The organism is Enterococcus sp. 3G6_DIV0642, from assembly GCF_002140635.1.
In the GTDB taxonomy this organism is placed as follows: Bacteria; Bacillota; Bacilli; order Lactobacillales; family Enterococcaceae; genus Enterococcus_D; species Enterococcus_D casseliflavus.
In genome coordinates this window covers 3,172,353-3,223,747 of record NZ_NGLH01000001.1, presented here as the reverse complement: position 1 = coordinate 3,223,747, position 51,395 = coordinate 3,172,353, and the positions used below count along the sequence as shown (strand labels likewise).

General features: G+C 45.3%; 48 protein-coding genes, 2 tRNA genes, 1 other RNA gene, 1 riboswitch and 1 other annotated feature (1 of these 53 only partly in view). Of the genes, 36 read left to right on the top strand and 15 right to left on the bottom strand.

Going from position 1 to position 51,395, the window contains the following annotated elements:
• The first annotated feature begins 4 nt into the window (after positions 1-4).
• The 5 genes from A5878_RS15585 (at position 5) to A5878_RS15565 (ending at position 3,846) form a co-directional block, all read left to right on the top strand.
• A tRNA-Ile gene (locus A5878_RS15585) sits at positions 5-78 on the top strand.
• Positions 79-93: 15 nt separating this feature from the next.
• Positions 94-165: transfer RNA gene (locus tag A5878_RS15580), tRNA-Glu, on the top strand.
• Positions 166-256: 91 nt separating this feature from the next.
• Positions 257-338: riboswitch (SMK box riboswitch) on the top strand.
• A complete protein-coding gene (gene metK / locus A5878_RS15575) occupies positions 336-1,520 on the top strand; it encodes a methionine adenosyltransferase (protein ID WP_086295768.1) in 1,185 nt (394 codons plus the stop codon). Its footprint overlaps the riboswitch before it by 3 nt.
• A 66-nt stretch (positions 1,521-1,586) precedes the next feature.
• Positions 1,587-3,044, top strand: a complete 1,458-nt coding sequence (locus tag A5878_RS15570; RefSeq protein ID WP_005227670.1) for an MDR family MFS transporter — start codon at positions 1,587-1,589, stop codon at positions 3,042-3,044.
• A 22-nt stretch (positions 3,045-3,066) separates the two neighbouring features.
• Positions 3,067-3,846: an alpha/beta hydrolase family protein gene (locus A5878_RS15565; RefSeq protein ID WP_005227672.1), complete on the top strand. Its 780-nt coding sequence runs from the start codon at positions 3,067-3,069 to the stop codon at positions 3,844-3,846.
• Positions 3,847-3,870: 24 nt separating this feature from the next.
• Here A5878_RS15565 and A5878_RS15560 read toward each other — a convergent pair whose 3' ends face one another.
• Genes A5878_RS15560 through A5878_RS15550 form a run of 3 tightly spaced genes read right to left on the bottom strand, consistent with a single transcriptional unit; the run spans position 3,871 to position 6,072 of the window.
• Positions 3,871-4,449 (bottom strand): class I SAM-dependent methyltransferase, encoded by a 579-nt coding sequence (locus tag A5878_RS15560; protein WP_034869022.1) that lies wholly within the window; start codon positions 4,447-4,449, stop codon positions 3,871-3,873.
• Positions 4,424-5,407: a TIGR01212 family radical SAM protein gene (locus A5878_RS15555; RefSeq protein ID WP_005227674.1), complete on the bottom strand. Its 984-nt coding sequence runs from the start codon at positions 5,405-5,407 to the stop codon at positions 4,424-4,426. The genes A5878_RS15560 and A5878_RS15555 overlap by 26 nt, the downstream gene beginning before the upstream one ends.
• 14 nt (positions 5,408-5,421) lie before the next feature.
• Positions 5,422-6,072 (bottom strand): phosphatase PAP2 family protein, encoded by a 651-nt coding sequence (locus A5878_RS15550; RefSeq protein ID WP_005227675.1) that lies wholly within the window; start codon positions 6,070-6,072, stop codon positions 5,422-5,424.
• 300 nt (positions 6,073-6,372) lie between these two features.
• On the opposite strand from A5878_RS15550, the gene A5878_RS15545 reads away from it, so the two are divergent.
• Complete coding sequence (locus tag A5878_RS15545; RefSeq protein WP_074536214.1) at positions 6,373-8,070, top strand: LysM peptidoglycan-binding domain-containing protein; 1,698 nt, start codon at positions 6,373-6,375, stop codon at positions 8,068-8,070.
• A gap of 42 nt (positions 8,071-8,112) precedes the next feature.
• Positions 8,113-8,332: a binding site (T-box leader), on the top strand.
• A gap of 87 nt (positions 8,333-8,419) precedes the next feature.
• Entirely contained in the window at positions 8,420-10,834 is a 2,415-nt protein-coding gene (leuS, locus tag A5878_RS15540; RefSeq protein WP_010749009.1) for a leucine--tRNA ligase, read from the top strand.
• A 105-nt stretch (positions 10,835-10,939) separates the two neighbouring features.
• Here the strand turns inward: leuS and A5878_RS15535 are convergent, their stop codons facing one another.
• A complete protein-coding gene (locus tag A5878_RS15535; protein ID WP_005227680.1) occupies positions 10,940-11,170 on the bottom strand; it encodes a hypothetical protein in 231 nt (76 codons plus the stop codon).
• Positions 11,171-11,390: 220 nt separating this feature from the next.
• On the opposite strand from A5878_RS15535, the gene A5878_RS15530 reads away from it, so the two are divergent.
• On the top strand, positions 11,391-11,690 hold the full coding sequence (locus A5878_RS15530; protein WP_005227682.1) for a DUF5960 family protein: 300 nt from the start codon (positions 11,391-11,393) through the stop codon (positions 11,688-11,690).
• A 72-nt stretch (positions 11,691-11,762) separates the two neighbouring features.
• On the opposite strand, the gene murE is transcribed toward A5878_RS15530, so the two are convergent.
• Entirely contained in the window at positions 11,763-13,283 is a 1,521-nt protein-coding gene (murE, locus tag A5878_RS15525; RefSeq protein ID WP_005227684.1) for a UDP-N-acetylmuramyl-tripeptide synthetase, read from the bottom strand.
• Positions 13,284-13,482: 199 nt separating this feature from the next.
• Between murE and A5878_RS15520 the strand changes: the two genes are divergently transcribed.
• The 3 genes from A5878_RS15520 to A5878_RS15510 all read left to right on the top strand — a co-directional run bounded on the left by A5878_RS15520 (position 13,483) and on the right by A5878_RS15510 (position 17,136).
• Positions 13,483-15,129 carry a polysaccharide biosynthesis protein gene (locus tag A5878_RS15520; RefSeq protein ID WP_015510492.1) on the top strand — a complete coding sequence of 549 codons (1,647 nt, stop codon included), beginning with the start codon at positions 13,483-13,485 and terminating at the stop codon, positions 15,127-15,129.
• A 69-nt stretch (positions 15,130-15,198) separates the two neighbouring features.
• The gene (locus tag A5878_RS15515; protein ID WP_034869024.1) at positions 15,199-15,918 is read left to right on the top strand and encodes a pseudouridine synthase; all 720 of its coding nucleotides are present in this window, start codon (positions 15,199-15,201) and stop codon (positions 15,916-15,918) included.
• 141 nt (positions 15,919-16,059) lie between these two features.
• Positions 16,060-17,136: a M23 family metallopeptidase gene (locus A5878_RS15510; protein WP_005227701.1), complete on the top strand. Its 1,077-nt coding sequence runs from the start codon at positions 16,060-16,062 to the stop codon at positions 17,134-17,136.
• Positions 17,137-17,230: 94 nt separating this feature from the next.
• Here the strand turns inward: A5878_RS15510 and A5878_RS15505 are convergent, their stop codons facing one another.
• Entirely contained in the window at positions 17,231-18,085 is an 855-nt protein-coding gene (locus A5878_RS15505) for an RluA family pseudouridine synthase (RefSeq protein ID WP_005227703.1), read from the bottom strand.
• Between the two features lie 191 nt (positions 18,086-18,276).
• Here A5878_RS15505 and A5878_RS15500 point away from each other — a divergent pair, with 191 nt between their 5' ends.
• The 5 genes from A5878_RS15500 to A5878_RS15480 all read left to right on the top strand — a co-directional run bounded on the left by A5878_RS15500 (position 18,277) and on the right by A5878_RS15480 (position 25,868).
• Positions 18,277-20,439, top strand: a complete 2,163-nt coding sequence (locus tag A5878_RS15500) for a PBP1A family penicillin-binding protein (protein WP_005227705.1) — start codon at positions 18,277-18,279, stop codon at positions 20,437-20,439.
• Between the two features lie 70 nt (positions 20,440-20,509).
• Complete coding sequence (locus A5878_RS15495) at positions 20,510-20,851, top strand: YlbF family regulator (protein WP_005227708.1); 342 nt, start codon at positions 20,510-20,512, stop codon at positions 20,849-20,851.
• Between the two features lie 193 nt (positions 20,852-21,044).
• Positions 21,045-22,235: a DNA repair exonuclease gene (locus A5878_RS15490; RefSeq protein ID WP_010749015.1), complete on the top strand. Its 1,191-nt coding sequence runs from the start codon at positions 21,045-21,047 to the stop codon at positions 22,233-22,235.
• Positions 22,232-24,907 (top strand): AAA family ATPase, encoded by a 2,676-nt coding sequence (locus A5878_RS15485; protein ID WP_005227711.1) that lies wholly within the window; start codon positions 22,232-22,234, stop codon positions 24,905-24,907. Before A5878_RS15490 ends, A5878_RS15485 begins: the two co-directional genes overlap by 4 nt.
• Before the next feature lie 16 nt (positions 24,908-24,923).
• Positions 24,924-25,868 (top strand): 3'-5' exoribonuclease YhaM family protein, encoded by a 945-nt coding sequence (locus tag A5878_RS15480; RefSeq protein WP_005227714.1) that lies wholly within the window; start codon positions 24,924-24,926, stop codon positions 25,866-25,868.
• A 170-nt stretch (positions 25,869-26,038) separates the two neighbouring features.
• Here the strand turns inward: A5878_RS15480 and A5878_RS15475 are convergent, their stop codons facing one another.
• From A5878_RS15475 to A5878_RS15465, 3 genes are all read right to left on the bottom strand, one after another.
• The gene (locus A5878_RS15475) at positions 26,039-27,073 is read right to left on the bottom strand and encodes a peptidylprolyl isomerase (protein ID WP_005227715.1); all 1,035 of its coding nucleotides are present in this window, start codon (positions 27,071-27,073) and stop codon (positions 26,039-26,041) included.
• Between the two features lie 115 nt (positions 27,074-27,188).
• Positions 27,189-27,563, bottom strand: coding sequence for a YtxH domain-containing protein (locus tag A5878_RS15470; RefSeq protein WP_005227717.1), 375 nt, complete (start codon positions 27,561-27,563; stop codon positions 27,189-27,191).
• On the bottom strand, positions 27,564-27,989 hold the full coding sequence (locus A5878_RS15465) for an HIT family protein (RefSeq protein WP_005227719.1): 426 nt from the start codon (positions 27,987-27,989) through the stop codon (positions 27,564-27,566).
• A 212-nt stretch (positions 27,990-28,201) separates the two neighbouring features.
• Here A5878_RS15465 and A5878_RS15455 point away from each other — a divergent pair, with 212 nt between their 5' ends.
• The 15 genes from A5878_RS15455 (at position 28,202) to A5878_RS15385 (ending at position 40,325) form a co-directional block, all read left to right on the top strand.
• The gene (locus tag A5878_RS15455) at positions 28,202-28,681 is read left to right on the top strand and encodes a hypothetical protein (RefSeq protein WP_005227727.1); all 480 of its coding nucleotides are present in this window, start codon (positions 28,202-28,204) and stop codon (positions 28,679-28,681) included.
• A 77-nt stretch (positions 28,682-28,758) separates the two neighbouring features.
• Positions 28,759-29,493 carry an ABC transporter ATP-binding protein gene (locus A5878_RS15450; RefSeq protein WP_005227728.1) on the top strand — a complete coding sequence of 245 codons (735 nt, stop codon included), beginning with the start codon at positions 28,759-28,761 and terminating at the stop codon, positions 29,491-29,493.
• Entirely contained in the window at positions 29,490-30,701 is a 1,212-nt protein-coding gene (locus A5878_RS15445) for an ABC transporter permease (protein ID WP_005227729.1), read from the top strand. The genes A5878_RS15450 and A5878_RS15445 overlap by 4 nt, the downstream gene beginning before the upstream one ends.
• A 104-nt stretch (positions 30,702-30,805) precedes the next feature.
• Positions 30,806-31,585: a phosphotransferase family protein gene (locus tag A5878_RS15440; protein ID WP_005227730.1), complete on the top strand. Its 780-nt coding sequence runs from the start codon at positions 30,806-30,808 to the stop codon at positions 31,583-31,585.
• Between the two features lie 57 nt (positions 31,586-31,642).
• Positions 31,643-32,299 (top strand): tRNA (guanosine(46)-N7)-methyltransferase TrmB, encoded by a 657-nt coding sequence (trmB, locus tag A5878_RS15435; RefSeq protein ID WP_005227731.1) that lies wholly within the window; start codon positions 31,643-31,645, stop codon positions 32,297-32,299.
• Between the two features lie 88 nt (positions 32,300-32,387).
• On the top strand, positions 32,388-33,350 hold the full coding sequence (gene comGA / locus A5878_RS15430; RefSeq protein ID WP_005227732.1) for a competence type IV pilus ATPase ComGA: 963 nt from the start codon (positions 32,388-32,390) through the stop codon (positions 33,348-33,350).
• Complete coding sequence (gene comGB / locus A5878_RS15425) at positions 33,304-34,332, top strand: competence type IV pilus assembly protein ComGB (protein ID WP_034869028.1); 1,029 nt, start codon at positions 33,304-33,306, stop codon at positions 34,330-34,332. The genes comGA and comGB overlap by 47 nt, the downstream gene beginning before the upstream one ends.
• Positions 34,329-34,634 carry a competence type IV pilus major pilin ComGC gene (gene comGC / locus A5878_RS15420; RefSeq protein WP_005227736.1) on the top strand — a complete coding sequence of 102 codons (306 nt, stop codon included), beginning with the start codon at positions 34,329-34,331 and terminating at the stop codon, positions 34,632-34,634. The genes comGB and comGC overlap by 4 nt, the downstream gene beginning before the upstream one ends.
• Positions 34,609-35,082, top strand: a complete 474-nt coding sequence (gene comGD, locus A5878_RS15415) for a competence type IV pilus minor pilin ComGD (protein ID WP_034869031.1) — start codon at positions 34,609-34,611, stop codon at positions 35,080-35,082. Before comGC ends, comGD begins: the two co-directional genes overlap by 26 nt.
• Positions 35,063-35,377, top strand: coding sequence for a hypothetical protein (locus tag A5878_RS15410; protein WP_015510481.1), 315 nt, complete (start codon positions 35,063-35,065; stop codon positions 35,375-35,377). Before comGD ends, A5878_RS15410 begins: the two co-directional genes overlap by 20 nt.
• On the top strand, positions 35,367-35,792 hold the full coding sequence (comGF, locus tag A5878_RS15405) for a competence type IV pilus minor pilin ComGF (protein WP_005227741.1): 426 nt from the start codon (positions 35,367-35,369) through the stop codon (positions 35,790-35,792). Before A5878_RS15410 ends, comGF begins: the two co-directional genes overlap by 11 nt.
• Positions 35,755-36,126, top strand: a complete 372-nt coding sequence (gene comGG, locus A5878_RS15400) for a competence type IV pilus minor pilin ComGG (protein ID WP_015510479.1) — start codon at positions 35,755-35,757, stop codon at positions 36,124-36,126. Before comGF ends, comGG begins: the two co-directional genes overlap by 38 nt.
• 167 nt (positions 36,127-36,293) lie before the next feature.
• Positions 36,294-37,298, top strand: a complete 1,005-nt coding sequence (locus A5878_RS15395; protein WP_005227744.1) for a class I SAM-dependent methyltransferase — start codon at positions 36,294-36,296, stop codon at positions 37,296-37,298.
• Positions 37,299-37,322: 24 nt separating this feature from the next.
• Complete coding sequence (locus tag A5878_RS15390; RefSeq protein WP_005227745.1) at positions 37,323-38,507, top strand: acetate/propionate family kinase; 1,185 nt, start codon at positions 37,323-37,325, stop codon at positions 38,505-38,507.
• A 357-nt stretch (positions 38,508-38,864) separates the two neighbouring features.
• Entirely contained in the window at positions 38,865-40,325 is a 1,461-nt protein-coding gene (locus A5878_RS15385) for a peptide MFS transporter (protein ID WP_005227746.1), read from the top strand.
• Between the two features lie 95 nt (positions 40,326-40,420).
• On the opposite strand, the gene abc-f is transcribed toward A5878_RS15385, so the two are convergent.
• The gene (abc-f, locus tag A5878_RS15380) at positions 40,421-42,004 is read right to left on the bottom strand and encodes a ribosomal protection-like ABC-F family protein (RefSeq protein WP_034869033.1); all 1,584 of its coding nucleotides are present in this window, start codon (positions 42,002-42,004) and stop codon (positions 40,421-40,423) included.
• A gap of 313 nt (positions 42,005-42,317) precedes the next feature.
• Positions 42,318-44,318 (bottom strand): KUP/HAK/KT family potassium transporter, encoded by a 2,001-nt coding sequence (locus A5878_RS15375; RefSeq protein WP_005227748.1) that lies wholly within the window; start codon positions 44,316-44,318, stop codon positions 42,318-42,320.
• A gap of 270 nt (positions 44,319-44,588) precedes the next feature.
• Here A5878_RS15375 and A5878_RS15370 point away from each other — a divergent pair, with 270 nt between their 5' ends.
• Together A5878_RS15370 and A5878_RS15365 are read left to right on the top strand one after the other, a co-directional pair.
• The gene (locus A5878_RS15370) at positions 44,589-45,344 is read left to right on the top strand and encodes an ABC transporter ATP-binding protein (protein WP_005227750.1); all 756 of its coding nucleotides are present in this window, start codon (positions 44,589-44,591) and stop codon (positions 45,342-45,344) included.
• Entirely contained in the window at positions 45,345-46,925 is a 1,581-nt protein-coding gene (locus A5878_RS15365; protein WP_005227752.1) for a hypothetical protein, read from the top strand.
• Between the two features lie 284 nt (positions 46,926-47,209).
• Here the strand turns inward: A5878_RS15365 and A5878_RS15360 are convergent, their stop codons facing one another.
• The 4 genes from A5878_RS15360 to A5878_RS15345 all read right to left on the bottom strand — a co-directional run bounded on the left by A5878_RS15360 (position 47,210) and on the right by A5878_RS15345 (position 49,769).
• Positions 47,210-47,689, bottom strand: coding sequence for a universal stress protein (locus A5878_RS15360; RefSeq protein ID WP_005227755.1), 480 nt, complete (start codon positions 47,687-47,689; stop codon positions 47,210-47,212).
• Between the two features lie 64 nt (positions 47,690-47,753).
• Positions 47,754-48,044: a hypothetical protein gene (locus A5878_RS15355; RefSeq protein ID WP_005227757.1), complete on the bottom strand. Its 291-nt coding sequence runs from the start codon at positions 48,042-48,044 to the stop codon at positions 47,754-47,756.
• A gap of 167 nt (positions 48,045-48,211) precedes the next feature.
• Positions 48,212-48,406: non-coding RNA, 6S RNA (ssrS, locus tag A5878_RS15350), on the bottom strand.
• 85 nt (positions 48,407-48,491) lie between these two features.
• Entirely contained in the window at positions 48,492-49,769 is a 1,278-nt protein-coding gene (locus A5878_RS15345; protein ID WP_005227760.1) for a replication-associated recombination protein A, read from the bottom strand.
• A 216-nt stretch (positions 49,770-49,985) separates the two neighbouring features.
• On the opposite strand from A5878_RS15345, the gene A5878_RS15340 reads away from it, so the two are divergent.
• The 3 genes in view from A5878_RS15340 to prmA are tightly spaced (at most 16 nt apart) and all read left to right on the top strand, a layout consistent with a single transcriptional unit that may run on beyond the window.
• Entirely contained in the window at positions 49,986-50,606 is a 621-nt protein-coding gene (locus A5878_RS15340) for a DNA-3-methyladenine glycosylase (RefSeq protein ID WP_010749036.1), read from the top strand.
• A gap of 16 nt (positions 50,607-50,622) precedes the next feature.
• Complete coding sequence (locus A5878_RS15335; RefSeq protein ID WP_005227763.1) at positions 50,623-51,111, top strand: DUF3013 family protein; 489 nt, start codon at positions 50,623-50,625, stop codon at positions 51,109-51,111.
• Between the two features lie 11 nt (positions 51,112-51,122).
• Positions 51,123-51,395: the 5' portion of a 50S ribosomal protein L11 methyltransferase gene (gene prmA, locus A5878_RS15330; protein WP_005227766.1), read on the top strand. 675 nt of this gene lie beyond the right edge of the window; the window shows 273 of its 948 coding nt (coding positions 1-273); the start codon lies at positions 51,123-51,125; the stop codon falls past the right edge of the window.

Genomic DNA, 51,395 nt, shown 5'->3' with positions numbered 1-51,395 from the left:
TTTGGGGCCTATAGCTCAGCTGGTTAGAGCGCACGCCTGATAAGCGTGAGGTCGATGGTTCGAGTCCATTTAGGCCCATTACATTTTTAAACTGGTCCGTTGGTCAAGCGGTTAAGACACCGCCCTTTCACGGCGGTAACACGGGTTCGAATCCCGTACGGATCATGCAAACACTCTTGAGAGTGTTTTTTTATTGCCCAAAAACGATCTTTTTATCATTTTTTCAAGCATGAGCAGTCAAAATTTGTTATAATCAGTCCGTTGCAAGTTCCCGAAAGGATTCGCAGCTGCGAAGATGCCTTGTAACCGAAACATATATTAGGGGGAATACAAAAATGACAGAGAAACACTTATTTACATCAGAGTCCGTTTCAGAAGGACACCCAGACAAAGTAGCCGACCAAATCAGTGATGCCATCTTAGATGCGTTGCTTGCCGAAGATCCAATGGCACGGGTCGCTTGCGAAACGTCAGTTACTACCGGATTGGTTTTAGTCTTTGGAGAAATTTCTACTTCTGCTTATGTAGATATTCAAAAAGTCGTCCGAGAAACCATCAAAGAAATCGGCTATACACGAGCAAAATTCGGCTTTGACGGCGATACGGTTGCTGTTTTGGTAGCGATCGATGAGCAATCACCAGATATCGCTCAAGGGGTCGACGATGCTTTAGAAAGTCGTGGAGAAACGGATAAAGATGATATCGGTGCTGGTGACCAAGGCTTGATGTTTGGTTTTGCCGTTGATGAAACACCTGAATTGATGCCTTTACCGATCGCGTTGAGCCATCGGCTGGTACGTCGCTTAGCAGAGTTGCGGAAAAACAATGAACTAAGCTACTTGCGTCCCGATGCAAAATCACAAGTAACCGTTGAATATGATGATAACGATCAACCACAAAGAGTGGACACCGTCGTTATTAGTACCCAGCATGATGATGCGGCTGATAATGAAACGATCCACCGTGATGTCATCGAAAAAGTGATCAAAGAAGTGATCCCTGCCGATCTTTTAGACGAGCAGACAAAATATTATATCAATCCTACTGGTCGTTTTGTGATCGGCGGTCCTCAAGGGGATGCCGGTTTGACTGGCAGAAAAATCATCGTTGATACTTATGGCGGCTATGCACGTCATGGCGGCGGTGCGTTTTCTGGAAAAGACGCAACCAAAGTTGACCGTTCAGCCAGCTATGCGGCTCGCTACATTGCCAAAAACATCGTAGCAGCAAAGCTAGCCAAAAAAGTGGAAGTACAATTAGCCTATGCGATCGGTGTGGCACAGCCCGTTTCGATCAGCATCAACACTTTTGGTACCGGAACCGTCAGCAACGAGCGCTTGATCCAAGCGGTACGGGAAAACTTTGATTTGCGACCAGCAGGAATTATTGAAATGTTAGATTTGCGCCGTCCGATTTATCGTCAGACTGCCGCTTACGGACATTTCGGTCGTACAGATATCGATTTGCCATGGGAACGCACCGACAAGGTGGCGGCACTTTTGGCAAGTGTGAAGGATTAAAAGAGGCGACCTCTATTGATGACTATCAATAGAGGTTCTTTTTTTTGGAGTAAAAGGAGGAGTTATATGCGAACCAATGTAAAATTAGTCACCATTGCGGTCTTTGTCGCAACGTTTATGACCGCAATCGAAGGAACGATCATTACGACAGCGATGCCTACCATCGTTAGTTCATTGAAAGGGATCGAGATCATGAACTGGGTCTTCTCGATCTATCTTTTGACCAGTGCGATGTTGACCCCGATCTACGGCAAGTTTGCCGATAATATCGGCCGCAAACCAGTCTTTTTATTTGGGACGTTGCTGTTTATTATCGGGTCGGCGTTTTGTGGGATGGCCAACACGATGTTGACGTTGATCATTGCCAGAGCGTTGCAAGGATTAGGCGCAGGGGCCATGATGCCCGTTGCCCTAACGATCATTGCGGACCTGTATCCCGTTGAAAAGCGGGCGAAAGTCTTAGGGCTCAATAGTACGGCTTGGGGGATCGCCAGTGTTGTTGGTCCTTTAGCTGGTGGATTGATCGTAGATACGATTGGGTGGCATTGGATCTTTTTTATCAACGTGCCCATCGGATTAGGGCTGATTGCTTTGATTTGGTTTTATTTTCATGAAGAAAAAAAGGCCTTTGCTGCAGTCAACATTGATTATGCAGGCAGTCTCTTGTTGATGTTGACGCTAGTAGGCCTCTTGCTAGGCTTCCAGTTGCTGGGAGATTATGGTGTGAGTCTGCCTGTCATCGGGCTATTCGTTTTTTCTGTCCTTACGTTTATCGGCTTCATTCGGGTGGAGAAAAAAGCAGCAGATCCGATTATTGATCTGAAGCTGTTTCACTCAAAATTATTTGTGGTGGTCAATATCGTAGCAGCTTTGGCTAGCGGCTTCTTGATGGGGATCGATGTTTATATCCCAATGTGGATGCAAGGGGTCTTAGGCATGAGTGCGGGGATTGGCGGGCTTGTGTTGGCACCGTTGTCGATTTTATGGATGATTGGTTCCTTCTTAGCCAGCCGTTGGTTGACACAGCACAGTGTCAGCTGGGTCTTGACGGTTAGCTTGTTGATCACGGCTACCGGTGCTTTGTGGCTGTTTTTGACACCGGCACAGACCTCATTCTGGTTGTTCTTGGTCATTTCTTCTATTACTGGCGTCGGGTTAGGGGCAACGATGGTGGTTTGTACGGTTACTGCCCAAACCAGCGTTGGCCCCACACAAGTCGGCGTGGCGACTTCTTTCAATACCCTGTTGCGAACGATCGGGCAAACCATCATGGTAGCGGTCTTCGGTATCGTTTTAAACACCAGTAATAGCGTAGGCTTAGCACAGGCACAAGTCAATGATAGCAGTGTCATGAATCAGCTAGTAGATCCAGCCGCTGCGCGCCAGCTGCCAACCGCATTATTAGGGCAATTACGGGAGATTCTTTATAGCGGTCTACACTGGGTTTTTGGGATCGGTGTTCTACTTATTGTGCTAGCGATTGGTTTGACCCGCACGATTTCGCGAGAATCTGGTACAATATAAAAAAAGGATCGCAGGTGATTGTATGGCTTTTTTACAAGCAAATATCTATTCAAATGTTCTTGAAATGGAGGTAATGATCGATGTGATCTTGCCTCAAAGTACCAAGAAAAAAATCGGCACGCAAAGCCAATCAACGGGCACAGATCTCCCGGTGCTTTATTTGTTGCATGGGATGAACGGAAATCATAGTGTCTGGCAGCGACGGACGTCGATCGAGCGGTATGCCGCAGAGTATCAACTAGCGGTCATCATGCCGTCTACTGATCTGGGTTGGTATACCGATACGACCTATGAGATGAAGTATTGGACGTTTATCGCCGAAGAATTACCACAGATTTGCCATGAGCTGTTTCCTCAGCTGACGCAAAAACGAGAAAAAACTTTTGCGGCTGGGCTTTCGATGGGGGGCTATGGGGCAGTAAAACTCGGGCTGAGAAAGCCTGACCAGTTTGCGGCGGTAGCGTCTTTGTCTGGGGCATTAGCGCTGGCTGAAAGCATGGATTCCTTGCTGCAGCTGCGAAGCCAAGCTTATTGGGAAGGAATTTTTGGACCATTAGAGCAATTCAAAGGGTCAGAAAATGATTTGATCCATCTGATTGAGACCATCGATCCAAGCACAGCGCCGCGCTTTTTTATTAGCTGCGGAACCGAGGATCAGCTGTATCCGGCAAGTGAATATGCGGTGGATAAGCTGCAAAAGCGCAAACTAGCCGTAACGTTTGAATCGGGAACTGGGGATCATGATTGGAATTTCTGGGATCAATGGATCCAACGAGTCCTGCAATGGCTTTTTAGTGAATAAAAAAACCATCAGTCGATCGACACCTTAACGTGCCGAGGACTGATGGTTTTTTCGTTCGATACAAAATAAGATCGGCGGTTGGTTCCGCTGATTGATAAATTGATAGGAAAGGACATTGAACTTCTCTTGCGGCAGCTGCTGACAAAAGGAGTGTACTTCTTTCAGCTCTGCTTCGCCGCCAGCGTGTCCATAATAGCAGACGAGGATGATTCTACCTTTCGGGGCTAAACGTGTCAGTAAAGCTTCTAAAGCCGTTTTCGTTGTATCAGGCAGCGTGATGATCGCTTTGTCCCCTTGCGGCAAGTAGCCTAAATTGAAAATGGCGGCGTGAACCGGACCACTCACAACCTCTGCCAACGTCTCATGGCCTTGATGGATCAGCTGGACTTGTGCCAACAGCTCTTTTTCAGCCAAACGCTTTTTGGTAGCTTGCAGGGCTTGTTCTTGAATATCAAAAGCAAACACCTGACCAGTCGGGCCAACTAAGGAAGCCAATAATTCCGTGTCGAAGCCGTTGCCCATCGTGGCATCAACAGCGGTTTGTCCCGGCTGCAGAACTTCTTTTAAAAGGGTGTGGCTATAGCGCATGGCGGTCGGCAGCATTGACAGGCTCCTTTCGCACGTTGAATTTTCCTTGATAGGAGTTGCGGCGCAGCATTTCTTGATCGATCTCATTCAAGACTTCCCATTTTTTCAAACTCCACATTGGACCTACCAGAGAATCCCATGGTGCATCGCCTGTCAGGCGATGAATGATGATCTCTGGGGGGATCATTTCTAACTGATCGCAGATCAATGACACATAGGTATCGCGCCGCATCAATTGCAAACGTCCTTCATGATAATCCCGCAGCATCCGAGTATTGCGCATCAAATGCAGCAGGTGCAGTTTGATGCCTTGGATATCAGAATCTTGAATGGTGCGGCGGACATTTTCTTGCATCATCTCGATCGTCTCGCCTGGCAGGCCATTGATCAAATGGGTACAGACACGAATATTGTGTTTGCGCAGGCTGGCGACGCCGTCTAAGTAAGTTTGATAATCATGGGCGCGGTTGATGGCATTGCTCGTGGTTTCAAACGTCGTTTGCAGTCCTAATTCGACCCATAAATAAAAGCGTTGATTGAGCTCTGCTAGATAGTCAACGACATCTTCTGGTAAGCAGTCTGGTCGGGTCCCAACGGAGATCCCGACAACACCAGGTAGTGTCAGCACTTGCTCGAAGCGTTCACGGATCACTGCCACCGGTGCGTGGGTGTTCGTAAAGTTTTGAAAATAGACAATGTATTTGTCCACTTGCGGCCACTTTTTGTGCATCATGGCGATCTCTTTTTCAAACTGCTCTGGCAGTGGGGCTTCAGGAGCTACGATCATATCGCCAGAACCGGACACACTGCAAAATGTACAGCCGCCTTTGGCAACGGTGCCGTCACGATTGGGGCAGTCGAAGCCCGCATCGATGGGGACTTTAAAGATTTTTTCGCCAAATTCTTGCCGCAAAGCAAAGTTCCACGAATGGTATCGTTTGTTTTTATCTTCTGCATAAGGAAATGGATTCATTTTTTTACCTTCTTTTATAATTGTTTACGCGTGAAGCGCCAGACAAAGCGTTTTTGCAAGTAGTACGGATAGGTCAACAGCAGCCAAGACAGGCCAACACAAAAACCGCCTAACACATCACTGGGAAAATGCACACCAACATAAATACGGCTGATGCCGATGCAGCCAATCAAAAGGCCCAGCAAAAGGCGGATGCCCCATTGCCAAAAAGGCTGCTTGAAGAAAACTGGGACCAAGAAGAGCAAGGTTCCATAAAAAATCATACTGCCCGTCGAGTGTCCACTGGGGAAACTGAAACTTGATTCCGTGACTAAGTGTTCAAGAGTTGGGCGCTCCCGTAAAAAGACCAGTTTGATCAATGGATTAAAGAGCCCAGCAATCCCGATGGTACCAATACTGAGCCATATAGCTTCAGCATAATACTTGTTGATCACTAAGACAGCTAAAACAGCGAGAAAGAGCAAGATGATCGTGGTAGGATTCGCAAATTTTGTGACCCATAGAAAAAACGGTGTCCAAAACGGGTAGCCGCTGCGGATGATGCGAGTCAAGGTTTCGTCAAAGGAGACCAACCAAGTAGGGTAAAATTTCACGACATAGCCGAGAAAAACGAACAGCAGTAAAAAGCAACTGCCCGCAAATTGAAAATAAAGTTTTTTATGCATGGATAAGCCTCGTTTCTAGAGAATTTCTGTCAATTATTGTCATTAAGTCAAAGAGACATCTAGAAGGTATTATAGCATTTATCACAAGTCGGAAAAAGCGCGGAACGAGCAAGGTGTTACTCGTCTGAGCAAGCGATACGTTTATCGGGAGCAGGCCAATTGCTTCATTGCAATAAATGTTCGTTTGATTACAAAGAGTTTACAGTTTCTGAAATCGGCTCAAATACCTTTTATAAATTCTTAAGAAATTGTATACTAAACCTACGTTCACTATAAGGAAAAAACGGAGGAATAACGGACATGAACACGAGTCAATCAAGAAAAGTACATCGTCAAGCAGACCAATCGGGCGATAAGTATCGAGTGATCAAAAAAAGTGCAGTTGTTTTAGGAACAACACTGACTGCTTGCTCTGTTGTAGCTCCATTGGTGTCATCGGTTCAAGCAGAAGCCGTAGAGACCTCGATCGCCCAAGTTTCTACTAGCAATTTTGCCGCGCCGAATACTTCCGCGTTTATTGCTGAAATCGCTACGTACGCCCAACCTGTGGCAAACGCCAACGATCTATATGCTTCTGTGATGATCGCGCAAGCCATTTTAGAAAGTGGTTGGGGCCGAAGCAGCTTATCAAAAGCACCGAATTACAATCTATTCGGAATCAAAGGCAGCTATAACGGTCAAACCGTTTATATGAGTACCTTAGAATATTTGAACAACCAATGGTTGACTATGAATGAACCCTTTAAGCGTTACCCATCTTACACGCAATCATTTGAAGATAACGCACGTACTTTACGCTCAACTTCTTTACAAAGCGGTGTCGCGTATTATTCTGGCGCTTGGAAAAGCAATACGACTTCATATCTTGATGCAACCGCATGGCTAGCAGGCCGTTATGCGACTGCACCAAACTATGCCTCTTCACTGAATGCCGTGATCCAGCAATTTGGGTTAACGAAATATGACACGCCAGCTTCTGGCAATGCCGGTGGAGGCGCCACAGCCAGTGCTTCAACGAGTACGACGACCACGACATCAGCTGTCAGCACGAGCGGCAGTCAAACCTATACAGTCACTTCGGGGGACTCAGTCTGGTCGATCGCCAACAAACATGGCATCTCCATGGATCAGTTGCGCAGTTTGAACAATATCAAAAACGATTTTGTTTATCCAGGACAAACCTTGAAAGTCAACGGCAGCGCCCAAAGTACTTCGGCAACTTCAACGGTATCGATCGTCAATCGCAATGCTTCAGCAACTACATCAGGCAATACCTACACCGTAGTTTCTGGTGATTCCGTTTGGTCGATCGCCAATAAGCATGGCATTTCGATGGATCAATTTCGCAGTTTGAACAACATCAAAAATGATTTTGTCTATCCAGGGCAAAAAGTTGTCGTTAGCGGTGGTTCGTCTACGAATACCAGCAGTACTACGACCGTCAGCACGGCATCAACGGCTAGCCAAAGCAGTGGCGGCACCTACACGGTGGCAGCTGGCGATTCAGTCTGGTCGATCGCTAACAAGCATGGCATCTCGATGGATCAGTTCCGCAGCTTGAACAATATTAAAAATGACTATGTTTATCCAGGTCAAAAGGTGGTTGTCAGCGGTAGTTCTACCCGTACAAGTACAACGACGAGCACGACCGTCAGCAGCCAAACCAGCAGCAGTGCTGCAGGCAACACCTATACGGTGGCTTCTGGTGATTCAGTCTGGTCAGTTGCCAATAAACACGGGATTTCGATGGACCAATTCCGCAGCTGGAACAACATCAAAAATGATTTTATCTATCCAGGACAAAAGGTGGTCGTCAAGCAAGGCGGCACGGCAGCTACTACCAGCACTTCAGCGACAAATGGTACCTACAAGGTCGCATCGGGGGATTCTGTTTGGGGGATCGCAGATAAGTTCGGCATCACGACGGATCAATTTATCCAATGGAACAATATTCAAAATAACTTTATTTACCCAGGACAAACAGTTAGGGTAAAATAGATTGCTATTCCTAATGATTTTTGTTAGGATAAGTGCAAAGAAACTTTCACGTTTGAGAAGGAATAGTAGAAGTACGGTGGGACTTTTAGAGAGTGCATGGTTGGTGGAAATGCACAGCACACCTTTCGAACTCGTCTTCGAGTGATATCTGACTGAACCTGATTTGGCTAGGCAGATACGGCGATGGCCGTTAAAACATCGAGGTCTGCTTTTTTGAGGAGCAGATAAACTTAGGTGGTACCACGTTGATAACGTCCTATAAAAATCATAGCGATTTTTATAGGACTTTTTTTAAGTTTTGCTGGTTGATTTGACGAGCAAAACACCAATTTTTTAGGAGGAGTCCATCGTGAATTACAATCACAAAGAAATCGAAAAAAAATGGCAAAAATATTGGGCAAAGAAAAATGAATTCAACACCCATGATGAGCCGGACAAACCAAAATTTTATGCGCTAGATATGTTCCCATATCCATCTGGACAAGGATTACATGTCGGACATCCAGAAGGCTATACAGCTACGGATATCTTGAGCCGCTTCAAACGCAGCCAAGGGTACAATGTACTGCACCCAATGGGCTGGGATGCCTTTGGTCTGCCTGCCGAACAATATGCATTAGACACTGGAAATGATCCAGCGGAATTCACGAAGAAAAATATTGAGACCTTCCGCCGTCAAATCAATGCGCTAGGATTCAGCTATGACTGGAATCGTGAAATCAATACGACAGATCCCGAGTACTACAAGTGGACGCAATGGATCTTTACCAAGCTTTATGAAAAAGGGTTAGCTTATGAAGCCGAAGTTCCAGTAAACTGGGTACCAGAGCTTGGGACCGTGATCGCCAATGAAGAAGTCATTGACGGCAAAAGCGAACGGGGCGGCTACGATGTGATCCGCAAACCGATGCGCCAATGGATGCTGAAAATCACAGCGTATGCTGATCGTTTGTTGGACGATTTAGAAGAAGTTGATTGGCCAGAAAGCATCAAAGAAATGCAGCGCAATTGGATCGGACGTTCGGTCGGAGCCAACGTTACGTTTAAAGTGGCAGGGATGGAAAAAGACTTTACCGTCTTTACGACTCGCCCAGATACCTTGTTTGGTGCGACCTACGCCGTATTGGCGCCAGAACATGAGCTAGTGGCCCAAATCACTACACCAGAACAAAAAGCAGCCATTGATGCCTATGTAGAAGAAGCGTCGAAAAAATCTGATTTGAACCGAACAGATTTGGCCAAAGAAAAAACTGGTGTCTTCACAGGTGCCTATGCCATCAATCCCGTGAATGGTAAAGAGATCCCGATTTGGATCGCCGATTATGTTTTGGCTTCTTATGGAACAGGTGCGATCATGGCGGTTCCTGCCCATGACGAACGTGACCACGAATTTGCCAAAACATTTGGCTTAGAGATCATTCCTGTATTGGCAGGGGGCAACGTGGAAGAATCTGCCTATACCGAAGATGGACTGCATATCAATTCAGACTTTTTGGATGGGCTAGACAAAGAGACAGCCATCGAAAAAATGGTCGCATGGTTGGAAGAAAACCACGTTGGGAAAAAAGAAGTCAGCTATCGTCTTCGCGATTGGTTGTTCTCTCGCCAACGGTATTGGGGAGAGCCAATCCCAATCATCCATTGGGAAGATGGTACGACTACGACGCTTCCTGAAGATCAGCTGCCGTTGCGTTTGCCAAAAACCGACAATATCAAACCAAGCGGTACTGGTGAATCGCCATTAGCCAATGTCACAGATTGGGTCAATGTCACCGACCCTGAAACCGGGAAAAAAGGACGTCGTGAAACCAATACGATGCCGCAATGGGCTGGAAGCTCATGGTATTTCTTGCGCTTTATCGATCCTCATAATAAGTCTGTTTTGGCAGACTACGACAAATTGAAACGCTGGATGCCAGTCGATATTTATATCGGTGGCGCAGAGCACGCTGTCTTGCACTTGCTTTATGCTCGCTTCTGGCATAAATTCTTGTATGATATCGGTGTCGTGCCAACGAAAGAACCATTTGAAAAATTGTTCAACCAAGGGATGATCCTTGGGGAAAACAATGAAAAAATGTCAAAATCCCGCGGCAACGTCGTTAATCCAGATGATGTCATCAATCAATACGGTGCGGATACTTTGCGTCTATATGAAATGTTTATGGGACCATTGGATGCATCGATCGCTTGGAATGAGAATGGTCTTGAAGGCAGTCGTAAATTCTTGGATCGTGTGTGGCGCTTGATCGTCGATGAAAATGGCAAAATGCGTGACCGCATCACGACATTCAACGATGGCAAATTGTCGAAAGTTTACCATCAAACCGTTAAGAAAGTGACGGAAGATTTTGAGCAGCTGCACTTCAATACGGCGATTTCCCAATTGATGGTCTTTGTCAATGAAGCGTACAAAGCCGATGCTTTGCCTTACGAATATGTCGAAGGATTTGTGCAGCTATTGGCTCCGATCGCACCGCATATCGGGGAAGAGCTATGGTCGATCCTCGGGAATGACCATGGGATCTCTTATGTGCCATGGCCAACCTATGACGAAAGTGCCCTAGTGGAAGACGAGATCGAAGTCGTCTTTCAAGTCAACGGCAAAGTTCGCGCCAAAGCAATGGTGCCAGCGGATGCCGAAAAAGCAGTGCTTGAACAATTGGCGCAAGAAAACGAACTTGTCCAAGAACAGCTCCAAGGAAAAACGATCCGTAAAGTGATCGTCGTACCGAACAAATTGGTCAATATCGTTGCAAACTAAACGCTAAAAAATAGCTGCCTAGCAGATCGAGGGTCTGTTAGGCAGCTTTTTGGTGACGACAAAGAAAAAAAGTGTTACTGAGTGGTTCTCAGCAACACTTTTTTGTTATTTTTTGCGAATGATCCCATAGAACAAAGCGGCTGTTGCGACCAATGGAATCAAGATCACTAGTAGAAAGCCGTTTGGATACGTAGCGCGAGTGAAAATTTCTGATGAAGCATCACTTCCGCCAAATAGATGATTGGAAATCATGAACTGAGCCATCATAGCAACGATTGCGACAAAACCAATTGCAGCACCAGTACCGACGAAAATTTTTTTCTTTGCGTTGTTCATTACATTTGCCCCTTTTATAGTCTCTATGTATCATTATACAAAATTTGGATGCGTGTTCAATCTGATTTTGTCAAATAATTGATTCGTAATACACTTGAAATGTTTCTGACATATTTAAGCACCAGAAGAGTAAAAATTCCCCTGAAGACCGATCATATTATTCGCTGATCCTCACGGACTCTCGTATAATAAAGTAAGAGAAAAGAAAGAGGGGACTTACATGGAGTATCAATCATTTGAAGGCCAGTCGGCTTTTTTTGAAGATTATGCACGGATTGCCAAACCTGGCTATGAGGAAGAGGCAGTCACTGCCGATGTCTTGGAACAGTTGAATCAACAATTAACAGAAGAAGAGCTGTTTTACCGTTTAGCAGCCGAAGATGCCAAAGAAGGGCAAGTCTTTTTGTTTCCTTTCAGCAAACGAATGTTTACCGAAGACCTTGACGCCGCCATTTCAACAGAATTCCGTTATGATGGCGCACCCTATGTCTATGAGACTTACGAAGACGAACAACCTTAGTCACGCAGAAAAAAAAACTTTCAGATGATCTGTTAAATCATCTGAAAGTTTTTTTGTTGAGGCAACTTGTTGCTATTGGTGTTTGGCTTGCTGCTGCGCTAAGGTCAAGTCACCGATGTAAGGGACTTTTTTTCCAGCGACTTTCAAGTATTGTTCGGCGCCTTTGCCCGCAATAATCACGATATCCTTACTGTCTGCATCAGCAATCGCTGATTTGACGGCTTGAGCCCGATCCATCTCATGAATGATGGCAACTTCAGGATTGGTGATCGCAGCTGCGATTTCTTTTGCGATTGCGGATGCTTCTTCAAAATCAGGATCATCGCTGGTCAGGTAGACTTTGTCCGCATATTCTCCTAGCGCTCGTCCCATATCTGCTCGGCGAGATTGGGCTTTGCCGCCAGCACTGCCAGTGACAAAAAGCAGGCGGCCTTCTGGGCGCAATTGGCGGGCAAGTTCACTTAATGATTGGAAGCTAAGGTAATTGTGGGCATAGTCAACGATCATGACTGCGCCATTTTCTTTTTCTAAAACGATCATTCGTCCAGGGATGATCACTGTCGGCAGGACTTTCTGAGCGTCTTCACGAGAGGCACCCGCTAAGCAGGCAGCTAAAATCGCCGCTGCGGCGTTCTCATGGTTGAAAGAACCTAAGATCCCCAGTTGATATTCACCAGAGACTTGCAAGACATCAGAAGCAGCTGACAGCGCAAAGCCTTTTAGATCTGCCCCTTCTTGGACGACATAATCGGCGTCTGAACGTCCGTAGGTGATATAAGGAACTTGATGGACTTCACAAGTTTCTCGCAGCAAGTGGTAGTGATCGCTTTGGCGATTTAAAATCATCTGTTTGCTGTTGCGGATCAGTTCCCGTTTGCAGTAAAGGTAATCATCATAAGTTGGATGTTCCACTGGTCCAATGTGATCAGGCGAAATATTCAAGAACGCGCCAATATCAAAGGTAATACCGGCGACCCGTTTGGTTTTATAGGCTTGGGAAGAAACCTCCATCACAAGATGGGTCATGCCGTTTGCGACAGCCTCGGCCATCATCTTATAAAGATCCAGTGTTTCGGGGGTCGTCAACACTGCTTCATTAAAGGTTTTTCCGTCGACTGAGTTTTCCTCAGATGAAAAGAATGCTACTTTTTGACCCGTCGATTCTGCTAAAATCGCCCGAGCAAAATAGGCGCAGCTGGTTTTGCCTTTTGTTCCCGTGATGCCGATGGTCACCAGCTGTTCTTGAGGATGGCCATAAAACGCTTGAGCGATCACTGCCATCGTTTCTCGAATGTCGGTGACGATGATTCCATAAGTTGCAAAGTTGTCATAGGGCGTTTCTGAAATGTAGCACTGAATCCCTTGGTCAATGGCGGCAGCCAGGTAGCTTTCTTTAAAAGAAGCCCCTTTACAGAAAAAAAGCGTCGCCGCATCGGCTGTTCGCGAGTCGTAGCTTAATGAGGTAAAGGCAAGATCAGTCATTTCTTGCGGCACGGTATAAACCCAATCAGTGGGGGTGATGATTTCTTTCAATAGGTTTTCCTGCAATAAGAGTTTGCGGATCTGTGGCACGGTAATGAGTTCCTTTTGCATCGTTGTTCTCCTTCATTCCTCTAAAGATTTCTCTTATTATAGCATAACTCCTAAAAACCGCCGTTTGGGAGGGAAAAGTTTTCTTTTTTTTCTCCTTATTTTGAAGAAACTTTAAGATGTTGCAAAAATAGATTGCGACCAACCCTTTTTCGAATTAAAATGGAAGGGATATGTTTGTAGAAAGTTGGAGATAATGGCGATGGATAAACACATGCGTTCAGTGTCAAAAGAATTAACTACACAAGAAAAAATGGCTCAAGGATCTGCTTGGATGACGATGGGAAATATCGGCTCACGTTTGCTTGGCGCCATTTACATTTTACCCTGGTATTATTGGATGGGCGCAAATGCGGATAAAGCAAATGCGTTGTTTGGAATGGGCTATAATGTTTACGCCTTATTTTTAATGATCTCCACTGCGGGGATCCCTTCAGCAATTGCCAAACAGATTTCTTTTTACAATTCTCGCCAAGAATACCGCACGAGCCAGAAGCTCTTTTTAAGAGCGTTTCAATTGATGGCAGGTTTTGGCGTGGTGACCGCTGGAATCATGTATTTGGCAGCCCCATGGTTGGCAACGGCTTCAGGCGGAGGCGCAGAATTGATTCCTGCGATGCGCTCATTGAGTATTGCTTTATTGGTTTTTCCTTGTATGAGTGTCATGCGAGGGTATTTCCAAGGAAACCAAGACATGAAACCTTTTGCGATCTCGCAAGTCGTTGAACAAATCGCTCGTGTCTGTTATATGCTTTTAGCGACCTTTATCATTATGCGGGTCATCGAAGGCGAATACACGGCAGCCGTGACGCAATCGACCTTTGCCGCCTTTATCGGTGTCTTAGCCAGCATTTTGGTATTAGGCTATTACTTCCAAAAGCAGCGGGTGCGGATGGATGTTTTAGTCGATATGAGCAAAGAAGAAACGGTGCTGCAAACCAAAGAGTTGGTTTTAGCGACCATCAAAGAAGCGATCCCTTTTATTATCGTAGGCTCAGGGATCACGATTTTAAAATTGGTGGATCAGTACACCTTTGTGCGAATGATGAGCAGTTTTACCGAATTTTCAAATGATCAGCTCTTAGAACTAATGGCGATTTTCGGCAGCAACCCTGATAAGCTGACGATGGTGGTTATCGGATTAGCTACTTCCATGGCTTCAACGGGACTGCCTTTGATCAGTGAAGCAGTCGCCAAAAAAGACAAAAAGAACTTAGCCAAATTGATCAGCAACAACTTGCAATTGTATTCCTTTGTAATGTTTCCAGCGACTTTTGGGATGATCGTACTGTCTTATCCTCTATACACCTTGTTTTATCGTCCAGATGCGTTAGGGGCGAGCGTCTTAGTCGCTGCCTGTCTGTCTGGTCTGGTCTTGGGCTTGTTTATGCTTAGTTCGAGTATGCTGCAAGGGATGTACCACAACAAAGAAGCGGTTGTTTTCTTCTTTGTAGGATTACTGGTGAAAGTGATCTTGCAGTATCCAGCGATTCGTTTGTTCCAAGTCTACGGTCCATTGGTTTCTACCACGATTGCCTTAGGGATCGTCTGCTGGTTAAATATTCGCAAAATGATTCGCAAAGGCCATTTCAATGTAAACTTAACGTTGCGACGGACATTATTGATTGGCGCGATGACGATCATTATGGTGATCGCAGCGTTGATCGCTCGCCAACTCTTTGGGCTTGTCTTGAGCTCTGAAAGAAAAGTCCAAGCCTTTATCTTGAGCTTGCTAGTAGCAGGAGTCGGCGGCAGTGTATACATCTACATTGCGCTGAAATTGCGTTTAGCTGAAAAATTACTCGGCTCATCAATGGTTCGTTTACGCCAGAAATTACACATCAAATAAAACTAGAAGCAGCCGCTGAGCCTCCTTTGTGAGACCTTGGCGGCTGTTTTATATGAAAGGAAGAAACCGATGCGTTTAGACAAATTTTTAGCGGATATGGGCTATGGCTCCCGCAAAGAAGTGAAACAGTTGATCAAAAAAGGGCTCGTGACCGTCAATGGACAAGTCATCAAAAGTGACAAAGCACAAGTACAAGAAACACAAGATACCGTTTGTTTTGAGGGGGAACCCATCGCCTATCAAAGCCAGTTTTATTATTTGCTGAATAAACCCGCCGGCGTGATATCGGCAACCGTCGATTCCTATGAAGAGACGGTCTTAGATTTGTTTTCTGAAGAAGCGTTTCGCGAAGATTTGTTTCCAGTAGGACGGTTGGATAAAGACACCGAAGGCTTTTTGCTGATTACGAACGATGGCGGATTGGCGCATCAATTATTGTCGCCTAAAAAGCATGTGGAAAAAGAATATTATGCTCAAGTCGAGGGAATCATGACAGCGGAGGATCAAAAAATCTTTGCCAAAGGCATCAAATTAGACGGCGAGTGGACTTTGCCGGCTGAGTTGCAGATCCTCAACGTCGATGAAGAAGAAATGCGCAGCGAGATCAAACTGATCCTCCATGAAGGCAAGTTTCATCAAGTCAAACGGATGGTCCATGCAGTAGGAAAAGAAGTCGTTTATTTGAAACGGATTCGCATGGGAGGCCTGTCCTTGCCTGATGATTTGGCATTAGGCGAGTATCGGGAATTAACGTCTGAGGAAATGGCGAAGCTGCAAGAGCGAGGATAAGACGATTGGCGAGCTAAAGAAATTCTTATAAAAGTTGTTATTCGGCTGCAATATTTGTAAAAAAAGCCCGTTTTATAGGTAATTTACATGAAAATTTGCAACAATAGACTTTAAACTGTTGGAAAAACCCTCTTTTTTTTCATGAATAAGCATGTTAAAGTAGCCAAGCTACTAAAAAAAGAAGGAGTTACCTCATTGAAGAAAAAGATTTTTTTATTGCTCGCCCTTACGTTGCCGCTTTTCCAGCCAGCTGTCAGTTATGCTGCTGAAACGAAGAGCACCGAGGAACTGACGGTTTTGACTGCAGAACTTGCAACGTATGAAGAGGAAGTCACCACTAGCCAACAGAAAGTCACAGCGCTGGAAAGTCAATTAGCGGATTATCAGGAAGAATTAAGCCAATTAGCACAAGAAAGCCAGGAAGTTCAAACGCAGATCGCTGCTCTGAATGACCAAAAAGCCCAGCATCAAGAAAGCCAAGCGCCAAGCAGCCTGGTAGTCGACGGACCACAAGCCACGATCCAACAACTACGCAAGTTTAGTGAACAACAAGCGGCTTTACGGGAAGTGAACCAACAATTGGCGGAAAAAGAAGCCCAACAGCAACGAATTACTTCGTACCAAACCTTGACGCAAGCCCAATTAGTACATAGTAAAGAGCAACTAGCAACAGCAAAAGAAGAATTGCAGAGCCAACAAGAGCAGCTGCAGCAAACGCAAGCGCAAGTACAAGACTTGCAAGAAAAAGTGGACAAAGAAGCAAAAGCCGCTGAAGAAGCAAAACAAAAAGCCAAAGAAGTAGCAGAGAAAGCAGCAGCCAGTGAATTTTCACTGCCAATCACGGGCGCCGTGTCGATCTCCAGCGGGTTTGGTACTCGAGCTGACCCAACTGGTTTTTCTGGGACGCAGCATGACGGGATCGACTTTACAGGTCAAGCGGGGGAGAAGATCGTCGCCGCTCGTGATGGTCAGGTAGAAGATGCTGGTTATGGTCCAAGTACGGGGAATTACGTGATTTTGGCTCATGATAACGGCTTTTACTCGTATTATTTTCACTTAACAGCTGTCAGTGTCTCGAAGGGGGCAACCGTTGCAGTCGGCGAGCAAGTCGGTACGATGGGGACGACTGGAAACTCGACTGGCGTCCATCTGCACTTTGGATTGAGTAAGACGTTGTGGTCAGATTTCGTTGATCCAGCAGCTTACTTACCGCTATAAGCCGAAGCACCGAGTAGAAACATTGAAAAAAACATCTGAAACCAAAAAGCATGACTGACAAGAGGGGTTCCTCAGGTCGTCATGCTTTTTTTGTTTACCACAAGCCCGGTTGAGCGATGATCACTAACTGTTCTTTGGTAAAGGGATGCTCCAGATGCAATTCATAGCCATGCAGCAGCAAACGCGGCGCTGGTTTGTTTTGGTAAAGCGGGTCACCGACGACTGGATGACCGATACTGGCAAGGTGGACGCGAATTTGGTGGGTCCTCCCCGTATCTAACACACAATACACATCGGTCGTCTTTTGTTGGGTGTGGGCGATGGTTACATGGGTGACGGCTGACTGACCGTTGCGGGGGTCAATGATCCGCTTGCGACGATCGTGACGGTCACGACCGATTTTTTTGGCGATCGTTTGATCTTGCGTAAGTTTGCCCCAAACTGTGGCTTGATAGCGGCGGAAAATCTGTTTGTTTTCCAACATTCGACCCAAGATCGGCAACACCAAAGGATTTTTTGCGAATAAAACGACACCGCTGGTTTCTTTGTCTAGACGATGGACCACATAAGGCTGCTGCTGTTTCGGCGCAAGGTAAGCAGCTGCATCATTCAATAGGGTATCTGCTTCTAATGGCTGATTGGGGTGCGTCTTGACCCCCGCAGGCTTGTTCAGCACCAATAAGTGCTCATCTTCAAAAAGTACGTCGACTTTGTCTGCTTGGCCTAACTGGATCGGCTGATAGCTGTAATCACTGTCTTCAATGATCAAAGTGATTTGATCGCCGCCACGAACTTCTTGATGAAACATCGCGGGCTGCTGATTGACGGTAACATTTTTCCGTGTGCGCAGAAAATGGCGCACTTTTCGTGGGACGAGCCACTCCCGTTCCAACAAATCGCGAAGCGGCATGGGCGGGTGATTTTCGGGTAAAGTCATGGTGTATTCCATAAAAACGTCCTTTCTTTGCTGTTCGCTATCGACTATTATAGCATCTTTAAGCTTTTCTTATAAAAAAAACAATAAAAAACAGAGCATTCAATGCTAGAATAATAAAGCATTCTTTTCGAATGAAATTACGTCTAGAGCCGTATAACAAAGAAAGTCATTTATGCTACACTTAACCAAAGGAGCGTGAAGTAATGGATTGGAAACACATCCTTCACAAAATAAAGACCGGTTGGCTGACCTTTTGGCGCTGGTTAAAACCGTATTTGCAGCAATTTCATCAATGGCGCAAGCGGGTTTGGAAAAAATACCACGTAAATAAAATTTTTATTTTACTTAGTTTAGTTGCTATCTTAATCATGAGCGGGTATTTGTTTTATATCGCCAAAAATACGAAAGTCAGTGAATTAGAGTCAGGTCTGAAAGAATCGACGGTGATTTTTGATGCCAATGGCGATGAAGCAGGGCAGTTGTACTCGCAAAAAGGCACGTACGTTTCTCTTGATGCCATTTCCAGTGATGTGGTCAACGCCTTGATCTCAACCGAAGACCGCAACTTCTATAATCACCACGGGTTTGATATCAAGGGGATCGCTCGAGCAGCCCTGCGCATGCTGGTCAACCGCAGTGCCGAAGGCGGTGGGGGAAGTACCATCACCCAGCAGCTTGCCAAAAATGCCTATCTGTCCTTGGATCAAACCTTTAGTCGAAAAGCCAAGGAGCTTTTCTTAGCGATCGAGATCGAGAAGAAATATTCTAAAGATGAGATTTTGGAAATGTATTTGAACAGTTCCTATTTTGGTAACGGGGTTTGGGGCATTCAAGATGCCTCGCTAAAATATTTCGGTGTCAATGCTTCTGAACTAAGCGTGGGAGAAGCTGCGACATTGGTGGGGATGCTCAAAGGTCCTTCGATCTATAACCCGATCGACAATCTGGAAAACGCCACGAACCGTCGCGATACCGTCTTGAGTTTGATGGTGGATAACGGCAAGTTGGACCAGTCCGTTGCTGACCAAGAATCACAAGTTGCCTTAGCTAATTTACTGTATGATGGATTTGGCAATTCAGAATCTGGCTATAAGTATCCTTATTATTTCGATGCGGTCATCGATGAAGCCGAATCCTATGGGTTGGACGCCGATGATGTCATGAATCGCGGCTACAAGATCTATACAGCACTGGATCAAAACTACCAAGCGCAAATGGAAGCTGCCTATAAAAACGATGCCTTGTTCCCTGAAAATGCCGCTGATGGCACGATGGTGCAATCAGGCTCTGTCGCACTTGATCCGAATACCGGTGGGGTGCAAGCGGTGGTGGGTCGTCGTGGCGAGCACGTCTTTAGAGGCTTTAATTTTGCCACGCAAATGAAACGTTCACCAGGCTCCACGATCAAACCGATCAGCGTCTTCGCCCCTGCCCTAGAAGCTGGGTTTGAACCCGACAGTATCCTGAAAGACGAGCCCCTCGATTTTTATGATGCTCAAAACTTTGATGGGACCTATGCTGGCGAAGCAGTCATGTATCAAGCCCTCGCCCAAAGCCTGAATCTGCCAGCAGTTTGGCTGTTGCATGAGATCGGCTTAGATCGTGGGTACAGCAAAGCACAAGAGTTTGGACTTTCCTTGACCGAATCCGACAAATATTATGGCTTAGCCTTAGGTGGTTTGGAAAAAGGGGAATCACCCATGACGATGGCAGCAGCGTATGGCGTTTTCGCAAATGGCGGGTATTACTACAAACCGCATTTGATCACCAAAATCGTTGATTCAACTGGTGCCGTGATCGTTGACAATACGTCTGTGCAAGGCAAACGGGTGATTTCTAAAGAGACCGCTGATAAAATGACGAGCATGATGCTCGGCACCTTCTCTAACGGGACGGGTGTTAGTGCCAGTCCGTACGGCTTTACGATCGCCGGTAAGACGGGTACGACAGAGACCAACTTTGATGCTTCTAAGGTCAATGACCAATGGATCGTCGGCTATACTCCTGATATGGTTCTTTCAACTTGGTTAGGATTTGAGCATGTGAGTGAAGATCATTACTTAACAGGAACCAGTGGGCAAGTCGTTGGGAAAATATTCAAAGCAGAGGCCGAAAGCTTACTGCCTTATAGTCAAGGCACCCAATTCCAAGTTGCAGACGCTTATTGGACAGGTGGAAAATTGATGGCAGCCGATGAAGTACCAGATCCTGAGAGCAGTACGTCACAAAATGGCAATGATTGGCAGAAAACCATCGATGACTTTGCCGAAAGCGCCAAAGAAGGCATGAAGGAATTCGGCAGCAAGATCAAAGAAGGAACGAAAGAACTGTTTGGCGGCTTATGGAATTCCATAAGCGGAAATTAAAGGAATTAGGCAACTGCTAGTCTAGAACCTGAGAAGAATGGTATACTAGAAAAAAAGAGGAGGCGTCAAAATGGCAAATATTTATGATACAGCAAACCAATTAGAACGTGAATTACGCGAGTCAGAACAGTTTCAAGATTTGAAAGGTTCTTTCGACCGCTTGAAAGCAAATGAAGAAGCGTATGCGTTATTCAAAGAGTTTCAAGAGTTGCAACAAAGCCTGCAACAAAAAATGATGGCTGGCGAAGAAATGACAGAAGAAGAAGCGCAAAAAGCCCAAGAATTATCGCAAAAAATTCAGCAAGACGGCATTGTTTCTGACTTGATGCAAAAAGAGCAAGCCTTCAGCTTAGTAGCCAATGACTTGAACCGCATCATCATGGGTCCTGTAAGAGATCTATACGAAGCGTAATCGCCAACCAACAAAGACCAAAGAAGCAAGTGAATCTTCAGAGCAATCGGCTGCAACTGCAAGAGCCTTTTCCAAAGAAGTTTCAAAATCGCTTCTTTGGTTTTTTTTATGAAAAAGGCGAACAAATTTTCGTATTTTGCTGACGAAATGCCTGAGAAATGTTATGATAGAAGCATTAAGGAGGGAGAAAGAAATGCGATTTTTACATAGTGCAGACCTGCATATCGACCGATCATTTGAAGGGGTTCATTTGTTATCTGAAAAAGTGAAGACCCAACTCCCTGCCATCAATCAAAAAATCATCCGTAATTTGGTGGATGTTGCCTTAGAAAAAGCGGTCGATTTTGTTTTACTGGCTGGGGATACATTCCATCAAGCACGGCCGAGTCTAAAAGTGCAGCATGACTTTTTTGCCCAACTGCAACGACTAGGGGAAGCACAGATCCCTGTCTATATGATTTTCGGCAACCATGATTATTATGATCCGCAACGGTATTGGTTTGCTTTTCCAGAAAATGTCATTCTCTTTTCATCAGAAGAAGTTCAAACGGTTCAAGGAACAACGAAAAACGGTGAAACCTATGCAATCAGTGGATTTAGCTACCAACATCCTTGGATCACTGAAAATAAAGTAACAGAATTTCCTGCAAGAGCAGCGGTGGATTACCATATCGGGCTTTACCACGGGGACCAAGCTGGTGAACGGTATGCCCCCTTTTCAATCAGTGAAATGAAACAAAAAGGCTATGATTATTGGGGCTTGGGGCACATCCATGTACCTAAGACGCTCTCAGAGCAGCCACCGATTCTCTATCCAGGTACACCTCAAGGAAAGACCAAGAAAGAACAGGCGACTGGGGTGATTTTGGCAGACTTAACGCCGCAGGGACCAACGATCGAGCGCTTGGAGATCGCAGAGATCGCTTGGCAAAAGCAAGTGGTCTCCTTAGCGGATGTGACTGCCTCGAATGCCGTATTGCCAGCGATCATCGAGCGCTTAAAAAGTCCTCGTTCGCGCTTGCTGCATCTGGTGTTGACCGATGTGCAGCAGCTGCCGCCAGATTGGTTTCCAGCTGCGGAAAAAAATGAATGGCTGACCTACCTCAATGAACGGTTGGCACAAACAGAGCCGCTGCAAGTGATCTATGCCCTTGAAGTCGAGCAAGCCAATGAAGACAAGATCGCATTGGCGGTATCAGAAGATTATATGCTGCAGTTTTTAGCGATGTATGAGTCGCCAGAGATGTTTGCGGATCGATTGTCGGATCTATTGCAGCATCCACTGATCCAGCGGGGGATCACCCATGAATCATTTCAAGAAGAAGTCTTGCAGCAAGCCAAGCAATTGTTGAAAGACGACTTTCAATGGGAGGAGCAGTCATGAGAATTTTAAAAGCAGAGATTACCGGTTTTGGGAAATACCATGAACAAAGCTTTGCCTTTCATCCGCAAAATCAGCTGCTCTTTGGGCACAACGAGATCGGAAAATCGACGTTGTATCAATTTATTGCCGCCATTTTGTTTGGCTTTCCGAAAAAGACAGCCAAGAAAAAAGACTATACCCCCAAAAACGGTGCTGCTTACGGTGGCAAGTTATGGTTGGCGCTGGAACCCTTCGGCGAAGTGATCGTGGAACGCTATCGGCAAGTGGACCGTGGTCGTGCCAAAGTCCATGTCGCTGGCCAGACGGTCGATGAGCAATGGCTGGCACAACACCTGCAGCCCCTCAATCGAGCATTGTTCTTCGATGTCTTTACTTTTCAGCAAGAGCAATTGACCCAGATCGATAAGCTAGAAGAAAATGAGCTGCACCAAGCGTTGATTTCTCTAGGGATCAGCGGCAGTCAAAAAATGCTGCAGCAAGTGGCGCAATATGAAACCACCAATCAGCAGCAATACAAGCCACGAGGGCAAAAGCTGCCTTTGAACCAAGCATTAAAACAATTAGAAAAACTGCAAAAAACGATTGTGGAAAAAGAAAGCGAAGAAAGCCGCATCCAACAGCAGTATCAACAGATCGCCCAGCTGCAAGAACAGATCCAAGACTTGCGGCACCAGTATCAAGCATTGAATGACGCTTATCAGGAAAATCAGCAACAGCTGAGTCACTGGGGCCTTTATGAAGAGTGGCAGCAAATGGCACCAGCAGATACGCTAGCCGATCCTCAGCAAGTCCAAGCCATCAAACAGTTTTATCAGCAGTATCAGCAGCTGACGGAAGAAATTCGCAAAAAAGAAGCCGAATTAGATCAGTTGGAGCAAGGAAAAGAATCAGACAAGTATTTCTTTTACCTTGATCACGAGCATCAGATCAATCACTTACTGCAGCAGCAAGTGACGATGGCGCGTTTGGCAGATCGTGAAGCAGCAGCCAATCAACAAGAAACTGTCGCCATCACAGAGTTGAATCGCTTGATTGAAAAGCGCCAGTGGAGCAGAGAATCGCCGCCGCTAGTAACGGCTTCGATCCATGAACAAACCACACGTTTACTGCAAGAACGTGTGCAGTTAGAAGAGCTCGAAAAGCGCATGAGGCATTTAGAAGAAAAAGCGCAACCTTTGCAAGACACCGCGGCCCGCTTAGAACAGCAGCATCCTCAATTGATTGGCCGCAAGCCCGTTTCTCGCCCACTATGGCCGCTAGGGATCGTCGGTGGGCTAGTCGCAGTGATCGGTATCTTTTTGCCAAGTCCGTGGCGCTGGCTTGCATTAAGTGCGGGGATCGCAGCGATCATCGGCAGTATTTTGCCGCTGATGAAAGCAGCACCAAACAAGCAGCAAGGCATCAAGCAAGAATGGCAGACGGTCCTCATGCAGTTGGATCTGCTGGGCGAAGAGTTGGCACAGCTGGAAAATGAACAGCAGCAAAAGCAACAGCAGATCAGCCGTGCCCACCAAGCGTTGACACCCTTTTTTGGTGATTTGCCGGTGGAAAACTGGCAGTCGTATCTATTCGCCTATGATGAAGATGTTGCTAGCTATCAAGCCTACTCGCAGCAGCGCAAGCAAGCCTATCAAGAACGGCAAGCGGTCACGGAAGAATTGGCCCCCTTTGAGGAGCAATTCCGCCCGTATGCGGAGTGGCTGCCGCTGCAAAACAAAACCTTGTTAGAAAAAGCGGCGATGTTGCAGAAGTTTCATGAAGAGATGCAAACGATCAAGCTTTCGCGGTTGCAACAACCTAGCACGTTACTGGCGCAACAGTTGACCCGTACTCGCAACGAACGCGACCAGCTGCTTGCCCAAGCCAGTGCGCTCTTGCAGCAACAAGGCTTAGATCACCCTGCAGAAATCAGCCTCTGGTTGAAGCAATGGGAAGCAGCGCAACGCACGCAGCAGCGAGCAGAAGAATTGGCGGGGATGTTAACACCGATCTATCCCAAACCAGTGACACAAGCAGAATTGCTGCAGCAAAAAGACCAGATCAAGCAGCAGCAAACACAGCTTCAGGCACAAATGCAGCAGTTGACGGAGCACAAACAACGCTTGGAATTAGAAGCAGCAGCCAGTCAAAAAAACGGTACCTTGAATCAGCTTTATCAAGAAGAAAGTGAGCTGAAGGCGGTCATTGAAGAACTCGCTGTGGCATGGGGCAGTCGTCAGTTGGCGGCTTCAATTTTGACGGATGTCACGACTGAATTGTCAGAACAGCAATTGCCGCAGCTATTGTCAGCCGCTTCGACTTATTTTGAACAGCTTTCAAACGGACGTTATCAAAAGATTCTTCTGGAAAATGGTCTGTTAGTAGCGGCAAATGCCAGCGAGACCTTTTCGATCATTGACTTGTCCACAGGAACGAAGGATCAGTTGATCATGGCGTTACGTTTCGGTTATCTAGCGCTACAAAAAAATCATCCGTTGTGCCCGATCATTATTGATGATGGTTGGTTGCATTATGACAGTGTTCGTAAGGAACGCTTCGCAGCACTATTAAAAGAGTTTGGACAAAGTTATCAAGTAATTTGTTTGTCTTCTGACCAAGAAATGGTAAGCTATTATCAGAAGTACCAGCAGCCTATCCAGGATCTGAGTAAAGGAAGTGAAAGATTTGGCTGATCGGCCAAATAAGCCCATGAAAAAAATTCGTGAATTAACTGTTGATGAAACGTTTCAACTTTTCTTACTGATCAAAAATGCCGATGTACGGATCGCGAAAAACGGCAAAAAGTTTATTGCCTTCACGTTTCAGGATACATCTGGCACGATCGATGGAAAGTTTTGGGATGCATCAGATGAAGAAATCGCCCGTTTTGAACCCGGGAAAGTGGTACTACTAGATGGGAAACGAGAAGTTTACCAAGGCAATCCGCAAGTCAAAATCATGCATTTGCGTTTAGCGAAGCCGGAAGAACCCCACGAACCAAGCCAATACATGGAAAAAGCGCCCTTGCGAAAAGAAGAGATGGAAGAAGAAATTAGTCAAATCTTGTTTGAGATCACAAATCCTCACTGGAATCGCATCGTCCGTTTCTTGTTGAACAAGTATAAAAAGGAATTCTTTGATTTTCCAGCTGCGAAGCGCAATCACCATGCCTTCGCCAGTGGATTGGCGTATCATACGACAACTATGCTGCGCTTAGGAAAAGCGATCGTCAAAGAATACCCTGAATTAAATGCGTCACTGCTGTATGCGGGCATTATTTTACATGATTTAGGAAAAGTGATCGAGTTGACAGGTCCCATGACGACAGAGTATACCTTAGCGGGGAATCTAGTAGGGCATTTGGTCTTAGTGGATGAAGAAATCACGCAAGCCTGTATTGCTTTGAAATTTGATGACAAACAAGAAGACATCGTTGTTTTGCGGCATATAGTCTTAGCCCACCATGGCTTGTTAGAATATGGGTCACCTGTTCGGCCCCGCATAATGGAAGCGGAGATCCTCCATCAGATCGATAATTTGGATGCTTCCATGCAAATGATGCTGACCTCGATCCGCCTGACAGAACCTGGTCAATACACAGACCGAATTTTTGGCATGGACAATCGGAGTTTTTATGTACCGAAAGAAGTGTAGCAGTGATGTTGCAGCTTGATCGATCAAAGTGAATGATAGAAAGAACAAAAACCACGTTAGGCTTGCTTAGCGTGGCTTTTTTAGCTGCTGGAAAAAGCAGTTGAATCGTAGATAGAAATCTAATCGGCACAAAAAAAGAAGCACCGCTATGACGGCACTTCTTTGTTCGTTTATTCAGCAGAAGAATCTGTAGCACTTTCACTTGTTGCAGTAGAATCATCGGTTGCCTCAGTAGCAGAAGAATCTGCTGCAGAGCTGTCTGTTGCATCCGTTGCAGAAGAGTCAGCAGTTGAATCTTCTGTTTCGGCAGCTGTGATGTAATCAGAAAGCAAGTCTGCTAAGTCAGAGTCTTTCATCTTCACGTTGGCTGCTTGCAATTCTTGACCGATCGTTGCTGCCATAAAGGTTGAATCATTCAACAACGTGTTTTGAGCAATTTCAGTCAGTTCATCTTTGTATTTATCCATATCGTTGCCTTTGTCTTGGTTTTTCACCATTTTCACGATATAGTATTCCGTCGTATAAGTCGACGTGTTGGTTGCAGAAATCACTTCAGAAATTTCACCATCTTTTAAATCAAAAGCGGCTGTTTTCACTTCGTTTGGCACAGCAGTTGACGTAGAATCGAATTTGATCGTTCCGCCATCTTCTTTTGTTGCTGCATCCGTTGATTTTTCTTTAGCGATTTCGCCAAAGTCAGCATCATCTTTTTTCGCTTCTTCTAAGACATCTTTGGCATCATCTTCACTTGCTACTTTGATGATTTGTGCTTCTACTTCTGGGTGGAAAGAATCCCAAGCAGTTTTCATTTCTTCATCAGTAATATCCATGTTGGCTTTTAAGCCTTCACGTAACGCAAGCTGTTCTTTCAATTCTGCACGGTAAGATTTTACCGTATAACCAGAAGCAGTCAAGGTTGATTCAAAGGAATCACTACCGCCGTATTGTTCAGCCACGTTGTTAAATTGTTCGTCGATCATTTCTTCAGTCACGTCATCGCCATATTTTTCATTAAAGACTTTTAAGACGATCATTTGACGCAACGCTTGTTGGTTTTCTGAACTTGTTTTTGCTTTGTCATAAAAATCTTGAACAGTGATTTTACCGCCCTTCATTGTTGCGATTTCCTCACTTGAGTTTCCACAAGCCGCTAATGCAAAAAGACTCATTGCACTGACTGCTACTAAAAGTAATTTTTTCTTCATTCGTTTAAGCACTCCTAATTCTAAAAAGATTCATAATAATCACTGCACCTACTATACCACTTCTAGAAATGGTTGGGAAGAAAACAGTGGATGTTTCAAACAAAATTCATAAAAACTACAAATTTTCGATTTGTTTGTCATCCTCTGCGCTTTGGGCTTGAATCGTCGTAATGTGTTGATTCAATTGCTCCATTTGGGTCTTGATCCGAGCAAGGCGCGGTTGTGCTTGGAATTTGAAGGCTTCCAAATCTTTCGTGAAAGACTCCGTAACAACAGGGATCGTTTCGTCGATCGTTTTGCGGGTCACCATTACGGCATCTTTTAGCTGTTTGACGCTGTCATTGAATTCTAAGGTCGCTTCTGTTGTGTCATCTAAATAGCGAATCAATTCTTCACGGGTTTCATTGCCGCTTTTCGGTGCAAAAAGCAAACCGCCTAAGCCGCCGGCGATGGACCCGAATAATAGTCCTTTAAGAAAATTGCCGATCATTTAGTCCACCTGCTTTCCAATTTTTTCGGCGATTGCCGCTAGTTCTTCCCCCGTGTAATTGTCTGCGTGATTGCCAAAATGGATCTTGAAATCATCGTCTTTGCTATAACGAGGAATCAAATGGACATGGGAATGGAAGACCGATTGGTACGCCAATTCTTTATTGTTGTTGATGATATTTAAGCCTTCGATCTCAGGGAATGCTTTTTCGATCGCCCGAGCAATCTTAGGGATGCGGGCAAAAACCGCTGCTGCCAACGTTTCATCGTACTCAAAAATATCCGTCACATGGGTTTTGGGAATCACCAATGTATGACCAGGGGTGACTTGGGAAATATCTAAAAAGGCATAAACTTGCTCATCCTCGTAGACTTTGTAGCTAGGGATCTCACGATTGTTGATTTTACAAAAAATACAATTTTCCATTGTAAAAAAACCTCCTTGATCTATTACCTCTACTTTACCATATTTTGCTTTTTTTCGTCTGGTTTCCTCTTTGAAAAAGTCGGAACAAGGCAACTGTTCCTTCAACAAAGGCGCTTTTTTAAAGAAATGCGAAAAGCGAGCGAGAAACGCTTGCATTTAGATTCCAACAACCCTAGACTTAATATCAGAAATCAATTGGAAAGAAGGAACCTATGAAACCGATCATCAAAGAAACCTTACAGAAAAAAACAACGACTTCAGCGAAGCTCCGCTACTTGGCTTATGCCTATAAAGAATGGTTGATTGCGATCACGCTGTTCGTGGTGTTCGCAGGTTCGATCACCTATTCGCTAACGCGTCCAAAAGAAGAAGTAGTCAATGCCGCCATCGTCACTGAAACAGCGATGGACCCTACGGTGCAGAGTGAATTGGAGACAGCCGTTGAGACCTGGGCGATCGACCAAGGGTATCAAAAAGAAGAGTTGAGGATCAGTCTGGTTTCCTATGCTGAACCAGCTGCTGTTCAAGCCTTTACCACCCGTCTTGCCGCCGGTGCGATCCAAATGGTCATTTTTCCAGCGAGTGATGCACAACTGTGGCAAGAACGCTTTGGTAGCCAAGAATTGCCGCAAGAAACCATTACAGTGGGAGAAAACGAATTTATCTTACAAGTCACGAATAAAGAAAAATAAGCAACGGTTTTGCTAGCGGATTGAAAAAAAAGCCTACGTTGACAGAAAGCCGTAATTAGGCGAATCGGAGGAAAAGAATGACTTTACAAGTAGCGAATGTGACAGGCGGTTATAACCAGCTGCCAGTCTTAAAAAATATTGATTTTACGATCGGCGATGGTGAGCTCGTTGGTCTGATTGGCTTGAATGGGGCGGGGAAGAGTACGACGATCAAAGAAATCATCGGGTTACTGCAACCTCACAGCGGGACGATCACGATCGACGGCTTGACCTTGAAGGAGAACCCAGAGCAATACCGCAAACAAATCGGGTATATTCCCGAAACCCCATCTTTATATGAAGAATTGACCTTAAGAGAGCACATTGAAGTGACAGCGATGGCCTATGACCTTCCGCAAGAAGAAGCCATGAAGCGAGCGGAGCGTTTGTTAAAAACCTTTCGCTTAGAAAACAAACTCGATTGGTTCCCAGCAAACTTCTCAAAAGGGATGAAACAAAAAGTCATGGTGCTGTGTGCCTTTTTGATTGAGCCAAGCGTCTACATCATTGATGAACCTTTTCTAGGATTAGATCCTTTAGCTATCAATGCGTTATTGGAACTGATGAATGAGATGAAACAAACCGGGGCATCAATTTTGATGTCCACCCATATTTTAGCAACCGCAGAGAAGTATTGTGACAAATTCATCCTACTGCATAACGGTGAGATCCGCGCACAAGGCACATTGGCGCAGCTAAGAAGCCAATTTCAAGCACCAGAAGCCTCCCTTGATGATCTGTACCTCGCACTGACAAAGGAGAGTCAAGCATGAAGCAGTTTTTCTCGCAACGCTTACAGCGGCATCAAAAACAGATGACACGCTATTTGCGCTATGTCTTCAATGATCATTTTGCTTTGATCAGCACCTTCTTAGTGGGAGGTCTGGGGCTCTATTATTCGGAATTGCTAAAAACATTGCCGCGGCCGTTTCCATTAGGCGGCATCATCGTGGTCGCTGTTTGGCTCTTTGTTTTACCGCTGGGACGCTTAGCGACACTGACGAAACCGGCAGATTTGATTTTTCTGTTAGCCAAAGAAGGGCAAATGAGAAGTTACCTCAGTCAAGCCCTGCGTTATTCCCTCTGGCTGCCCTTTGGGGTCTTATTTTTAGCCGTAGGAGCAACGATGCCTTTAGTCGTGGTCACAGCAAACAGTACATTTGCTTCCTTTCCCTTCTTTTTAGGAATGATGTGGCTGTTAAAACTGGGGGATCTTTCACTGCAGCGGATTCGGTTGTATCAAGAAACACATCAGCAAGTCAAACAGCAGCGAGGAATCTGGTTCGCCAGTGCGTTAGCTGCCACACTTGCCAGTATTTATGTAGCACCTTGGCTAGGGTTGGTGATCAGCATCCTCCAAGCAATCTGGTTCCTCTTTGGCGTGAAATCTAATCGTCAGCTCTTGGATTGGGACTATATGATCCAAGCTGAGCAATCACGCTTATTACGGATCTATCGGTTTATCAACTTGTTTACAGATGTTCCCCAAATCACGACGGAAGCCAAACGGCGCAAATACCTCGACTGGTTGCTGGCAAAGATCAAACCAGCCCAAAGCAATACGTATCTTTATCTTTACTTGCGCCGAGTGATTCGTGGTGGGCAATACGGTGGTCTTTATGTTCGTTTATCCTTGATTGGTGGCTTCGTCTTATTCTTTGTCGATGAGCTTTGGATCAGTCTGCTGATCGGCTGCTTGTTTCTTTATCTGATCGGTTTCCAACTGATCCCTTTGATCAATGAATTTCAATACATGGTTTTGACCCATTTGTATCCCGTGCCAGAAAAACAAAAAGCCGCAGCAATCAAAAAAATTATCGGGTCACTTTTGCTTGTGACGACTGTTTTTTTCGGCGTGATCTGTTGCTGGCGCCTGCCCGTTGTTTGGCAAGGGGGCATCGCTTTTGTGGGCTTCTTCCTCTTTGCGGGTCTCTTTTTAGGCATCTACTTGCCAGGGCGATTAAAGAAAATGCACGCCTGATCCTCAGGAGACCTCTCTTACAAAAAGCGAACGCATATGCGCTTGACGGCGACCCTTTAGGAAGCTAGAATAAGAGGTACTGCGAAATAAGGAGAGAAGCTAGGATGGATATTCGCTTGGATCAAGATTGGCGTATGCGGCCGATCAAAGGCGACACCGGGAAAGCCTATATCGGGCTCAAGGACAACGACAAAGTCTTTATCAAACGAAATACGACCCCGATGCTTGCGGCACTCTCTAAAGAGGGCATTGCACCCAAACTCGTCTGGACGAAACGGACGGGAAATGGGGATACGCTCTCCGCACAAGAATGGCTGGATGGACGGGTCTTAGATCCCGATGAGATCGGCCAAAGAAATGACGTCATTGATGTGTTGTATCACTTGCATCATTCAAAAACGCTGGCACAGATGCTAAGCAAAATCGGCGGACAAGTCAGATCGCCTGAACAGATGCTGATGGATTATCAAGATCAGCTGCCTTCTGCGGTGGCTCAAAACCGTTTTATTCATTTGGTCACCGAGTATTTAAAAGCCAATATTCCAGCTTTTGACGAGCAAAAAGCCGCGGTCGTCCATGGCGATGTCAATTATCGAAATTGGCTGGTTTGTCAAAACTATTTGTATTTAGTCGATTGGGATTCCGTGATGTTTGCAGATCCAGCAATCGATATCGGGACTATTTTAGGTCACTATGTGCCGCTATCCAGCTGGTCCCATTGGCTGGTGCGCTACGGTATCCATAGCAGCAGCGAAGTGATCGAAAAAATTTATTGGTATGCATTGTTGAGTATGCTGCAAGAGGTCAAAAAATATTATCTGCGGGGCGATTACAAAGCCATGAATGCAGAGATTTTACAATTAAAACGAATTTATAGTGAATGAAGAGAAGATGGAGCGAGGCAATTTGGTTCCATCTTGTTTTTTCGGAAAGGAAGAAACATGAGAGTAAGAAAACGTGCAGGTGCAAAAGAGCTGATTGAAGCTCATCCACAATACGTCGTTGCAGAGCCTACCGAATGGAAAGGGCGTTGGCATGAACGCTTTGGCAATGATCATCCGCTACACATCGAGATCGGCATGGGAAAAGGTCAATTTATTACGGAAATGGCGAAAGCTCATCCTGAGATCAATTATATTGGGGTAGAGATGCAGATCAGTGTCGTTTCGATCGCATTGGATAAAATGATCGAGCAGGAGATCCCAAACTTGCAGCTGCTGCATGTGGATGGTTCGGCTTTGACCAACTATTTTGCGGACAATGAAGTAGACCAGATCTATTTGAATTTTTCTGATCCATGGCCTAAGAAGAAGCATGAGAAGCGCCGTTTGACTTCTAAAGCCTTTTTAGCGGTGGACGAGCAAATTTTACGACCTAATGGCGAAATCCATTTCAAAACGGACAACCAAGGATTGTTTGAGTATTCCTTAGCGAGCTTTTCTCAATATGGCATGATCATCAAACAAGTTTGGTTGGACCTGCATAACAGTACCTTTGAGAACAATATCATGACGGAATATGAAGAAAAATTCTCAAGCCGCGGGCAGCGAATCTATCGGGTGGAAGCCCAATTTGTGGCAAAAGACCCGCAGGAATAAAGAAGAGACGAAAGACGAAGCAAATTTGCTTCGTCTTTTTTTTCTATTCTCAAAAGGCTTGCGTATTTCTTTTTAGGAGGGATAAGTCGTGGATATTCAAGCATTCTCAGATGAGTTGATTCACTATGGCAGACAAGAACGCATGCAGGATCTGGCCATTTTGCCGAGTGGTACACAGATGGAGGTGATTTTCAGTAAAAGCTATCTCAGAAAGACCTATCAAGTACTGACCAACGAAGAAGCCCAACAGCTGATCACTCGCTTCAAATTTTTAGGAGGAATGGAGGTGGGAGAACGACGCAAAGCTCAGTTAGGAGCAGTCAGTTATCCGTTAGGCGATCAGCTGCAGCGGCTGCGCATCTCCACAGTCGGTGATTACCAAGGGCGTGAAAGTCTCGTGATGCGGTTTCTTTATCCTTTGACTCAGGAGCATCTGCGCTATTTTTTTGCAGAAGACGTCCAACAGATCCAACAGGCAACCAAACAAAGAGGGCTGTATTTGTTTTCTGGCCCCACTGGCTCAGGGAAATCGACCCTCATGTATCAATTAGCTCGGGCAACCAAGGGGCAAATCATTACCATCGAAGATCCTGTGGAGATCGAGGAGCCGCGCTTTTTACAGCTGCAAACCAATTTGAAGATCGAACAAGACTATGATGAATTGATTCGCTTGTCCTTGCGGCATCGTCCAGACCTGCTTTTGATCGGCGAGATTCGTAACAAAGAAACGGCGCAAGCCGCTGTACGAGCCGCTCTGACAGGTCACCGAGTATTTGCCACGATCCATGCCCGAGGTGTAGCAGAAACAAAGACGCGGCTGCTGGAATTGCTCGGGACAGACGATCGTCTGGCACATGCGCTGCAAGGGATCATTTATCAGCGATTGTTGCCAAATGAAGCGAATGAACCTCATGGATTGCTGGCATATCACTTTTATGAGGGGCAAGTGGAAAAACAGTGGCAGCAGGTATTAAAACAAGTGAAAGAAAGTGGGTGGATCAGCGATGAAGTTTATGAAAAAGAAGCCCCAGCTACCACGCCGTGCAACTGAAGCCCTCTTAGTCACCTTCACGGTGTTATTGGAGAGTGGCTTTTCCCTACAAGAAAGCCTCCAAGTGCTGCTGCGCAGCCGCCAGTTTTCTGAACCTGTGATCGAACAGCTAATTGTCCATCTCGCCCAAGGGCAAAGCTTTGCAGCAGCGGTAGCGCCGTTGTCGTTATCGGCTACTGAAAAAAGTCAGCTTCATTTAGCAGAAAATCATGGGGATCTCACGGCGACCTTGCGGCGGATGGTCGACTACCATAAATTGGTCAACAAGCAAAAACAGCTGCTGTACAAAGTAGCTGCCTATCCGCTTTTGTTACTGGTCTTTTTAATAGCTGCGCTTTTTGGGATGCACCGCTTTTTATTGCCCCAATTGCTAGCCTCTGGCATGATCGACGAAGGTCATTGGGGCATTCGCGCCATCACTTGGGCACCAGCAGTACTTATCCTCTTCTTGTTGTTAAGTGTGCTGCTTTTTGTGATCAGCCGCTGGGTGTTTGCCCGCCGCACTGCCTTGCAAAAAGCTGTGTTTTTCAGCCACCTGCCATTGTTCGGAGCATTGTACACGAGTTATCACACGAGTTTTTTCGCATTGGAATGGGGCAAGTTGTTTCAGCAAGGGTTAGATATCCAACAGATCATTGAGTGTATGGAGCACACCAATAAAGCTACCTTGATCCAAGAATTAGCACGAGAACTGCGAGTGACCTTGACACTTGGGGGCGAACTCCCAGAAAAACTTCGTCATTTCTCGTTTCTCACACCCGAATTTTCTTTGATCGTCTTTCAAGGAGAAGTACGAGGAAAGTTAGGAGAAGAGCTTTTTTTATACAGTCAATTATTGATGGAACGCTTGTTTCAACGAATCGAAAAAGCCATTCACTGGGTTCAGCCTCTGATTTTTTTGTTGGTTGCTTTAATGATCGTTGGGATCTATGCCGCTATGTTTTTACCAATCTATGGAAATATCCAAGGAGTGATCGAATGATAGAAAAGAAAGTAGCATCTCCTCGCAAGCAGAGGATTTGGCGTGTCAAAAAAGGATTTACATTGGTTGAAATGCTAGTCGTTTTATTAGTGATCAGTATTTTGGTTTTGTTGTTTGTCCCAAATCTTGCCAATCAAAGAGGAATCATTGATGAGAAAGGAAATGCGGCGATCGTGAAAGTAGTGGAAACCCAGATCGAACTCTTTCGTCTAAATGAAGATCGGGTGCCTTCGAAAGAAGAATTGATTGCAGAAGGGTATGTATCTGAGGAACAATATGCGATTTATGAGCAGGGAAAGTGAGAACAATGGCACTAGGGGATTTTCTGGGTTTACCTTGATGGAAAGTCTCTTGGTACTCTTGATCAGTAGTCTCTTTCTCTTTTTCCCCGTCGTGGCTATCGAGTACTATCAACGATCTGCGGAAGTTTTCGGCTTTTGTGCTCGCTTAGAAAAAGGACTCTATACCTTGCAGCAATCGGCCATCATCGATAACACACAAACCCGAGCAATCTATCAAGCAGAGCCAACACCAACTGTTTCATTTTACGGCGCTGCAACTGAGCCAGTCACCAAGATCGACGTTCCTCCTCAACTAGCGATGCAGGCGTTTCCCGATATTCTTTTTAGTAGTCAATCCGGCAACAACAGCAGTCTGCGAAGGATCATTTTCTATTGGCAGGAGAAAAAGCAAACCATCAGCTATAAGTTTTTATTTGGGAGTGGCCGTTATGAAAAAATCGTTGAATAGTGGGTTCATCTTAGCAGAAAGCCTGATTGGTTTTGGGGTCTTGGCAACTTGTGTGTTACTGTTTTTAGCAATGCAGACCGCTTCACTGACGCAAAGTGCGGCATTGCAAGAAAAAGCCCAAATGCTGCGGGTGCTGTATGAAGAAGTCCAGAACCACTCCTTTGATGCGTCAACCATTACCTACACGACGCAGCGTCAGGCAGTCTATCAAGTTCGCTTTTGGCAAGCAGCGCAGCATCAACAGGCACGCATCCAAAGCTGCGAGCAGCTCTGGGAGATCGTGTATGAAGAGTAAAGGCTTTACTTTGTTGGAGTGTCTGTTGTCTTTATGGGTATTGGCGATCTGCTTATTGCTGATCAGCGGGATCGTCAAGCACCTCGCACCCGTCAATCAGCAGATCATGGCTCGCAAAGATCAAGAATGGCATGTGTTTTTGTTTCAGCTGGAACGGGAATTAAGTACCTGTACCTATCTATCGGTCAGTGAGACCACACTGTATTTGAGAAGCAGTCAAAACAATTCGGTCACCATCGATCGCATCAATCGCGTGCTGCGAAAGCGGGACAACAATGGGTATCAACCACTATTGACAGAAGTAACGGATGTGTCTTTTGAGAAAATTGGCGCAGCGATCCGCTTTACCGTTTCCTTTGAGAATGGAGAGCAGAAAATTGGACAATGGAAAATTCACACACAAGAGGCGGCATAAAGGCGGTATTTTACTCACAGCATTGTTGTTTGTGCAGCTGTTGAGCTTGATGTTATTGCTAGTGTTAGAAAACAGCCGCACAACAGCCCTTTTTTATACAAAAACCATTGAAACCTATGAAGCCCGCATCATGAGCGAACTGTTTCATGCGGAATTCTTGCAAAACGAATTGGCAGATCAAGGGTCACGACTTTATAATGTAGGAAAGTTAACCTATGAACGGCAAGGACAACTCTTACAGATCGAGTGCCATGTCAAAAGCCGCCGCTTTACATTTACCTTTTTGTTACCCGAAGAAGAGCCTGAAATAGACACAGATGACCAAGAAGAATAGTACAGGAAAAGGATGGTTGTTTCGACCATCCTTTTTCATACAGAAATAGAAAAAGAATGTTTACAGCTTCACAAATTATTCTAAACGAAAGCGATTGATTATTTTGGATGAATCGGCTAAAATTAAACAGGTATATATGTTGTTATAGTTTTGAAAAGAGGTGCAAGATGTCCGCAGAAAAAATGGAAACGTCTTTTCATTTGACCGTTGAAGCGATCCAACTGCTTCAAAACGCATTGGAAACGTCTTTTTTTGATGCTTACGTAGAGACGATCGAAAATTTTGTTGATCAATACCAAGTTCGCGTGATCGATGGGGTACCAGATGAAGCAACTGCTGCTCGTTTAGAAACCATCTATCAAGAAATTCGAGCAATGGAACTATCGGCAGAAGAAAAACGCAAGCTTGCGCAGTTGGTTTTGTTGAAAGGCAGCCAAACGGAGCGCCTGCAGGCCAATCACCAACTGACACCAGATAGTCTTGGGTTTTTATTCGTCTATTTGATCGAGCAGTTGAGTAGTGCCGACCAACCAGTGAAACTTCTTGATTTATCGGTAGGCATGGGGAATCTCTTATTGACAGTCTTGCTGAATCTGCAATTAGCGAAGCGTCCAGTAGAAGGAACCGGTGTGGATATTGACGAAACCTTGTTGGCGATCGCAGCTGCGACTGGCGAATGGACCAAAGCGCCCTTGCATTTGTTCCATCAAGATGGCTTGCAAGAGCTTTTGATCGAACCGATGGATCTGGCGATCAGCGATCTACCGGTGGGCTATTACCCACAAGATGACAAAGCCCGCAGCTTCATTACGGCGGCTCTAGAAGGGCACAGTTACGCCCATCATTTGTTGATGGAACAAGCGATGAACTATGTCAAAGCTGGCGGTTACGGTTTGTTCTTAGTACCAAGCAACTTCTTGGAAACGGAACAGAGTGAATTTTTGAAAAAATGGCTGAAAGAAAAGGTTTATTTGCAAGGAATGATTCAGCTTCCTGAAGAACTCTTTAAAAATGAACATTCACGTAAAAGTATTTTGCTTTTACAAAACCATGGAGGGACAAGCAAACAAGCAGACGAAGTCTTGCTGGTCAAGCTAGCCTCACTGAAAGAACCAAAGAACATCACAAAACTTTTTGAACAATTTGCGGCTTGGAAAGCAGCAAATCTGTAATATAATTCGGATAAGGAGATCATCATGTCAAAAACAATCGCAATCAATGCTGGAAGTTCAAGTTTAAAATGGCAATTATATCAAATGCCAGAGGAAACAGTTGTCGCTAAAGGAATCGTTGAACGAATCGGTTTGAAAGATTCTATCTTTACCATCAAATATGGGGAAGATCAAAAATTCGAACAAATCATCGACATCAACGATCACGAAGTAGCTGTAAAAATGTTATTGGATCAACTGATCGAATTAAACATTTTAGGTGCCTATGATGAAATCACTGGCGTCGGTCACCGCGTCGTTCACGGCGGAGAAGATTTCCCTGATTCAGTTGTGATCACAGACGAAGTGATGGAACGCATCCAAGCATTGGCTGAATTTGCGCCATTACACAACCCAGCAAACTTGATGGGGATCACTGCTTTCAAAAAAATCTTGCCAGAAATCATCAGTGTCGCTGTTTTTGATACTTCTTTCCATGCAACGATGCCAAAACACAATTACCTATACAGCTTGCCATTAGAGTACTATAACGAATTTAAAGTACGTAAATACGGCTTCCACGGTACAAGCCACCGTTATGTTTCTGAGCGTGCAGCAGAAATGTTAGGTAAACCAATCGAAGAATTAAAAATCATCACTTGCCATCTAGGGAACGGTGCGTCGATCACTGCGGTTGACGGCGGAAAATCAGTAGATACATCAATGGGCTTCACGCCATTAGCTGGTGTAACGATGGGCACACGTTCAGGTGACATCGATCCTGCTGTTTTGCCTTACTTAATGGAAAAATTAGATTTGAATATCGATGAAATGGTGGATGTTTTAAACAAAAAATCTGGTTTATTAGGCTTAACTGGTATTTCCAGCGACATGCGCGATCTAGAAGCAAACTACGACAAAGAAGAAGTCAAAGTTGCTTATGACGTCTTTACTGACCGCATCCGTAAATACATTGGTGGCTATGTAACGACCATGAACGGTGTTGATGCGATCGTCTTTACTGCCGGTATCGGTGAAAATGATGCCCACGTCCGCAGCGAAGTTATCAAAGGCATGACTTGGTTTGGTTGCGAATTAGATGTCGATCAAAATGCAAAACGCGGCGAAGAATTAGTGATCTCAACTGAAGAGTCAAAAGTCAAAGTACTTTTGATCCCAACAGATGAAGAATTAATGATCGCTCGCGATGTGGAACGTTTACGCGGCTAAGCGAAAACATTTCTTAGAATAGAAGCTGAAGCACATGCAAGAGAGATGCTTGCATGTGTTTTTTTGTAGGAAAGTCCGCAAAATGGGGCTAGAGAGAAAAATTGGTGAAGACCATTTTCTAATTTTTTAAACAGAAAATTTAATAATTATACATATGAAAATTGGCTCATACTGCACCTAGGTGGAGGGCTTCTCATTTTGCTTTCATTTGAATTTAAATTTCCCTCCTTTTTTACAAGATGTTCTCAGGGAAATACCCTTGTAAAAGTTACCAAATGGGAATAAACTGGCATTTGTGAATTTTCAGAAAAATTCCGCTATTTTATTTTCATTAATTTTTATAAGGGGCCATTACATATGGAAAAAGAAAAAACATTCTTAGGTCAGCCGCGAGGGCTGTCGACTTTATTCTTCACGGAAATGTGGGAACGATTCAGTTATTATGGTATGCGGGCGATTCTGGTGTACTTCATGTACGATGCAGTTGCCAACGGCGGCTTAGGGTTGCCAAAAGGAACGGCTGTGGCGATCATGTCGATTTACGGTTCCTTAGTGTATATGTCAAGTATTGTTGGCGGCTGGATCTCGGACCGTCTGTTAGGATCAAATAAATCCGTCTTTTATGGTGGGATCTTGATCATGTTAGGACACATCGTTTTGGCAACACCTTTAGGGATTCCAGCGTTGTTTGTGTCCATGATGCTGATCGTCATCGGAACCGGACTCTTGAAATCCAACGTGTCGGGTATGGTGGGGCATTTATACAGCAAAGACGATATCCGTCGGGATGCTGGTTTCTCGATTTTCTACATGGGGATCAATATTGGCGGCTTGTTAGCACCGATCATCGTCGGGATCTTAGGACAAGAGGTCAACTACCACTTAGGCTTTTCGATTGCTGCTATCGGGATGTTCATCGGTTTGGTGCAGTATTATGTGCAAGGAAAAACCACGTTGAAAAGCGTAGCGATCGCGCCAACGAATCCCTTATCGGCAGCCGAAAAGAAAACCTTCTTCCGAGCAGTCGTTCTGGTTCTTCTCGCATTGGCAGTGTTGTTTGGTGCAGCAGCTGCAACTGGCCATCTGACGGTTGATTTCTTCATCAACTTTATCAGTGTTCTAGGTATTTTCTTACCAATCTACTACTTTACCAAAATGCTCCGTTCGAAAGATGTCACACCAGATGAAAAGAAAAAAGTGTTGGCCTACATTCCGCTTTTTTTGTCAGCGATCGTATTTTGGTCATTGGAAGAACAAGGCTCATCGATCTTGGCATTGTTTGCCGCTGACCGTACGCAATCAACGTTATTCGGCATCAATATTCCAGCAAGTTTGTATCAAACCTTAAATCCACTTTTTGTCGTCTTACTGACACCTGTCTTTGTCTGGTTGTGGACCAAACTAGGCTCTCGTCAGCCACGGACAGAAGTGAAGTTTGCCATCGGTTTAGTTTTAGCCGGTTTGTCCTTTCTACTGCTAATGCTGCCAAGCCTCTTGTTTGGAGTAGAAGAACGGGTCAGCCCATTATGGTTGGTATTGAGCTTCTTCATCATGATTGCAGGGGAAATGTGTCTTTCACCGGTGGGCTTGTCGGTGACGACCAAACTAGCGCCGAAAGCCTTCGAAGCACAAACCTTGGCGATTTGGTTGTTAGCAGACGCTTCTTCACAAGCCATCAATGCGCAAATCGCTCGGTTCTACACACCGCAAACAGAAGGGATGTACTATGGCATCGTCGGCGGAGTAGCCGTTGTTGTCGGTATCATCTTGTATTTAGCTAGAAAACCGATCCGCAACTTGATCGGCAACATTCATTGATCAAAAAATAAAAACTTGATTTTCCGCGTATGCATGGATTGAACAACCCATGCATATCGTAGGAAAATCAAGTTTTTTTGTTGCGAATCAATGTCTTAGTCAATCAAGGGGCTCAGGGACTGGCGCGTGATTTGCTGCTGTGCAATGACCAGGGCCTCTTGGAAGTGCTGCTGTAAAAAGTAGCGGTCATGGCTGACTGCCAGCAGGGTCCCTTGATAATCTTGCAGCATTTCTTCAATTTCTTCTCGGGCATAGCTGTCGAGGTGATTGGTTGGTTCATCCAAAATCAGGACGTTGATTTTTTCTAAAAAGAGTTTCAGTAACGCCAAACGGATTTTTTCACCACCAGATAAATCTTTGATTCGTTTGGCCACATCACTTTGATAAAATCCACTTTTGGCCAATTGCCGACGAGCAGCCTCTTCGTTTCCTGTCAACGTCTGTACGTAGGCCAACAAGCGGCTCTCAGGATCGTCAAACTGTAGCTGTTGGGGCAAATAACCGATTTGTAAGCTGCTGCCGCGCTTGATAGTGCCGCCGCTAGGAAGCTCCTCACCGAGAAGTAATTTGAGTAAGGTTGATTTTCCGGTACCATTGTCGCCGATGATGGCTAGATGCTCCCCACGGTAGATTGCAAAACTGCTGTCTTTGAATAGGAGCTGATCGGTATATTGCTGGTGCAAGTCGCGAACCATGAACACCTCTTTGCCTGATTTTCCGCCATTTGTCAAGCCTTGCAGCCGATTTTTCGGGGGCGCTGGCGGTTTGACCAGCGTTAGTTTCGCTAGGCGGCGTTCCAATTCTTTGGCTTTTTTGAAGAAGGATTCATTGTCTCCTTCATGGGCCCACTGGCGAAACCGACGAATCATGACTTTCAGCCGCTGGACTTCTTTTTGCTGCAGTTCGTAATTTTTGGTCAGCTCCGCCAAGCGAGCTTCTTTCAAGACACGAAATCGGCTGTAGTTTCCAGGATACTCAATCAAGGCGCCTTCTTCCAGTTCCCAGGTCTTGGTGGTGACTTGATCGAGAAAGTGCCGATCGTGCGAAACGACTAGAACCGCTTTTTTCGTATTCTGTAAATAATTTTCCAACCAGCGGATACTTGAAAGATCCAAGTGATTGGTTGGTTCATCCAGTAGCAGCAAGTCAGCATCGGCAACTAGCACTTTGGCTAAAGCGACTTTGACCCGTTCACCGCCGCTAAGCTCTGTTAACCGTGCGTCCTGCCGATGGGGAATTCCTAAGCCTTGTAAGATCGTAGAAATTCGGTCTTCCAATCCATAACCGCCCAGCTCTTCAAAGCGCTGCTGCAGCTCGCCATAACGGATCAGACACTTCTCTAAATCAGTATCGGGTTCTGCCATCAAGGCTTCGTAATGGCTCATTTGTTGTTTGAGTTCTTGAATGGTAGCAGCAGAATGGAGCAGGTAGTGGGTAACGGTTGCTTCAGAAACTGTCAGCTCTTGCTCGACCGTCCCGATCCTTAAGCCTTTTTGGCGGCTGATAACGCCGCTATCGACGCCTTCACTGCCAGTCAAGATTTGTAAAAAGGTTGATTTGCCCGTTCCGTTGATGCCGACTAGGGCAATTTTTTCCCCAGCTTCGATTTGGCAGGCTAACTCCTCAAATAACGGATTCCCGCCGATGGTTTTTTTAATAGCAATTGCTTGTATAATCATGATCTCTCTCCTTGAGACCACTCAAAAAGGCCATGGATATCCATGGCCAGTGTTATTTAAACTCAGATTTTCTTGAGAAAAATACCTTGAGATGGCCATTGATTTTACGTAAATGTAACTGTTTTGGACAGACTCGTCCCGTCAACAGCAACTGTAAAACCAATTGCATGGCTAAATGCGATATGGTATCGTTGGTAATTTTCATTACTTGTTATTTTAGTCATGCGCATCATGGTAGTTTCCCCTCCTTTGTGTCTTTGTCTTTTCAGTGTACCTGAAAGTATCAGAAAGTTCAACCAGTACTGGCGGTTTCTTAGCGTTCCTCGATGCGTAATTCTGTCAGAGAGCTTTCTTTCATCTGACCGATGACTAATGGAACGGTCTCATGAACCACATCACTGTATTCTAAGCCGAACCAGCGTTCAGGTGAAATGGTATGGCGTTTGATAAAAAGCTTCGTCTGCATGACTTGCTTCTGCCATTTGCTTAATGCAGTTGCATTCGACAGCTCTTCTTCGATCATCACAAATTGGAAATCGCCCACATTGCGTCCAGGCGTTAAGGAGTAGCGTTGCGGCTGCAGCGGCAAGCGACCATCTTTCATCAATTCTTGAATGATTTGGCGAATGTAGAGATTGACTTCTTGCGGCACCCGAAAGCCGAGATAAAGCTTTAGTTTAACGATAAAATCGGTATCTGCCATCGAAACTTCATATTTTTTCGTATAGGGTTCGTCGGTGACTTCCACATTGACGAACCAATACACTTTGGCACGTTTTGGCCGTTTGTCTAAAATGGAATAGATGAACTGCTGACCGATCTGATCGTCTTGCAGTTTAGGAACCATGAAGACGACGTTCGTCTGAGATAACGGCAAAGAATCATCTTCCCGCAACTGTTTCAATTGAGGGATGTAGGTAGAAAGCGCAACTTCTTCGGCAGCATTTTCTTGAATACGATTGCCCCATTCCCAAATCAGCATCACGCCGATGATCACGCTGGCTAATAAGATGGCAACGTAACCGCCATGGAAAAATTTGGTCGCACTGGAGATAAAGAAAATCCCCTCGATCGCTGCAAAAAAGAGCGTGATGAACGGTGCCAAGAAACGGGTCTTCTTGTTTTGGTGCAAGTAGAAATACAGCAAAATAGTGGTCATCAACATCGTTACCGTAATGGCCAATCCATAAGCAGCTTCCATCCGAGTAGAGGTCTGGAAGAACAAGACCACGCCAGAACAGGCGATCCACAGCAAGGTGTTCAAGGCAGGAATATACATTTGCCCGATAGACGCCCCCGGATAGATGATTTGCATCCGCGGCAATAGTTTCAACTTGATGGCTTCAGAAACCAGGGTAAAGGAGCCAGACAGCAGGGCTTGCGAAGCTATGATGGCAGCGAGGGTGGCAAAGCTGACACCAAAGACTGTCCACCCTTGCGGCAACGCTTGGAAGAATGGATTCAAGTTTTCGATTTCTTGATAAGTCGGGTTTTGATAGACTTGCAGCAACCACGCCGCTTGACCAAAGTAATTTAGCATCAAGCAGATTTTGATATAGGGCCAGCTGGCATAAATGTTTTTCTTGCCCACGTGACCTAAGTCTGAGTAGAGGGCTTCCGCACCAGTCGTTGCCAAAAAGATATTGCCGAGAATAAAGAGACCGGCACTGTTATCGGGACTAAAGAGCAAATTGATCGCATAACGGGGATCAAGGGCGCGAATCACCGAAAGGTCACCAGCAAAGTTCATCACCCCGACGATCCCTAAGAAAGTGAACCAGCCTAGCATGATCGGTCCGAAGGCTTTGCCGACAAACTCAGTCCCAAAGCGCTGCAGGGCAAAGAGGACCAATAAGATTGCTAAGGTGATGCCGACGATGATCGATTGGTCATTGCCGAAGCGATCAAAAAAGACTGGAATCCCCCGTAATCCTTCGATGGCAGTGGTCACCGTCACGGCTGGCGTCAACACGCCATCTGCTAGCAGGGCTGCGCCCCCGATGATTGCTGGAATAATCAAATAGCGGCTGTTTTTACGAACTAGAGTATAAAGGGAGAAAATCCCGCCTTCTCCATGATTATCCGCGTTTAATGCGATCAAGACGTACTTGATCGTCGTTAACAGCGTTAGCGTCCAAAAGACGAGCGAGACGCTGCCTAAGATAAAATCGGGTGTTAAGGTGCGTAGTCCGCCATTGTCCTCCACCAGGGCTTTCATTACGTAAAGCGGGCTCGTACCGATATCACCGTAGACCACCCCCATGGCGACTAAAAGTCCGCCGGCGGTCACTTTTTTCATTTTACTTGAACTCATTGACTGTTTTCCCTCCATTTTAAACTGCAAAAAGACCTAAGCGGCCCCTTGCCACTTAGGTCTTGCAAGAAACATCTTAAACCAGCGGATTCCCGCTTGCTGTTGATCTAAGATCATGGAACGATCCATGTGCTACTCCCCTAAAGTGCTCTTATTATCTTTGTTTTTGCAGCTCCTGTCAATTGATTTGTTAAAAATGGCAATAAACATTTTTCATTTCCTGCTTTTCAGCGTAAGATAACAATAGGTATGGAATAAGGAGGCAGGAAAATGATTGAGATCAAGAATCTGACGAAACAGTATGGACCAAAAAAAGCGTTGTCTGATCTTTCCCTGACGATCCGTCAAGGGGAGATCTTTGGCTTTCTGGGACACAACGGAGCAGGGAAGTCGACCACGATCAAAAGCTTAGTGAGTATTTTGCAACCGACGAGTGGGGAAATCTATTTTGATGGCCAATCCCTCGTGGAACATCGCGAAGCGATAAAAAAACAAATTGCTTATGTGCCGGACACGCCAGATTTGTTTTTACAGCTAACGGCAGGGGAGTATTGGGACTTGATTGCCGCCGCGTATGAGGTGCCAGCAGCGGAAAAGGCCGAGCGTTTGCAAAAATTAGGGCGCTTGTTTGATATGCTGTCTCATGAAGAAGAGACCATCGCCAGCTTTTCCCATGGAATGCGGCAAAAAACGCTGCTGATTGGGGCATTGATCCCCGATCCAGACATTTGGATCTTGGATGAACCATTACAAGGCTTAGATCCCCAAGCGGCGTATGATTTAAAAGAAATGATGAAACAGCACGCTGCCAAGGGCAAGACCGTGATTTTTTCCACCCACGTCTTGGACACCGCCCAGCAGTTGTGCGATCAATTGGCGATTTTGAAAAAAGGTGAGCTGCTGTACAATGGCTCAGTGGCAGATTTGCTGGCACAGCATCCGTCGCTTTCTTTGGAAACGATCTATCTGCAAATGACTGGGAGAAGTCAAGAAGAAGCGATTCTTGCAGAAGCGGAGGAAGCGTAGATGCGAAAACAACAATTTCTGACTCTGACCTCCGTTAATTTGCGGTATGCCAATCCCCAACTGACAGATAAAGCCCGCAAAAAAGGCAAGGCTGGTTCGACTTTGACCAGTTATTTGTTGTTTCAATATGCGTTTTCTGGGGTAGTATTTCTGCTAGTCTATGGGTTGACGATGATTACATTGGATTTTAGTCAGATGCCAGGCTTTTTTACCTATTATGTCGCTTTGTTCGGGATCTTAGGCTTTTCCCAAGGGATTTCGTCCATTTACAATGTCTTTTTCGAGAGTCAAGATCTGCCAGCGTATTTGCCGCTGCCTTTTCGACAGAGTGAAATTTTTCTGGCAAAGATCGTGGTGGTGTTTCTCACCGTTGCGCCGTTTATTTTTCCTCTGTTGGTCTTATTTCTCCTGACAGGGATTCGGGCAAACGTCTTTTTCTTGTTGACGATCTTATGGGCGTTCTTGCTGTTCGGCTTGTTTTTAGTCTTGATCTTCAGCATTTGCAGCTTGATTGTCTTCAGCCTGACCCGCACCAAGTTTTTCTTGAAGCATAAAAAATTGGTCACTAGTTTATTGCTAGGCGTGACGATGCTGGTTGTTGTGATCGGGGTCTTAATGATGAATCAGGTGAATACTTATGAGACAGACGTGGTAGATCGGGGAGCGATCAGCTTTTTATTGCCCTTTTATTATGTGATGGTGGCACCGTTTCAAACGACTGGTTTGCTTAGTTTGCTAGGGATCATCGTCACAGCAGGCGTGTTGCTTTTTGCCCTCTATCGGTTGATCTTGCCGAAGTTTTATGAGCAAGTGGCAGCCGCGGCGCCCAACCAAGGGAGTGTTCGTCGGAAGCATAAACCCAATCAAGGCTTGGGCCAGCTGTTGTTTAATTACAATTCGCAGTTGATCCGAGATCCGAATTTGATCATGCAAGTCTTTTCTTCTTCGTTGCTGATGCCCATCATTTTCTTAGTGTCCTTTGTGTTTACAGGAGCGATTCAGTTAAGTGAATTGGATGAGCGGTTTATCGGTGTCGTTTTTGTGGCTGGGATCGCCTTGGCAGCATTGATGGTCAACCCGACTTCTTTTATCAGTAATTTGATCTCACTGGATCAGGAGAATTTCTTGTTTGTCCGCTCCTTGCCGCTATCGATGAAGCGCTACTTGCGGGAAAAATTCCGCTTTGGTGTCGTTTTTCAGCTGAGCTTAACGGCAGTCATCGTGCTGGCAGCAGTCCTTTTGTTCAAAATGCCGCTGATTTTGGCTGTCTCTTTTCTAATCGGGGCACTTTGGAGCAGTTTTCTTTTGTGCTTGAAATATTTTGCTCGTGATTATCGGCTGCTGCTTTTGGATTGGACCAACATCAGTCAATTGTTTACGAGAGGGGCGGGTAGTCTTGGGTTAGCCATTGGAACGATCGCAACGCTGTTTCTTTCCATCATTGTTATCATCCTTTACGGCTTTGCTGCGACTTCGGTTGATTTTTGGTTATTGAATGGTCCGGTTTTCTTTGTGATCCTCTTGACCAGCGTCCTTTGGATAGCCCATTATCACCATAGATTTTGGCGTCGTTTTTCCTAAGGGAAGCGACGCTTTGCTTTTTTTATTTAAGGATGGGTAAATTAACTATTTATTCAGAAAATTCAGAAAAACTATTTACAATCAAGCGGAAACATGGTTAGATAGGAGTACCTATTACTTTGCTTTCATTTTTTGCTGTACAAGTTTGGATAACCGACTTGTCAAAGAGCTGTGACCAAAGTCAAAAAGACCAATGAGACCTGAGCGCTCGTTGCCTCTTTTGCTTTTGTCACGGTTTTTTTTGTACAAAAAAACCTGCCAAGCAGCGGCAGGTCGTCTCACTATTAAGCTTTCGTGTGGTCTTTTTCTGGGACTTTGTTTTCTAGGTCTGTCCGTACAACTAACACATCACAGCCGGCATGGCGAATGACATATTCAGAAACGGAACCGATAAAGATTCGTTCCACGGCATTTAAACCAGTGGCACCGATCATAATCAAATCGATGTCGTGATCTTCGGGCAATTGTTTGGCAATGATCGGTTTTGGCGAGCCGTATTCGATCACAGTTTTGACCGCAGTTACTTGATGCTTGCGGGCATAATCCTCATAGTCTTTCAAGGTTTGTTTGGCCATTTCGGTTGCTTGTTCAGCAAGCATGCCGTCAAAAGAAGAAACGGTTTGAAAGGCACGAGTGTCGATCACATGTGCTAAAACCAATTCAGAATCATTCCGCTGTGCCACGTTCACGGCTTTTTTGAAGGCTAATTCTGACTCGCTAGACCCATCGACGGCTACCATGATTCGTTGATATTGTTGTAACATAAGAAACACTCCCATCTGTTATCTTCTACTTTTATTGTAATGCTTTTTTCTGGAAAAAGAAAACCTAATCTTCCTTTTTTTTCATTTTTTGTGCCAGCAAGATGCTGAAAGATGCGGAAGAGAGCAGCAATAAAGCCAAATAAAACAAGGCAATCAGCTCCTTATCGACAAAGCCTACAACCAATGCCACCACGCCTAAAAGGAAATGAATGAGACTATAGGTTTTTAAGAAGACCTTATTCGCCTCGGTGGTAGGGATCAAAGTGAAAAAAATCGCTTGTTTGGCATAAAGCAAATAACTGGTGCCGAATAATACGAGTGCCACGATCGTAAATAATAGAAGAATCATAAACATACGCCATCCTGTCCTAAGTTGATAGGTTTAGTATAGCGAACCCTAGAAAGAATAGCAAAAGCCACCCTTACTCTGATGTCAGGCAAGGACGTTTCACTGTTGCTATCAGTTAGAGAACGCAAAAAAGCCATCTGTTAAAAACAGATGGCACATTCTAAAAAGAATGGGTAATATCCGTTGATGCCGTTCTTTTTCCCATAGTATTGATCCCGCAAATTCTAGCAGGTGGGTTCCACGGTCTAAGCTTCGAACTACCAAAGGAAAAGGCATGTTACCAGCATTGACACAAGACGGATCCCAAGATATCAATAAAAATGTTCGGTCAACACACAAAAGGGACAACTCGTACATCACAGAATTCCCACCCTTATAGTAGCATAGGAATGACGAAGGTGCAATAAAGTTGTTTGAAAACGATACCAAAAAGTCACTATTTTTTCTAAGCACCTAGTTTTTTTTCTTTCGCTGCTGCAACTGCTGGTACCGTTGACCTAATGCTTGCTCATATTTCCCGGTGGCTTTTGGTTGGTAATAATGAGTATTTTTCAGCTTATCAGGTAAGTATTGCTGATCGACCCAGGCATCATCAAAATTATGCGGGTATTGATAGCCGACACCCCGATTCAAGCTTTGGGCACCCTTGTAATGACTGTCTCGTAAATGATCCGGGACATCGCCAGCTTTACCGCTGCGAATATCTGCGATCGCTGCATCCAATGCCATGTAGGCAGAGTTGGATTTTGGTGACAGACATAGATCGACCACTGTATCGGCTAGCGGAATCCGAGCTTCTGGCAAGCCCAAACGTTCAGCGGCTAACACAGCATTGACGGTTCGAGCAGCGGCTGCTGGGTTAGCTAAACCAATGTCTTCATAGCCGATGACCATCAAGCGCCGACAAATGATCGCCAGATCGCCTGCCTCTACTAAACGACCTAAGTAATGCAGCGCACCATCCACATCGCTGCCGCGAATCGATTTTTGAAAAGCAGAGATCACATCATAGTGCGCATCCCCATCTTTATCATGGGTCAATGCTTTGCGCTGCACGCACTCTTCGATGATTTCTAAGGTCAAATGAATAATGCCGTCTGGTCCTTTTGGGGTGGAACGAGCAGCGAGCTCTAAGCCGTTTAGCGCACTTCGTAAATCGCCGTTGGTCGCTCGCGAGAGATGCAAGCGGGCATCATCGGTCAATACGATGGTTTCTGATCCAAGTCCGCGAGTTTCATCTGCTAAGGCTTGATCAATGGCGGTCAAAATATCTTCTTCTTGGAGCGGTTTGACTTCAAAAATCTGTGTCCGACTGCGAATCGCTGGATTGATCGTAATGTAGGGATTTTCCGTCGTGGCACCGATCATAATGATCTTGCCGCTTTCTAAATGGGGCAGTAAAAAGTCTTGTTTTGTCTTGTCTAGTCGATGGACTTCATCAAGCAATAAAATGACAGTACCGCTCATTTTGGCTTCCTCTGCCACGATCTGCAGGTCTTTTTTTGTATCCGTGGCGGCGTTCAGCATGCGAAACGCATAGCGTGTCGAGCCGGCGATCGCACTGGCAATGCTGGTTTTTCCGGTTCCCGGCGGTCCGTATAGGATCATCGAAGAAAGCATTTTGGCTTCGACCATTCGGCGAATGATTTTCCCCGGGCCAACCAAATGCTGCTGTCCGACGACTTCATCTAAGTTCCGTGGCCGCATTCGATAAGCAAGTGGCTGCTGCATAAAACGATCCTCTCCTTTTCCTGTAAGTATAACATAAGAACGTATATTCTCATAAACAAGCTGATTTGCGTCTTTACAGAAACAACAGGGCGCTTATTTTCCACTCAGTCAGCAAAAATCAGGTTCGTTGAAAAGAAATCGTTGAGATCGTCGTAACTCTGTAGTCAAAGATAGTAAGTTCGCCGAGAATTGTGTAGAATAAAGAGGGTGATGAGAATGGATGAATTAATGGCACTTTTTGCGACACAGCCGACAACGACCATCGCACGTGCCTTATTAGGAATGTATTTGGAACATGAGACCCCAGAAGGAACAGTAGGTGGGTATATCGTGGATTGTGAAGCGTATCTAGGTCCCGATGATTTGGCGGCTCATAGTGTGGGCATGCGAAACACACCAAGGGTTCGGGCGATGTATCAGGAACCAGGTACGATTTATTTATATACGATGCATACGCATCGAATCGTCAACTTTATTACGCAGCCAAAAGGCATCCCGCAAGGAATCATGATTCGCGGGCTAGAACCGGTGGATGGGATCGCCTTGATGGAACAACAACGACAAAAAACAGGACCGGATGTAGCCAACGGCCCCGGGAAACTGGTACAGGCACTGCAGATCCCCGCTGAGCTTTATGGAGAATCGATTTTTACAAGCCCACTGCATTTGGTTCCTGAGCGCCGACGTACCCCAAAAGAAATTTTGGCATTGCCTCGGATCGGTATCCCAAATAAAGGGGAATGGACCCAGATGCCGCTTCGTTTTGCGGTGGCTGGCAATCCGTATTTGACAAATATACGAAAAACCGCTGTTCAGCAAGACCATGGATGGTGTTAAGAAAGAAGGAATAGTGATGGCGAAAGAAACGATATTGACTTACTTAGATCAGCGATTAACGAAAAAAATCACCGACTATGATGTGGCGATCGATTGGGATGCCAAAAATCATACGATCGAATTGGTGCTGCGCTTGTTTGCTGAAAATCCTCACCACGTGCAGATCGACGATGCACAAGGTGTGGCATCAGAAGAAGCGATCATTGAATTTGAAGATGGGATTTTGCTGTATGATCCACAAAAATCAACGTTTGATGAAGAAGATTATTTAGCGACGATCCCTTATGCAGGGAAAAAAGGGATCCAAAAAGCCTTGTTAGACGGATTGGTTGATTACATTCAAGAAATTTTAGAAGAAGGCCAAAGCGATCTGCTTGATTTCTTGAACGATGACAGTGAAGAAGCGATCTTTGAATTGCGATTCAACGAAGAAGAATTTGTGGAGAAAATGACGAACTATCAAGCGGGAGCTGGGGAAACCATGATCCCGTACCCTAGTTACTAAGGAGAACGAACATGAAATGGAATGAAGTAACCGTAGCGACAGCTAGCGAAGCAGTGGAAGCAGTCGCCAATATTTTAATGGAACACGGAGCAAGTGGGGTAGCGATCGAGGACGTTTTAGATATCGAAAATTTTAAAAGCGATGCGTATGGCGAAATTTTGGATAAAGAAACCTATACGACCTTAGAAGAAGGCGCCCAAGTCAGTGCCTATTTCCCAGAGACGATCTTTTTACCAGAAGTGCTGCCGACGATCAAAGCAGCCATCGACCGTCTGCCAGAGTAT

Excerpts from the sequence above, each read along its gene's own strand:
- metK (WP_086295768.1), top strand. The coding sequence starts at position 336 with ATGACAGAGAAACACTTATTTACATCAGAGTCCGTTTCAGAAGGACAC.
- A5878_RS15570 (WP_005227670.1), top strand. The coding sequence starts at position 1,587 with ATGCGAACCAATGTAAAATTAGTCACCATTGCGGTCTTTGTCGCAACG.
- A5878_RS15565 (WP_005227672.1), top strand. The coding sequence starts at position 3,067 with ATGGCTTTTTTACAAGCAAATATCTATTCAAATGTTCTTGAAATGGAG.
- A5878_RS15560 (WP_034869022.1), bottom strand. The coding sequence starts at position 4,449 with ATGCTGCCGACCGCCATGCGCTATAGCCACACCCTTTTAAAAGAAGTT.
- A5878_RS15555 (WP_005227674.1), bottom strand. The coding sequence starts at position 5,407 with ATGAATCCATTTCCTTATGCAGAAGATAAAAACAAACGATACCATTCG.
- A5878_RS15550 (WP_005227675.1), bottom strand. The coding sequence starts at position 6,072 with ATGCATAAAAAACTTTATTTTCAATTTGCGGGCAGTTGCTTTTTACTG.
- A5878_RS15545 (WP_074536214.1), top strand. The coding sequence starts at position 6,373 with ATGAACACGAGTCAATCAAGAAAAGTACATCGTCAAGCAGACCAATCG.
- A5878_RS15535 (WP_005227680.1), bottom strand. The coding sequence starts at position 11,170 with ATGAACAACGCAAAGAAAAAAATTTTCGTCGGTACTGGTGCTGCAATT.
- A5878_RS15530 (WP_005227682.1), top strand. The coding sequence starts at position 11,391 with ATGGAGTATCAATCATTTGAAGGCCAGTCGGCTTTTTTTGAAGATTAT.
- murE (WP_005227684.1), bottom strand. The coding sequence starts at position 13,283 with ATGCAAAAGGAACTCATTACCGTGCCACAGATCCGCAAACTCTTATTG.
- A5878_RS15520 (WP_015510492.1), top strand. The coding sequence starts at position 13,483 with ATGGATAAACACATGCGTTCAGTGTCAAAAGAATTAACTACACAAGAA.
- A5878_RS15515 (WP_034869024.1), top strand. The coding sequence starts at position 15,199 with ATGCGTTTAGACAAATTTTTAGCGGATATGGGCTATGGCTCCCGCAAA.
- A5878_RS15510 (WP_005227701.1), top strand. The coding sequence starts at position 16,060 with ATGAATAAGCATGTTAAAGTAGCCAAGCTACTAAAAAAAGAAGGAGTT.
- A5878_RS15505 (WP_005227703.1), bottom strand. The coding sequence starts at position 18,085 with ATGGAATACACCATGACTTTACCCGAAAATCACCCGCCCATGCCGCTT.
- A5878_RS15500 (WP_005227705.1), top strand. The coding sequence starts at position 18,277 with ATGGATTGGAAACACATCCTTCACAAAATAAAGACCGGTTGGCTGACC.
- A5878_RS15495 (WP_005227708.1), top strand. The coding sequence starts at position 20,510 with ATGGCAAATATTTATGATACAGCAAACCAATTAGAACGTGAATTACGC.
- A5878_RS15490 (WP_010749015.1), top strand. The coding sequence starts at position 21,045 with ATGCGATTTTTACATAGTGCAGACCTGCATATCGACCGATCATTTGAA.
- A5878_RS15485 (WP_005227711.1), top strand. The coding sequence starts at position 22,232 with ATGAGAATTTTAAAAGCAGAGATTACCGGTTTTGGGAAATACCATGAA.
- A5878_RS15480 (WP_005227714.1), top strand. The coding sequence starts at position 24,924 with ATGAAAAAAATTCGTGAATTAACTGTTGATGAAACGTTTCAACTTTTC.
- A5878_RS15475 (WP_005227715.1), bottom strand. The coding sequence starts at position 27,073 with ATGAAGAAAAAATTACTTTTAGTAGCAGTCAGTGCAATGAGTCTTTTT.
- A5878_RS15470 (WP_005227717.1), bottom strand. The coding sequence starts at position 27,563 with ATGATCGGCAATTTTCTTAAAGGACTATTATTCGGGTCCATCGCCGGC.
- A5878_RS15465 (WP_005227719.1), bottom strand. The coding sequence starts at position 27,989 with ATGGAAAATTGTATTTTTTGTAAAATCAACAATCGTGAGATCCCTAGC.
- A5878_RS15455 (WP_005227727.1), top strand. The coding sequence starts at position 28,202 with ATGAAACCGATCATCAAAGAAACCTTACAGAAAAAAACAACGACTTCA.
- A5878_RS15450 (WP_005227728.1), top strand. The coding sequence starts at position 28,759 with ATGACTTTACAAGTAGCGAATGTGACAGGCGGTTATAACCAGCTGCCA.
- A5878_RS15445 (WP_005227729.1), top strand. The coding sequence starts at position 29,490 with ATGAAGCAGTTTTTCTCGCAACGCTTACAGCGGCATCAAAAACAGATG.
- A5878_RS15440 (WP_005227730.1), top strand. The coding sequence starts at position 30,806 with ATGGATATTCGCTTGGATCAAGATTGGCGTATGCGGCCGATCAAAGGC.
- trmB (WP_005227731.1), top strand. The coding sequence starts at position 31,643 with ATGAGAGTAAGAAAACGTGCAGGTGCAAAAGAGCTGATTGAAGCTCAT.
- comGB (WP_034869028.1), top strand. The coding sequence starts at position 33,304 with ATGAAGTTTATGAAAAAGAAGCCCCAGCTACCACGCCGTGCAACTGAA.
- comGC (WP_005227736.1), top strand. The coding sequence starts at position 34,329 with ATGATAGAAAAGAAAGTAGCATCTCCTCGCAAGCAGAGGATTTGGCGT.
- comGD (WP_034869031.1), top strand. The coding sequence starts at position 34,609 with ATGCGATTTATGAGCAGGGAAAGTGAGAACAATGGCACTAGGGGATTT.
- A5878_RS15410 (WP_015510481.1), top strand. The coding sequence starts at position 35,063 with ATGAAAAAATCGTTGAATAGTGGGTTCATCTTAGCAGAAAGCCTGATT.
- comGF (WP_005227741.1), top strand. The coding sequence starts at position 35,367 with ATGAAGAGTAAAGGCTTTACTTTGTTGGAGTGTCTGTTGTCTTTATGG.
- A5878_RS15395 (WP_005227744.1), top strand. The coding sequence starts at position 36,294 with ATGTCCGCAGAAAAAATGGAAACGTCTTTTCATTTGACCGTTGAAGCG.
- A5878_RS15390 (WP_005227745.1), top strand. The coding sequence starts at position 37,323 with ATGTCAAAAACAATCGCAATCAATGCTGGAAGTTCAAGTTTAAAATGG.
- A5878_RS15385 (WP_005227746.1), top strand. The coding sequence starts at position 38,865 with ATGGAAAAAGAAAAAACATTCTTAGGTCAGCCGCGAGGGCTGTCGACT.
- abc-f (WP_034869033.1), bottom strand. The coding sequence starts at position 42,004 with ATGATTATACAAGCAATTGCTATTAAAAAAACCATCGGCGGGAATCCG.
- A5878_RS15375 (WP_005227748.1), bottom strand. The coding sequence starts at position 44,318 with ATGAGTTCAAGTAAAATGAAAAAAGTGACCGCCGGCGGACTTTTAGTC.
- A5878_RS15370 (WP_005227750.1), top strand. The coding sequence starts at position 44,589 with ATGATTGAGATCAAGAATCTGACGAAACAGTATGGACCAAAAAAAGCG.
- A5878_RS15365 (WP_005227752.1), top strand. The coding sequence starts at position 45,345 with ATGCGAAAACAACAATTTCTGACTCTGACCTCCGTTAATTTGCGGTAT.
- A5878_RS15360 (WP_005227755.1), bottom strand. The coding sequence starts at position 47,689 with ATGTTACAACAATATCAACGAATCATGGTAGCCGTCGATGGGTCTAGC.
- A5878_RS15355 (WP_005227757.1), bottom strand. The coding sequence starts at position 48,044 with ATGTTTATGATTCTTCTATTATTTACGATCGTGGCACTCGTATTATTC.
- A5878_RS15345 (WP_005227760.1), bottom strand. The coding sequence starts at position 49,769 with ATGCAGCAGCCACTTGCTTATCGAATGCGGCCACGGAACTTAGATGAA.
- A5878_RS15340 (WP_010749036.1), top strand. The coding sequence starts at position 49,986 with ATGGATGAATTAATGGCACTTTTTGCGACACAGCCGACAACGACCATC.
- A5878_RS15335 (WP_005227763.1), top strand. The coding sequence starts at position 50,623 with ATGGCGAAAGAAACGATATTGACTTACTTAGATCAGCGATTAACGAAA.